This is a genomic window from Brevibacillus jepli (assembly GCF_047229145.1).
Lineage (GTDB): Bacteria > Bacillota > Bacilli > Brevibacillales > Brevibacillaceae > Brevibacillus.
In genome coordinates this window covers 1-56,363 of the sequence record NZ_JBFEFW010000028.1, presented here as the reverse complement: position 1 = coordinate 56,363, position 56,363 = coordinate 1, and the positions used below count along the sequence as shown (strand labels likewise).

The 56,363-nt window shown below is 47.4% G+C and carries 58 protein-coding genes, 1 pseudogene, 2 riboswitches and 1 other annotated feature (1 of these 62 running past the window's edge); of the genes and pseudogenes, 40 read left to right on the top strand and 19 right to left on the bottom strand.

The window, feature by feature from the left end:
- On the bottom strand, nt 1-46 hold the start of the coding sequence (locus AB1L17_RS24575; RefSeq protein ID WP_412847745.1) for a GNAT family N-acetyltransferase. Its footprint begins 509 nt before the window's first position; only the first 46 of its 555 coding nucleotides appear in the window; its start codon is at nt 44-46; its stop codon lies beyond the left edge, outside the window.
- A gap of 194 nt (nt 47-240) precedes the next feature.
- Nucleotides 241-324: riboswitch (cyclic di-GMP riboswitch) on the bottom strand.
- A 191-nt stretch (nt 325-515) separates the two neighbouring features.
- Between AB1L17_RS24575 and AB1L17_RS24570 the strand changes: the two genes are divergently transcribed.
- From AB1L17_RS24570 to AB1L17_RS24550, 5 genes are all read left to right on the top strand, one after another.
- Nucleotides 516-698: a hypothetical protein gene (locus AB1L17_RS24570; RefSeq protein ID WP_412847744.1), complete on the top strand. Its 183-nt coding sequence runs from the start codon at nt 516-518 to the stop codon at nt 696-698.
- 123 nt (nt 699-821) lie between these two features.
- On the top strand, nt 822-1,529 hold the full coding sequence (locus AB1L17_RS24565) for a DNA alkylation repair protein (protein WP_412847743.1): 708 nt from the start codon (nt 822-824) through the stop codon (nt 1,527-1,529).
- A 159-nt stretch (nt 1,530-1,688) separates the two neighbouring features.
- Nucleotides 1,689-2,465 (top strand): amino acid ABC transporter substrate-binding protein, encoded by a 777-nt coding sequence (locus AB1L17_RS24560; protein ID WP_412847742.1) that lies wholly within the window; start codon nt 1,689-1,691, stop codon nt 2,463-2,465.
- Nucleotides 2,466-2,537: 72 nt separating this feature from the next.
- A complete protein-coding gene (locus tag AB1L17_RS24555; protein ID WP_412847741.1) occupies nt 2,538-3,197 on the top strand; it encodes an amino acid ABC transporter permease in 660 nt (219 codons plus the stop codon).
- Between the two features lie 14 nt (nt 3,198-3,211).
- On the top strand, nt 3,212-3,958 hold the full coding sequence (locus AB1L17_RS24550; RefSeq protein WP_412847740.1) for an amino acid ABC transporter ATP-binding protein: 747 nt from the start codon (nt 3,212-3,214) through the stop codon (nt 3,956-3,958).
- 63 nt (nt 3,959-4,021) lie between these two features.
- On the opposite strand, the gene AB1L17_RS24545 is transcribed toward AB1L17_RS24550, so the two are convergent.
- Nucleotides 4,022-4,285 (bottom strand): KTSC domain-containing protein, encoded by a 264-nt coding sequence (locus tag AB1L17_RS24545; RefSeq protein ID WP_412847739.1) that lies wholly within the window; start codon nt 4,283-4,285, stop codon nt 4,022-4,024.
- 470 nt (nt 4,286-4,755) lie between these two features.
- Here AB1L17_RS24545 and AB1L17_RS24540 point away from each other — a divergent pair, with 470 nt between their 5' ends.
- The 3 genes from AB1L17_RS24540 (at nt 4,756) to AB1L17_RS24530 (ending at nt 8,219) form a co-directional block, all read left to right on the top strand.
- Complete coding sequence (locus AB1L17_RS24540; RefSeq protein WP_412847738.1) at nt 4,756-5,082, top strand: PadR family transcriptional regulator; 327 nt, start codon at nt 4,756-4,758, stop codon at nt 5,080-5,082.
- Nucleotides 5,075-5,842 carry a VanZ family protein gene (locus tag AB1L17_RS24535; protein WP_412847737.1) on the top strand — a complete coding sequence of 256 codons (768 nt, stop codon included), beginning with the start codon at nt 5,075-5,077 and terminating at the stop codon, nt 5,840-5,842. Before AB1L17_RS24540 ends, AB1L17_RS24535 begins: the two co-directional genes overlap by 8 nt.
- A gap of 82 nt (nt 5,843-5,924) precedes the next feature.
- Nucleotides 5,925-8,219 (top strand): glycoside hydrolase, encoded by a 2,295-nt coding sequence (locus tag AB1L17_RS24530; protein WP_412847736.1) that lies wholly within the window; start codon nt 5,925-5,927, stop codon nt 8,217-8,219.
- A 70-nt stretch (nt 8,220-8,289) separates the two neighbouring features.
- On the opposite strand, the gene AB1L17_RS24525 is transcribed toward AB1L17_RS24530, so the two are convergent.
- Nucleotides 8,290-9,201, bottom strand: a complete 912-nt coding sequence (locus AB1L17_RS24525) for a LysR family transcriptional regulator (protein WP_412847735.1) — start codon at nt 9,199-9,201, stop codon at nt 8,290-8,292.
- A 143-nt stretch (nt 9,202-9,344) separates the two neighbouring features.
- Between AB1L17_RS24525 and AB1L17_RS24520 the strand changes: the two genes are divergently transcribed.
- The 6 genes and pseudogenes from AB1L17_RS24520 (at nt 9,345) to AB1L17_RS24495 (ending at nt 16,013) form a co-directional block, all read left to right on the top strand.
- Entirely contained in the window at nt 9,345-10,100 is a 756-nt protein-coding gene (locus AB1L17_RS24520) for an SDR family NAD(P)-dependent oxidoreductase (RefSeq protein WP_412847734.1), read from the top strand.
- A gap of 41 nt (nt 10,101-10,141) precedes the next feature.
- Nucleotides 10,142-10,885, top strand: coding sequence for an SDR family NAD(P)-dependent oxidoreductase (locus AB1L17_RS24515; RefSeq protein ID WP_412847733.1), 744 nt, complete (start codon nt 10,142-10,144; stop codon nt 10,883-10,885).
- 163 nt (nt 10,886-11,048) lie between these two features.
- On the top strand, nt 11,049-11,318 hold the full coding sequence (locus AB1L17_RS24510; RefSeq protein WP_412847732.1) for a spore germination protein: 270 nt from the start codon (nt 11,049-11,051) through the stop codon (nt 11,316-11,318).
- Nucleotides 11,319-11,440: 122 nt separating this feature from the next.
- Nucleotides 11,441-12,586, top strand: a complete 1,146-nt coding sequence (locus AB1L17_RS24505; protein ID WP_412847731.1) for an alpha-hydroxy-acid oxidizing protein — start codon at nt 11,441-11,443, stop codon at nt 12,584-12,586.
- 280 nt (nt 12,587-12,866) lie between these two features.
- Nucleotides 12,867-14,993 (top strand): annotated as a pseudogene (locus AB1L17_RS24500) (putative bifunctional diguanylate cyclase/phosphodiesterase).
- A 111-nt stretch (nt 14,994-15,104) separates the two neighbouring features.
- Nucleotides 15,105-16,013: a DMT family transporter gene (locus AB1L17_RS24495; protein ID WP_412847730.1), complete on the top strand. Its 909-nt coding sequence runs from the start codon at nt 15,105-15,107 to the stop codon at nt 16,011-16,013.
- Nucleotides 16,014-16,066: 53 nt separating this feature from the next.
- Here AB1L17_RS24495 and nadD read toward each other — a convergent pair whose 3' ends face one another.
- The 4 genes from nadD to AB1L17_RS24475 form a co-directional block, all read right to left on the bottom strand.
- On the bottom strand, nt 16,067-16,705 hold the full coding sequence (nadD, locus tag AB1L17_RS24490) for a nicotinate-nucleotide adenylyltransferase (protein ID WP_412847729.1): 639 nt from the start codon (nt 16,703-16,705) through the stop codon (nt 16,067-16,069).
- 30 nt (nt 16,706-16,735) lie between these two features.
- Nucleotides 16,736-17,281, bottom strand: coding sequence for a cysteine hydrolase family protein (locus AB1L17_RS24485; RefSeq protein WP_412847728.1), 546 nt, complete (start codon nt 17,279-17,281; stop codon nt 16,736-16,738).
- A gap of 217 nt (nt 17,282-17,498) precedes the next feature.
- Nucleotides 17,499-18,287, bottom strand: coding sequence for an NUDIX hydrolase (locus AB1L17_RS24480; RefSeq protein ID WP_412847727.1), 789 nt, complete (start codon nt 18,285-18,287; stop codon nt 17,499-17,501).
- Between the two features lie 155 nt (nt 18,288-18,442).
- The gene (locus AB1L17_RS24475; RefSeq protein ID WP_412847726.1) at nt 18,443-19,129 is read right to left on the bottom strand and encodes a YceI family protein; all 687 of its coding nucleotides are present in this window, start codon (nt 19,127-19,129) and stop codon (nt 18,443-18,445) included.
- 281 nt (nt 19,130-19,410) lie between these two features.
- Here AB1L17_RS24475 and AB1L17_RS24470 point away from each other — a divergent pair, with 281 nt between their 5' ends.
- The 5 genes from AB1L17_RS24470 (at nt 19,411) to AB1L17_RS24450 (ending at nt 25,027) form a co-directional block, all read left to right on the top strand.
- The gene (locus AB1L17_RS24470; protein ID WP_412847725.1) at nt 19,411-20,094 is read left to right on the top strand and encodes a response regulator transcription factor; all 684 of its coding nucleotides are present in this window, start codon (nt 19,411-19,413) and stop codon (nt 20,092-20,094) included.
- The gene (locus AB1L17_RS24465) at nt 20,091-21,557 is read left to right on the top strand and encodes a sensor histidine kinase (RefSeq protein ID WP_412847724.1); all 1,467 of its coding nucleotides are present in this window, start codon (nt 20,091-20,093) and stop codon (nt 21,555-21,557) included. The genes AB1L17_RS24470 and AB1L17_RS24465 overlap by 4 nt, the downstream gene beginning before the upstream one ends.
- Nucleotides 21,558-21,635: 78 nt before the next feature.
- Nucleotides 21,636-21,877, top strand: a binding site (T-box leader).
- A gap of 218 nt (nt 21,878-22,095) precedes the next feature.
- Nucleotides 22,096-22,596 (top strand): Lrp/AsnC family transcriptional regulator, encoded by a 501-nt coding sequence (locus AB1L17_RS24460; RefSeq protein WP_412847723.1) that lies wholly within the window; start codon nt 22,096-22,098, stop codon nt 22,594-22,596.
- Nucleotides 22,593-23,771 carry an aminotransferase gene (locus AB1L17_RS24455; RefSeq protein WP_412847722.1) on the top strand — a complete coding sequence of 393 codons (1,179 nt, stop codon included), beginning with the start codon at nt 22,593-22,595 and terminating at the stop codon, nt 23,769-23,771. The genes AB1L17_RS24460 and AB1L17_RS24455 overlap by 4 nt, the downstream gene beginning before the upstream one ends.
- Before the next feature lie 344 nt (nt 23,772-24,115).
- Nucleotides 24,116-25,027, top strand: a complete 912-nt coding sequence (locus AB1L17_RS24450) for an aminoglycoside phosphotransferase family protein (protein WP_412847721.1) — start codon at nt 24,116-24,118, stop codon at nt 25,025-25,027.
- Nucleotides 25,028-25,106: 79 nt separating this feature from the next.
- On the opposite strand, the gene AB1L17_RS24445 is transcribed toward AB1L17_RS24450, so the two are convergent.
- From AB1L17_RS24445 to AB1L17_RS24430, 4 genes are all read right to left on the bottom strand, one after another.
- On the bottom strand, nt 25,107-26,162 hold the full coding sequence (locus AB1L17_RS24445; RefSeq protein ID WP_412847720.1) for a TolC family protein: 1,056 nt from the start codon (nt 26,160-26,162) through the stop codon (nt 25,107-25,109).
- Nucleotides 26,163-26,352: 190 nt separating this feature from the next.
- Nucleotides 26,353-27,204, bottom strand: a complete 852-nt coding sequence (locus tag AB1L17_RS24440; RefSeq protein WP_412847719.1) for a hypothetical protein — start codon at nt 27,202-27,204, stop codon at nt 26,353-26,355.
- 235 nt (nt 27,205-27,439) lie between these two features.
- Nucleotides 27,440-28,888 carry an amino acid permease gene (locus AB1L17_RS24435; protein ID WP_412847718.1) on the bottom strand — a complete coding sequence of 483 codons (1,449 nt, stop codon included), beginning with the start codon at nt 28,886-28,888 and terminating at the stop codon, nt 27,440-27,442.
- 113 nt (nt 28,889-29,001) lie between these two features.
- Nucleotides 29,002-29,187: riboswitch (Lysine riboswitch) on the bottom strand.
- Nucleotides 29,188-29,271: 84 nt separating this feature from the next.
- Nucleotides 29,272-29,766, bottom strand: coding sequence for a DinB family protein (locus AB1L17_RS24430; protein ID WP_412847717.1), 495 nt, complete (start codon nt 29,764-29,766; stop codon nt 29,272-29,274).
- A gap of 168 nt (nt 29,767-29,934) precedes the next feature.
- Here AB1L17_RS24430 and AB1L17_RS24425 point away from each other — a divergent pair, with 168 nt between their 5' ends.
- Entirely contained in the window at nt 29,935-30,492 is a 558-nt protein-coding gene (locus tag AB1L17_RS24425; RefSeq protein ID WP_412847716.1) for a CGNR zinc finger domain-containing protein, read from the top strand.
- Between the two features lie 105 nt (nt 30,493-30,597).
- Nucleotides 30,598-31,350, top strand: a complete 753-nt coding sequence (locus AB1L17_RS24420) for an alpha/beta fold hydrolase (protein WP_412847715.1) — start codon at nt 30,598-30,600, stop codon at nt 31,348-31,350.
- Here the strand turns inward: AB1L17_RS24420 and AB1L17_RS24415 are convergent.
- The 3 genes from AB1L17_RS24415 to AB1L17_RS24405 all read right to left on the bottom strand — a co-directional run bounded on the left by AB1L17_RS24415 (nt 31,328) and on the right by AB1L17_RS24405 (nt 32,801).
- Entirely contained in the window at nt 31,328-31,726 is a 399-nt protein-coding gene (locus AB1L17_RS24415; protein WP_412847714.1) for a hypothetical protein, read from the bottom strand. The two genes, AB1L17_RS24420 and AB1L17_RS24415, sit on opposite strands and share 23 nt — an antisense overlap.
- A gap of 30 nt (nt 31,727-31,756) precedes the next feature.
- The gene (locus tag AB1L17_RS24410) at nt 31,757-32,281 is read right to left on the bottom strand and encodes an ImmA/IrrE family metallo-endopeptidase (protein ID WP_412847713.1); all 525 of its coding nucleotides are present in this window, start codon (nt 32,279-32,281) and stop codon (nt 31,757-31,759) included.
- Between the two features lie 73 nt (nt 32,282-32,354).
- Entirely contained in the window at nt 32,355-32,801 is a 447-nt protein-coding gene (locus tag AB1L17_RS24405; protein WP_412847712.1) for a helix-turn-helix domain-containing protein, read from the bottom strand.
- 179 nt (nt 32,802-32,980) lie between these two features.
- Between AB1L17_RS24405 and AB1L17_RS24400 the strand changes: the two genes are divergently transcribed.
- From AB1L17_RS24400 to AB1L17_RS24355, 10 genes are all read left to right on the top strand, one after another.
- Nucleotides 32,981-33,175, top strand: coding sequence for a BhlA/UviB family holin-like peptide (locus AB1L17_RS24400; protein WP_412847711.1), 195 nt, complete (start codon nt 32,981-32,983; stop codon nt 33,173-33,175).
- 241 nt (nt 33,176-33,416) lie between these two features.
- Nucleotides 33,417-34,301 (top strand): phosphotransferase, encoded by an 885-nt coding sequence (locus AB1L17_RS24395; protein WP_412847710.1) that lies wholly within the window; start codon nt 33,417-33,419, stop codon nt 34,299-34,301.
- A gap of 100 nt (nt 34,302-34,401) precedes the next feature.
- The gene (locus tag AB1L17_RS24390) at nt 34,402-34,872 is read left to right on the top strand and encodes a GNAT family N-acetyltransferase (RefSeq protein ID WP_412847709.1); all 471 of its coding nucleotides are present in this window, start codon (nt 34,402-34,404) and stop codon (nt 34,870-34,872) included.
- 126 nt (nt 34,873-34,998) lie between these two features.
- Nucleotides 34,999-35,817, top strand: coding sequence for a TrmB family transcriptional regulator (locus AB1L17_RS24385; RefSeq protein ID WP_412847708.1), 819 nt, complete (start codon nt 34,999-35,001; stop codon nt 35,815-35,817).
- Nucleotides 35,818-35,835: 18 nt separating this feature from the next.
- Nucleotides 35,836-36,771 (top strand): pyridoxal-phosphate dependent enzyme, encoded by a 936-nt coding sequence (locus AB1L17_RS24380; RefSeq protein ID WP_412847707.1) that lies wholly within the window; start codon nt 35,836-35,838, stop codon nt 36,769-36,771.
- Nucleotides 36,768-37,148: a Rid family detoxifying hydrolase gene (locus tag AB1L17_RS24375; RefSeq protein ID WP_412847706.1), complete on the top strand. Its 381-nt coding sequence runs from the start codon at nt 36,768-36,770 to the stop codon at nt 37,146-37,148. Before AB1L17_RS24380 ends, AB1L17_RS24375 begins: the two co-directional genes overlap by 4 nt.
- A 103-nt stretch (nt 37,149-37,251) precedes the next feature.
- Nucleotides 37,252-38,184 (top strand): YobF C-terminal domain-containing protein, encoded by a 933-nt coding sequence (locus tag AB1L17_RS24370; RefSeq protein WP_412847705.1) that lies wholly within the window; start codon nt 37,252-37,254, stop codon nt 38,182-38,184.
- A gap of 224 nt (nt 38,185-38,408) precedes the next feature.
- Complete coding sequence (locus AB1L17_RS24365) at nt 38,409-39,575, top strand: dicarboxylate/amino acid:cation symporter (protein WP_412847704.1); 1,167 nt, start codon at nt 38,409-38,411, stop codon at nt 39,573-39,575.
- A gap of 162 nt (nt 39,576-39,737) precedes the next feature.
- Entirely contained in the window at nt 39,738-40,118 is a 381-nt protein-coding gene (locus AB1L17_RS24360; RefSeq protein WP_412847703.1) for a hypothetical protein, read from the top strand.
- A 177-nt stretch (nt 40,119-40,295) separates the two neighbouring features.
- Nucleotides 40,296-40,757, top strand: a complete 462-nt coding sequence (locus AB1L17_RS24355) for a hypothetical protein (RefSeq protein WP_412847702.1) — start codon at nt 40,296-40,298, stop codon at nt 40,755-40,757.
- Between the two features lie 96 nt (nt 40,758-40,853).
- Here the strand turns inward: AB1L17_RS24355 and AB1L17_RS24350 are convergent, their stop codons facing one another.
- Nucleotides 40,854-41,291, bottom strand: a complete 438-nt coding sequence (locus AB1L17_RS24350) for a Dps family protein (RefSeq protein ID WP_412847701.1) — start codon at nt 41,289-41,291, stop codon at nt 40,854-40,856.
- Between the two features lie 87 nt (nt 41,292-41,378).
- On the opposite strand from AB1L17_RS24350, the gene AB1L17_RS24345 reads away from it, so the two are divergent.
- A complete protein-coding gene (locus AB1L17_RS24345; RefSeq protein ID WP_412847700.1) occupies nt 41,379-42,011 on the top strand; it encodes a molybdenum cofactor guanylyltransferase in 633 nt (210 codons plus the stop codon).
- Between the two features lie 118 nt (nt 42,012-42,129).
- Here the strand turns inward: AB1L17_RS24345 and AB1L17_RS24340 are convergent, their stop codons facing one another.
- Nucleotides 42,130-42,558 carry a hypothetical protein gene (locus AB1L17_RS24340; RefSeq protein WP_412847699.1) on the bottom strand — a complete coding sequence of 143 codons (429 nt, stop codon included), beginning with the start codon at nt 42,556-42,558 and terminating at the stop codon, nt 42,130-42,132.
- Nucleotides 42,559-42,708: 150 nt separating this feature from the next.
- Complete coding sequence (fdhD, locus tag AB1L17_RS24335; protein WP_412847698.1) at nt 42,709-43,506, bottom strand: formate dehydrogenase accessory sulfurtransferase FdhD; 798 nt, start codon at nt 43,504-43,506, stop codon at nt 42,709-42,711.
- A gap of 449 nt (nt 43,507-43,955) precedes the next feature.
- Here fdhD and AB1L17_RS24330 point away from each other — a divergent pair, with 449 nt between their 5' ends.
- The 5 genes from AB1L17_RS24330 (at nt 43,956) to mobB (ending at nt 50,003) form a co-directional block, all read left to right on the top strand.
- Entirely contained in the window at nt 43,956-45,230 is a 1,275-nt protein-coding gene (locus tag AB1L17_RS24330) for an L-lactate MFS transporter (protein WP_412847697.1), read from the top strand.
- Between the two features lie 53 nt (nt 45,231-45,283).
- A complete protein-coding gene (locus AB1L17_RS24325; protein ID WP_007722503.1) occupies nt 45,284-45,649 on the top strand; it encodes a Na-translocating system protein MpsC family protein in 366 nt (121 codons plus the stop codon).
- Between the two features lie 193 nt (nt 45,650-45,842).
- Nucleotides 45,843-48,191, top strand: a complete 2,349-nt coding sequence (locus tag AB1L17_RS24320) for an FdhF/YdeP family oxidoreductase (protein WP_412847696.1) — start codon at nt 45,843-45,845, stop codon at nt 48,189-48,191.
- A gap of 42 nt (nt 48,192-48,233) precedes the next feature.
- Nucleotides 48,234-49,493, top strand: coding sequence for a molybdopterin molybdotransferase MoeA (locus tag AB1L17_RS24315; protein ID WP_412847695.1), 1,260 nt, complete (start codon nt 48,234-48,236; stop codon nt 49,491-49,493).
- Between the two features lie 3 nt (nt 49,494-49,496).
- Entirely contained in the window at nt 49,497-50,003 is a 507-nt protein-coding gene (mobB, locus tag AB1L17_RS24310) for a molybdopterin-guanine dinucleotide biosynthesis protein B (RefSeq protein ID WP_412847694.1), read from the top strand.
- Between the two features lie 46 nt (nt 50,004-50,049).
- On the opposite strand, the gene AB1L17_RS24305 is transcribed toward mobB, so the two are convergent.
- Nucleotides 50,050-50,922, bottom strand: a complete 873-nt coding sequence (locus AB1L17_RS24305; protein ID WP_412847693.1) for an alpha/beta hydrolase — start codon at nt 50,920-50,922, stop codon at nt 50,050-50,052.
- A gap of 216 nt (nt 50,923-51,138) precedes the next feature.
- Here AB1L17_RS24305 and hmpA point away from each other — a divergent pair, with 216 nt between their 5' ends.
- Nucleotides 51,139-52,356 carry an NO-inducible flavohemoprotein gene (hmpA, locus tag AB1L17_RS24300; protein WP_412847692.1) on the top strand — a complete coding sequence of 406 codons (1,218 nt, stop codon included), beginning with the start codon at nt 51,139-51,141 and terminating at the stop codon, nt 52,354-52,356.
- 17 nt (nt 52,357-52,373) lie between these two features.
- Here hmpA and AB1L17_RS24295 read toward each other — a convergent pair whose 3' ends face one another.
- The gene (locus AB1L17_RS24295) at nt 52,374-52,883 is read right to left on the bottom strand and encodes a Crp/Fnr family transcriptional regulator (RefSeq protein ID WP_412847691.1); all 510 of its coding nucleotides are present in this window, start codon (nt 52,881-52,883) and stop codon (nt 52,374-52,376) included.
- A gap of 164 nt (nt 52,884-53,047) precedes the next feature.
- On the opposite strand from AB1L17_RS24295, the gene AB1L17_RS24290 reads away from it, so the two are divergent.
- Nucleotides 53,048-53,986: an MBL fold metallo-hydrolase gene (locus tag AB1L17_RS24290; RefSeq protein ID WP_412847690.1), complete on the top strand. Its 939-nt coding sequence runs from the start codon at nt 53,048-53,050 to the stop codon at nt 53,984-53,986.
- 128 nt (nt 53,987-54,114) lie between these two features.
- On the top strand, nt 54,115-55,905 hold the full coding sequence (locus AB1L17_RS24285; protein ID WP_412847689.1) for a M3 family oligoendopeptidase: 1,791 nt from the start codon (nt 54,115-54,117) through the stop codon (nt 55,903-55,905).
- Nucleotides 55,906-56,363: the final 458 nt, after the last annotated feature.

Genomic DNA, 56,363 nt, shown 5'->3' with positions numbered 1-56,363 from the left:
CATGAAACTTTGCTAAATCTTGTACGGTTTCTACTTGTTTGTACATAACTTCTCCACTCCATCATTTTCTCTGATTGAACCATGTTGTGTATGTTTGACGTCTCAAAAGTTATGTTTTACTATCCGTTATGAAAATGAAAATGCTTTCATCCTCCTTTCAAAAAAGTAAACACAAAAAAAGGCCGTTCCATACGTAATGGAACAACCGAAGCTACCAACATCGAAAAAATGGTCTCATGATGTGGCAACCCGGCTATCATGGTCAAAGACTGTAGACCCGTGGTTTTGCGTCGCCACCTTTCGATGACTTTGCCTTTTGCAATAGTTAGCAAAATTTGTAAATTGATGTCGAATTTTGCTATATATAATTATGCAAAATATAAGCCAAAAGAAATATCCTTGTCAAGTTTTGGTAGGAAAAAGTAACCAATTGTTCATAATGTATTTTCATGCAAATCACCCGTAACAAAAATTTTCCAACTGTCCGATAACTAGAAGGAATAGGAGGGGATTTCATGAAGGAAGTAAAAACGATTCAATTTTTCTTTTCCGGTGGCGAAACGATAAGCATCGAAACGACAGAACCGGAAGAAATTATTCAAATGGTCGCCAATCAGAACGACGGATGGCTTCAATATGATGATGTTGTCATCAACGTCAGAAATGTTTCGTATATCAAAGTGCGCAGCGCCGCGTAAGGATAGGAATTGCGCGTCAAGCTCTTCAGGAAAAAGCTCTCCCGATGTGTGGAGGGTTTTTTCGTGTTGGTAGTAGCGACCGCTGGTTATCCTATTAAATAGAAGAAAAAGGAGGGTGGCAAGATGACGTTGGAAGAAGTTATGCAGAAGCTCGAAGCAATGGGGACAGAGCAGACGAAAAAAACGTACTTGCGGCATGGGGCTAAAGAGCCTTTGTTTGGCGTTCGAGTCGGTGATATGAAAAAGCTGGTCAAAGAGGTAAAGCGTGATCAGCAGCTTGTCCAGGCGCTATATGATACAGGAAACTACGATGCCATGTATTTGGCCGGATTGACGGTTGACCCGAAGAGCATGACAAAAGAGCGGCTGCAGGCTTGGGTCAAGGCAGCCTCTTGGTACGCGCCCGCCGAATACACGGTTGCGAGTGTAGCTGCTGAGAGTCATTATGCGATGGAGCTGGCACGGGAATGGATAGATTCAAAAGATGAGATCATAGCTACAGGTGGGTGGAATACGTATTCGAACTACCTGTCAATTACCCCAGATGAACAGCTAGACAAAGAAGAAATCAAGCGGCTGCTCATGAAAGTGAAGGAGATGATTCACGAGGAACGTAATCGCGTACGGTACACCATGAATCAATTCGTTATTTCGGTAGGCGCGTATGTACCGGACCTTCATCAGGAAGCGCTAGAGGTGGCCGCAGCGATCGGCAAAGTGCATGTGGACGTTGGACAGACAGCGTGCAAGGTTCCTTTGGCTACGGAATATATCAAAAAGATAGAGGAACGAGGGAGTGTCGGAAAAAAGAAAAAGACGTGCATCTGTTAACCCGCATTTTTGTTGTTCAACTGGAGCATATTTCTAGGGTGCTTTTGTTTACTAAAGTATCGACTATTCCTTGCTAATGTGCTATCATGATACCTTGTTAACGTATTACCACTTTATCAGAGTAAAATATAGAGTAGTATGAACGAGGGGGAAATCACGATGAAAAAGATAGCATGGATGTCATTGTTGTTGAGCGCGATGGTTTCATTGGTAGTTGGCTGTTCCAGTGCAAATACTGGCGCAGACGCTAACAAACTGATCATTGGCATTGATGATAAGTTCGCACCAATGGGCTTCCGCGATGAGAAGAATGAGATAGTCGGCTTTGATATTGACTATGCACGTGCGGCTGGCGAAAAAATGGGGAAACAAGTGGAGTTCCAACCAATTGACTGGAGTTCGAAAGAGTCTGAACTAAACAGTGGACGTATTGACCTGATCTGGAATGGATATACGATTACGGATGAAAGAAAAGGGAAGGTTCTCTTTACCAAGCCGTATCTGAAAAACGCGCAGGTAGTCGTCACTATGGCAAATAGCAACATAGCAAAGCTGTCAGACTTGGCTGGCAAAACGGTTGGATTACAAAAGCTGTCATCCGCAGCAGATGCCGTAAATGCGAATGATATGAAAAATCAGGTCAAATCGATTACAGAGTATCCTGATAATGTACTGGCATTGAGCGATATGAAGATTGGACGCGTGGAAGCAGTCGTCATCGACCAGATTGTAGCCGATTATTACATGGCAAAAGAACCAGGAACCTTTAAGCTTCTGGAAGAATCGCTTGCACCTGAGGAATATGGAGTGGGCGTCAAAAAAGGTAACGAGGCGTTATTGAACGAACTGCAAAAAGCGCTGGATGCAATGAATCAGGATGGAACAGCAGCGAAAATATCGGAAAAATGGTTTGGCGAAAATCGCGTGTTGAAATAAACAATAGAAACGATGGCTTCGCCGAATGATTGGCGAAGCCACGCTTTATTATAAGGATTAGGAGCATACCGTATGAGCTTAGACTATATTATCTCCATTACCTTGCCGATGCTAGAAGGGGCGCAGATGACAGTGCTGCTGTTCTTCATTGCGATTCTGGCATCTATACCATTGGGATTTCTTATTACGTTAATGGCGAATAGCAGCAATAAAGGGCTGTCTTGGTTCGCGCACACCTATGTGTATGTCATGCGTGGAACGCCTCTGTTATTACAGCTATTGTTTTTTGTCTTTGGTCTCCCCCTCTTGCCAGTGGTGGGAGAATACTTGGTTATGGATCGCTTCGTGGCCGCATGCCTCGGCTTTGTGCTGAACTACGCAGCGTATTTCGCGGAGATTTTCCGTGGGGGATTGCTGTCGATTGACAAAGGACAGTACGAGGCAGCGCAGGTCCTCGGCTTTAGCAAATGGCAGACAACCAACAAGATTATTTTGCCGCAAATGTTTCGCGTGGCTTTGCCTGCGGTCGCAAATGAATCGATTACGCTCGTGAAGGACACAGCATTGCTCTATGCAGTTGCTGTCCCTGAATTACTTCACTTTGCACAAACAGCCGTGAATCGCGATTTTACAATCGTTCCGTTTTTTATTGCCGGAATCATTTATTTGTTGATGACGCTATTATTGACGTTGTTTTTTAAGTGGCTGGAGAAAAGGTTCAAATTCGAATAAAGGGCTGGCGCTATATGGACATTATTCAAGTATCCAATCTTAAGAAATCGTTTGGTAATCAAGAAGTATTGCGAAATGTCTCGTTTTCGGTGAGGAAGAACGAAGTCGTGGCAGTAATCGGGCCATCTGGCTCCGGTAAAAGCACGATGCTGCGGAGCTTGGTCAATCTTGAGCAGGTGAATGGTGGCAGCATCCGTGTGCAGGATGATTATTTGGTGAAGGACGGTGTTTATGCCAGCAGCCAGGACATCAAGCAGATCACGTCGAGAATGGGAATGGTCTTTCAGCATTTCAATCTGTTCCCTCATCTGACGGTGAAGGAGAATCTGGAGATCGCACCTAGAGTGGTCAAAGGCGAGGCGACAGAGGACATCCATCGCAAGAGTGCAGAGCTCTTGGAAAAGGTCGGCCTGTCTGATAAGGCAGACGCATATCCGGCCAAGCTCTCAGGCGGACAGAAGCAGCGTGTGGCGATTGCCAGAGCACTGATGATGAATCCGCAAATCTTGTTGTTTGATGAGCCTACGTCTGCGCTCGATCCCGAACTGACTGGTGAGGTCCTGCAAGTGATCAAGCAGCTTGCCCAGGAGCATATGACGATGATGGTTGTAACGCATGAGATGGGCTTCGCGCGAGAGGTGGCGAACCAAATCATGTTTATGGACAACGGGGAATTCGTAGAGTCTGGTACACCCGAGCAATTGTTTACAAACGCCCAATTTGAGCGGACAAAGTCGTTTTTGCATCGTGCATTAAAATAGATACGGAAAAATTGCAAATGCCCTCAGTGTCGAGCCGATCTGAGGGCATTTCGTTTATCCAGGCTACATTACCTGATAGCTCAAGTACCGTTTGCTAATGAACGAATGAAAATGATCGCTGAACGAGTCAGCATTCAAAAACGCATTGTAAGCGTAAGGAGTGACCCGACAGTAAACGACCTCTCGTCCATCGTGAAAACGGATGTAGAGGTGGCTTGCGGACAGATCGTAGCGAGTAGCTTTGATCAATTTCGATTCCAGTTCCTTGTATGTAATCTCTTGGGGGTCATTCTGACGGGGCAGAAATTGGCGGAAAAAAGATCTCAATTTACGTGCAAACTCCTTTATCAAAAAATCGGTTATCTATTTCTACGAGTCTTCATTTTACGCAAAAATTTGTATTCGGAATACAAAAATAGCACACCGATTGCAAAATAGGCTAAGAGAACCGTATTCAGAACGATCGTTGGAAAGTCGGCAAGCATGTAAGTTCCTCCTGTTAGAGAGAATGAAGTCACAAATAGGTTGTAACCTGCTCCAAAAAAGTGAAAATCTTCTTTTCGATTCGTTCTATGGGCCTATAATCTGGTTGTGTTTAGAAAAGAATGATCATCCGAAAGTATGTCGACTCATGAAAAAACTTGTCGAACATAGTCTATATTACCTATTTTATGGTTGTCAATAAATACATAGAATCAAAAACTATTACGATTCATTAATTTCCTTCGTTACATACCTTGTATCACGAGGTATTATGTGATACTCTCTAGGCATGTCTTGTGAAGGGAGCTGCTTTTGTGAATAAGGAGTTATTGAAAGGAAGCATCGATCTCCTGCTTCTCTCGCTGATCGCACAGAAAGATCAGTACGGCTATGAGTTAGCCAAAAAGATTCGTGATAAAAGCGATGAACTGTACGAGATCGGTGAAGGCACGCTATATCCTGCACTAAAGCGATTGGAGACGCAAAAGGCAGTGGAATCTTACTGGGGGGAAGCCAACGAAGGCGGACGCCGTAAATATTACCGGATCACCAAGACAGGCCAGGGCCTTCTTCAGGACAAGATGAAGGATTGGCAGAGCTTAAGCAGACTCATTATGCTTTGCAATGAGGGAAGTGAGTAAACGAATGAAGCTGGAAGAGTACGCAGAGCAGCTTGTCAGTCGCTTGCCTTGTTCCAAATGGGAAAAGCAGGATGTCAAAGATGAGCTGATGGATCATCTGAACAGCACGAAGAGTGAGCTGGTGGAGGAGGGCTATGAAGAACAGGAAGCCGTTTCTCTGACCATTCAACGATTCGGGCCGACGGGTGCAATTAGCCGGCAGCTGTCTGAATCGATGCCGCTTATCGATAAATACATCCGTAAATGCCTCATGGTCTTATTCTGGATGTATGTATCCGTCCTCAGCTATTACTTGCTGCTGTCGCTTGATCGATGGGAAAGCAGAGCTCGTATGCTTGAATGGAAGGAAAGGATGCTTGCTTATGGCGTCCCGCAGTATAGTGAGCCTTTTCTCAATACGAAACTATTTCAGACGTTGGTGGATTACGTATACCATTATGACAGATACAATGTCGATATATTGGTGTTCAATTTGGCAGGAAATGTCATCTTGTTCGTGCCGCTTGGGCTGCTGGTGCCGCTAGTGTTCTTCAGGTTCCAAAACATTCATCGTGTGTTTTTTCTCACGCTTGCAGTCAGTCTGCTCATTGAAATATTGCAGCTAATGCTTTCGTTAGGTAGCTTTGATGTCGATGATCTGCTGCTTAATGTAGTTGGGGGCCTGATTGGCTATGGGATGTTTCGCGTAGGGGCGGCCGTAATCTATAGGCGACGGAAAAGCAGCAAATTTGATGACGATTTGTCCGCCACATCGCCGTAGCAGGACCGAGCTCGCACCCATTTTTTTTTACATATGTACATCGTAATGCGATATACATAGTTATTCGATTTAGGAGGATTTCATGAAACGAACAGTGATTTTACTCATCGTTTTTGCGCTCATGCTTCAAGTAGTCGTTGGTTGTGAGAGCAATGCTGCTACCGGGCAGGTGCAGACGAAGCAGCACGCAGATTTTACTTTTGATGTGAAGCCAGAGACTTTTGAAGTATTCATCGAGAGAGACGGAGTGAAGGAAAGTGCTTCTGAGCCGATGCCTGCGCGTAAAGTAACGAATGTACAAAAAGGGGAGCAGGAGATCGCCTGGAGCTACCCAGACGATAAGCTGGATGTCTTGATCAGGAAGAATGACGATCACTTGCAGATCACTTTGACCTCGACAGGAGCAGAGAGCTTTTCCTGGCCGACGGTGAAAGGATCAAGCTATACTCTGCCTTTGGGAGAGGGGAAATGGATTCCTGCTGATGACAGCAAGTGGCAGTCATTTTTAAAGGAAGAGAGTCTTAGCTTTGCCGAGTCTTTCTCCATGCGCTTTTTCGCTGTGAATAAGAGCAAGTACGCGCTGATGTATGTCGTAGACAACTTGTTTAACAACACGGTTGATTTTGCTGTTGATCCGACGATTCGCTTTACGTTCTCGCATGAGTTCCCCACAATCAATCCGGACAAGACCTACGGGTTTCGCTTGTATGTGACAGACAATGATCCGGTCAGCATAGCGGGCGTGTACAAAGCTTATATCAAGGAACAAGGAGAGCTGCTAACCCTGGCTGAAAAAGCCAAAGCGAATCCGAATGTCGAAAAGCTGTACGGTGCTCCCCATTTTTACTTGTGGAACAAGAGCTTTCTATCTGTTCATGATGTGAAATGGAATGCGTTGAAGACGAAGCTGAATGAGAGCTTCATCGGGTGGCTGGAGCAGATCCTGGCTGGCAACGGAGAGGATGGAAAAGAAAGCATCCAGCAATTCCGGGAGATTCACAAGCAGGATTACGTCGCGGATTATCAAAAGAAAGCCATCATCAACGGACTCAATTATGTTTTGCGTTCGCGAGAGTTTTACAACCCGAAGCTCTTTACGAACGTCGATGGGAAGGCAAAAGAACTGATCGGAAAAGGGATTGACTCGTTGACTGAATCACAGCTGTACGACTTGAACAAAAGGCTGCTGAAAAGTGTGCTTAAGGATGTCGTTCCCCCGGTAGAAGAGTGGGGAAATGCCGACTCTACTGAGTTGCTAAAAGAAATGAAAGCAGCAGGAATCGACCAGGCATGGATCGGTCTGCCGGATTGGACTGCGGCCTACATGAAGCCGGAATTTATTCAACAGGCGAACGATACAGGCTATTTGATCGCCAGCTACGATTCCTACCATTCCATTCACAAGGAAGAAAATCCAGAATGGAACACGGCGATTTTCAAGGATAAAAGCTTGTATGAGAATGCGACGATTACGAAGAAAAATGGAGAAAAGAAGGCAGGGTTCCTACAACAAGGAAGATTGCTCAATCCGACCTTGTCGCTGCCTAGCGTGAAGCAGCGTATGGATGAAATCATGAGCAACGATGTGGCATTCAACTCGTGGTTTATCGACGTGGATGCAGCAGGAGATTTTAACGATGACTACACGCCGGAGCACACAACGACAGAAGCACAGGATATGCAGGCGAAGCTTAAGAGAATGGACTACATTCGCGATGAAAAAAATCTGGTCATTGGCTCTGAGACGGGCAACGACTTCGCCAGCCAAAGTATCGCTTTTGCCCACGGGATTGAGACGCCTGTTATCAAATGGGCAGATCCTGATATGCGTAAAAACAAGCAAAGCCCGTATTACGTAGGAGGCTACTGGTCCCCGGCGGGTGAGATTCCAGAGCGCTACACCAAGCAGGTTCCGCTCAAGGAAGAGTATCGCCATGTCTACATTGATCCGGCGTACTCTTTGCCACTGTACAAGCTGGTTTACAATAACTCCGTGATTACGAGCCATCACTGGGAGTGGGGCAGTCTGAAGATCAAGGGAGAAGTCGGAACCCGCATGCTGAAGGAGCTGCTTTACAATGTTCCACCGCTGTATCATTTGGATAAAAAGATGTGGGATGCAAAGCAAGCGTTGATCACGAACTATTTGAAGGTGTGGTCTCCCTTCCACAAAAAAGCGGTGCAGCAAGAGATGACCGATTATCGAGTATTATCCGAAGACAGGCTCGTGCAGAAGTCGGTTTACGGGGATGATCTGCAAGTGATCGCCAATTTCTCTGAGAAAGATTTCACGTACGAGGATCAAGTGGTGAAGGCCAGATCAGCTCTGATCATCGATGGTAACGATAGAAAGGCATTCCTTGCACCAGCTCAGTAAGGGTCATATGAAAAAAGCTGTCCGCGAATCGTGCGGCAGCTTTTTTCATATTCCACTTTAGAAAGAGCGGTTACTTCTTGGTTTTTAAATCATGTTGAAGGCGATTGATAAAGCTCATCGAGATGCGGGAAAAATGACGTTCCGCTGAGCGGACCCAGCCGAGATAGACTGGCTGTTGATAGGGAATGTCCAAATCAAGGGTGATCAATTCGGCATCGCGCAGAGGATGCTCGTGCATAAAGGAGTAGTCCAGCCCGATGGTGACAGCAAGGTTTTGCCTGATTGCACTCAGAATGGCATCTGTATTATTGGAAGTAAACAAGATCTCGACAGGACCATAGTTTTCGGCAAAATCATCCACGAACGACCTTACGTATGCGTCATTGTACAGGACAAAGGAATAATGACGAAGTTCATCTGGTGTGATGGAGGTTTGATAGGCAAGAGCCGAATTTTTCCCTACGCCCACGACCATTTTCCCTTCTACCAACGGTTCGAACACAAGGCCAAGACCCTCGCTTTTTTTTAGTAAGTGCTTATGAATGATAATCAGGCCAATATCAAGCTTGTCCTGAAGAATATCCTCCAATATTTCCTGGGTGCCTTTTTCTGCGAGCTCGGTACGAATGAGAGGGTAATCTTTTTTGAAGCTTGATACGGCATTTACCAACAAGCTTAATGGACCGGGAATGGTCGCCAGCCTAAGATCTCCGCTCAGCGTGTTTGTATAGTTTTGGGCTTCCTCCCAGATCTCCTGAATCTTGCCTAAGGCTTCAAATGCTTTTTTGATGATGATGCGCCCTTCTGGGGTCGGTACGGCTCCGATGCGGGAACGTGTAAACAAGGTAACGCCTAATTCAGATTCCAAGCTGGAAAGCGACTGACTGATGGCGGAAAGAGTGACATGCTTGTTTTGCGCTGCTTTGGTCAGTGACCCTGCTTTCGCGATCTCGACAATATATTCGAGCTGTTCAAAATGCATAACGTTTAACACATCCTTTAACCGTACTTAAGGAACGGTAAGTATGTTTGAATATAATTAAATATAGTTGAGGTCTATAATGAAAGCAAGGCAAGGGATCAGGTGCAGTGTCACATACGAAATAAAAATGGAGGCGTTTCCAAATGGCAAGATTAGCAGAAAAAGTAGCGATCATTACCGGTGGCGGAACTGGAATCGGGAAAACAACGGCGATTCGTTTTGCAAAAGAAGGTGCGAAAGTAATCGTTACCGACATTAATCTGGACAGTGCCTCTCAGACGGTAGCGGAAATCAAGGAAGCGGGTGGAGAAGCCATCGCGATTGCGCATGATGTAAGTCGTGAAGAGCAATGGCAGCAAGTGGTGGAAGCTACGATTCAACAATACGGAAAAGTAGACATCCTGTTTAATAATGCAGGAATTTATATGATTAAACCGCTCGCAGAAATTACGCTGGAGGAATGGAATCGTCTGATGGCGATTAACGTGACAGGCGTATTTTTGGGAATGAAGCACACGATGCCTGTCATGGCAAAACAACAAGGTGGTTCTGTCATCAATGCTTCATCCATCGCTGGACTGTTCGGTGCGCCAGGTCACGTATTGTATGGAGCGAGCAAAGGGGCTGTCCGCATCATGAGCAAGGATGCAGCCATGGAGTATGCGGCTCACGGCGTGCGTGTGAACTCGATTCACCCTGGCTATATCGATACGGGGATGGTGTCGTACGCTTCGGAGACTACGAAGCACTCCAAGGCAGAACTGGCACAGGCTACTCCGACTGGCCGACTCGGTACGGTAGATGATGTATCCAATATGGTACTGTTCCTCGCTTCTGATGAGTCTTCCCATGTCACAGGGGCAGAATTCGTCATCGATGGCGGCGCAACAGCAAGATAAAACGGTAAACACGCCATTTTATAAAGTAGGAGGAGTTATACATGAGACTGGAAAATAAAGTAGCGATTGTTACAGGGGGAGCAAGTGGAATCGGGGAGACTACCGTCCGTCTTTTCGCAAAAGAAGGAGCAAAAGTAGTAATTGCTGACTTCTCCACACGAGGAATGGAATTGGCAGAAGAGCTCAATCAGGCAGGCTTTGATGCTTTGTTCGTGAAAACGGACGTGACAAAGGAAGACGAAGTGAAAAATATGGTGAGCGTCACTGTGGAGAAGTACGGGAAGGTAGACGTGTTATTTGCCAATGCAGGCATCGCCAAGGACGCACCTGGACATCTGTTGAGCATGGATGACTGGCAAAGAACGATTGATATCAATCTTACCGGAGTGTTCTTGTGTGATAAATACGTCATCGAGCAAATGCTGGCGCAAGGAACTGGCGGAGCGATTGTCAACTGCGGCTCTATTCATAGCCATGCCGGAAAAGCGGGTGTGACTGCATACTCTTCCGCCAAAGGTGGCGTGAAGCTTTTGACCCAGACACTGGGAATTACGTATGCGAAACAAGGGATTCGCGTGAACGCTGTCTGCCCTGGTTACATTGACACGCCACTGATCGCTGGTCGCGATGAAGCTATAACCGAGCATCTGATTGGGCTGCATCCAATGGGACGCTTGGGTAAACCGGAAGAAGTCGCCAAGGCTGTTCTGTTCCTTGCCAGCGATGATGCTTCATTCGTCACTGGGACAAGCCTGTTGGTGGACGGCGGATACACTGCACAATAGTTGGACCTTCTCCTCGCGTAGATTTGTCTATTCGGGGAGAATTTTTTTTGTGATAAACCCATCCTGCAAGTGCCCTCAACCATCGTCCAAGCGGGCACAAATCCCCTCTCATATGATAGGAGTAAGCTTTTTACAGCCATTAGCAGACGGGGAGGGAGCAGTATTGCCAACTTTTGTGGGTACGGTGACCATTACGAATAATGTTGGGAATATTAACTTTGGCGATACGGCAAACAACTCTCCGAAAAGCGTGACCAAAGCGTTTTCCGGTTCGGGTGGAAACAACAGCGGCAACATGGTAAAAGTGATCAATGAAAATAGCCAGACGAATACATGGGTGGGGTCAGGAGCAGCTGCAATGAAGACAATGAAGACAATGAAGACAAAGAAGCAGGTCCGTCGCGCAGCCCGAAAAGGCAAAAAGAAAAGGTAGCCCTGAGCAAGGCGCGTGAGAGAGTGGACAAGCTTCCCAATAGAAAAGAGATTAAGACTATTGCGAATTCGGGTGAATTGAGATACAAAAGATGGAGAAGATGCAGAAAGGAAGCAAACCAGATGACGAAAACAAATGAAGAATCACTCTTATTTACCCGGGTGAACAAGGACACACAAGCGTTGCCGATTTCCATTGAGGACTGGGAGAAAAAGGCGCGAGAGGTATTGCCGGATGGGCCATTTGATTACGTTGCAGGGGGATCAGGGGCAGAAGAAACCTTGGTAGAAAACCGGACAGCCTTCTCACGCTGGGCGGTCATTCCACGGATGATGCGCGATGTAACGAATCGCACTCTTGGTATTTCCATATACAATCAACCATTGCGTACGCCGATTTTTTTGGCCCCAGTCGGCATGCAGACGATTTCGCATCCGGATGGTGAGCTGGCGTCTGCAAGGGCGGCCGCAGCAGCAGGCGTACCGTTTGTAGCCAGCACCGTCTCTGCCCATTCACTCGAACAAATAGCGGATGTCATGGGAGATGCCTATCGCTGGTTCCAGCTCTATTGGTCCAACGATCGAGAGGTTTCTGCCAGTATGGTTAGACGAGCAGAAATGTCTGGCTATTCTGCCATTGTCCTCACGGTAGATACAGTGATGCTAGGGTGGAAGCGCCGAGATTTTCGTAACGGGTATTCACCGCTGCGCGAAGGAAAAGGGTTGGCGAACTACATAACAGACCCTGTTTTTTGCTCCCGACTCCAGGAGGTAACACCGGAGAATGCGGTAGAAGAGGTATTGAAAAACATATATCATCCAGCGCTGAATTGGAACGATATCTCCTTTTTGCGGGAGCATACGCGTCTGCCGATTTTGGTAAAAGGAATCCTGCATCCAGATGATGCGAGGCTTGCCTTAGAACACGGCGTGGATGGAATTATCGTCTCCAATCATGGTGGGCGGCAGATGGATGGCGCTATTTCTACGCTGGATGCACTGCCTGCAATTGCCGAGGTGGTAGCAGGCAAGATACCTGTCTTGCTCGATAGTGGCGTACGTACAGGAGCAGATGTCGTCAAAGCGATAGCATTAGGAGCGAACGCCATCCTGATTGGTCGCCCATTCTTGTACGGACTGGCTGTAGCAGGAGAGCAGGGCGTGGCGAGTGTTCTGGATACGCTCATCCATGAGTTTGATGTCGCAATGGCTCTGTCCGGCAGCAATTCTGTCGCAGATCTTAACCGCAGCATTCTCGCCCGCTTGTAATGGAGAGATAGTATGCTATAACCATGTTTGAGAAAAAGTGAGCCGGACTCCTTGTTCTGGCTCACTTTTCCTTATGAACACCTCAAGAAGTTTGCAAAAATGTTGTTTCTACCGCAGGCGTTCTCGTTGATCTTTCGGAAATACATGGTAAAATGGAGCGGACTTCTTTTCAGAACGTTATGATCCTTCTGTAAGGATCATTTTTTTTGACTGTTTCAGAAAGCAGGTTTTCTTAACGGCAATCACGACAAGAGCCGTACTCCATAAACAGGTGATCGAGATGAAAAACCAATTAATAGCTTCAATGACACCCCAAAATTGGGTAGGGCTACTACTCGAAAAAGATGGTGAGCTAAATATGGTTGTAAACGAGCTGGCAGATGTGAAATACGCTTTGGATCAGTCAACGATCCTGGCTATTACGGATCACAAGGGGATTATTTTGCGCGCAAATGAATAGTTTTGCCGCATATCCAAATACGAACGTAGCGAATTGGTCGGGAAGGATCATCGACTGCTTAATTCCGGCCATCATCCGAAAAGCTTTTTCAAAGAAATGTGGTCGTGCATCCGCTCCGGTGAAGTATGGCGGGGGGAAATTCGCAATCGAGCAAAGGATGGCAGCTTTTACTGGGTAGATACGACGATCGTGCCCTTTAAGAATCAGCAGGGTGAGATCTACCAGTACCTTTCCATCCGCAGTGACATCACAGCTCGTAAGCAGATGGAAGAGGAACTCAAGCGGAGTGAAGAAAAGTATCGCATCATCGCTGAAAATACGTCAGATATCATCAGCATCATTAATCTGGATGGGGAATTTCTTTACTTGTCTCCGTCGCATATTCGTCTATGGGAGCATGAAGTGCCTGATCATGAAATCCACAATCTGTTCGAGTGGATCGTGGAGGAAGACAGGGATATTTTCGCCTACGCGATTCAGCATGCGTTCTCTACGCGAAAAGAGTACATGGTAGAATGTCGGATCAACACGCAAAGACAAGATGTCATCTGGACAGAGAGCAAGATCAATCCGATTACGGATCAGGAAGGGAATGTGACCAAGCTGCTCCTTGTGACCCGTGACGTCACTGACCGGAAGCGCTCTGAAGAGACGATACACCACTTGGCTTATCATGATGCGTTGACAGACCTTCCGAATCGACGTATGTATGTCCAACAGCTCAGCAAGGAAATGATGCAGGCCAAGCGTTTTCAATCCACGCTGGCTGTCCTGTTTTTAGATATGGACCGTTTCAAGGACGTGAATGACTCGTTCGGTCACGATGTAGGGGATTTGCTGCTAGTAGAGGCAGCAAAACGTCTGCAGGGATGCCTGAAGCCAGGAGATGTCGTCGCCAGACTGGGTGGAGATGAATTTACGGTGATGCAGACACAGCTTCAGGATCGCAGTGAAGCGGCAGCCTTGGCGGAGCAGATCATGAATCAGCTGCAGAGGCCGTTTGAATTGGATGGTCATGTGTTCAACGTGTCTTGCAGCATCGGCATTGCCTTGTACCCGCAGGATGGGGACAACCCTGAAGATCTGTTGAAACGGGCGGATACGGCTTTGTATACAGTGAAATCACGCGGGAAGAATGGCTATGACTTTTTCGATCCGACGATGGAGGCGAAGTCGCTGGAGCGCATCTTGATGGAAAATGAGATGCGAAAAGCGATTGAACAAGAGCAGTTCCAAATCTACTACCAGCCGAAAATTGATATCGCGACAGGAGGAATGACAGGCATGGAGGCGCTCGTCAGATGGGTGCATCCTGAGCTTGGCATCATCCCGCCGAATCGCTTTATTCCCATTGCGGAGGAGACAGGGATGATCCTGGCGCTTGGGGAATGGATTTTGAAGCAGGCGTGCAGACAAAACAAGCTATGGCATGATCAAGGATATACGTTGAAGGTGTCTGTGAATTTGTCAGCGAGACAAATCTATCAAAAAGATCTGGTCGAGATGATCAAGGATATTTTACGGGAAACCAATCTGTCTCCTGATTGGCTGGAGCTGGAGATTACGGAGAGCATTTTTGTGAAAATGGAAGAGGCGACGGCAGTCCTGCAACAGATTCGGGATATCGGCATCGAAATTTCGATTGATGATTTTGGGACAGGCTACAGCTCGTTTAGTTATATTAAAAGCTTGCCAGTCGATACAATCAAAATTGACGCCTCCTTTATACGCGACATTCATCACAACCAAGAGAGTCAAGCGATTGTAAAAGCGATTGTCACAATCGCGCAAAGTCTCAATATGAATGTAATTGCAGAGGGAATTGAACTGGATGATCAGGTAGCGGCTTTGAAGGAAAACGGCTGCGACCACGGTCAAGGCTATTTGTTCAGCAAGCCGCTTACGACTGATGATTTCGACCAATTCCTGCGTCAGGAGCAGCAATAATATGGCAGCAAGCAAAGCCGGGTGAGTACATCCGGCTTTTTGGCATCTGTGGTACTATAGGAGGCGGACAAAAACATAAAGCAAGAGTACAGCTAGAAAGGGAGGCCCCTCGTGGGAAAGTTTTCGTATAAAACCGCAGTCGCTATTGCAAGTCTGGTGTTGATGTGGGGATTAAGCTGGTCGATCTACAAAATGTCGCTCGCTTATACGCCACCTATTTTATTCGCAGGAATGCGCTCGTTGATTGGCGGACTTCTGCTTGCGTTGTTTATTTTGCCAAAATGGAAAAAAATCAACTGGCGTGAAAATTGGTCAGGCTATTGTATATCTGCTTTCCTGAATACATTATGTTTTTACGGCATTCAGACGGTTGGACTCGTGTATTTACCAGGTGGATTATTCTCCGTATTGGTTTACTTCCAGCCAATCTTGATTGGGCTCTTTGCCTGGTTGTGGCTCGGAGAAAGCATGACGGTGGTCAAGGTGATGGGGCTGATTATGGGATTCCTCGGAATACTTGCGGTCAGTGCAGACGGGCTTACTGGACAGGTATCCATTGTAGGTGTCATCTTGGGATTGCTGACAGCTGTATCTTGGGCGTTGGGAGTGATCTATGTCAAAAAAGTCAGTACCAAGGTAGATTCACTCTGGATGGTTGCCATGCAATGCATCATCGGTGGAGCGGCATTAACCATGTTGGGGACAGGCGTAGAAAGCTGGTCCGACATCGTCTGGAATGTGCCTTATTTGATCGGTCTTAGCTATGGTGCTACGTTTGGCGTGCCGATTGCAATCGTCATTTACTTTGGGCTTGTGAATGCGGGTGAAGCGAGCAAGGTGGCGGCTTTTACATTTCTGGTGCCGCTCATCGCAGTCGTTACGGGCACCATTTTCATGGACGAGCCGGTTACGTATTCGCTCATCGCTGGCCTGGTTTTGATCGTGTGCAGTATTTATTTGGTGAACTATCAGAAGAAAATACAAAAGCCTGCGATTGCCAATACTCTCAATCGTGGATAGGGAAGAAAACAAAACAGCCGACACCTCAGGTTCGGCTGTTTGTCTTTTTGAGATTATACGTAGGGCTCTTTATAGATTCCCTTATCATAAATGTACTGAAGGCAATCATCCGGCAATAAGAAGCTTGGGTCGCCGCCTTTGCGGATTTCGTCACGGATGTAAGTAGAGCTGATCCCCATGTTGATGCCCTTGCTCATGATGAGAAAATGCTCGTCGTGATTTCGCAGCAGCGCATCCTCCGCGATCAAGTCAGCGGTCGGATAGCCTTCGCGTGACATCACGATAAAGTGGAAGCCGGCGATCAGCTTTTCGGCGTTCCCCCAGTTCGACATTCCGTCCAAGAGGTCCGAACCCATGATGAAAAACAGCTCGTCATTCGGGTACTTCTTTTTCATATGCATCATCGTGTCATACGTATACGTCTCACCAGGCAGGGCATCCATCTCGACTGTAGAAATTTCGAAAAGAGGCTCACCGTATTGGTTTGTTTTGTGCGTACTGCTCGCCAACGCCAATTTGAGCATGTGCAGGCGATGGACATCCTCTGTCTGTAATTTTTTATCATGACGCTTCGAGGAGCATGGGACGAAAATGACTTTGTCCAGCCGTCTCCGATGAGCGACGGTCGCAGCCGTGAACAAATGGCTGTACGTTATGGGATCAAAGCTGCTGCCATAAATACCGATACGCATAGTAACTGCCTCCTATTCGTCATGAGCCTGCTATTTTTTCCGTACAGTCATGCCAAGCTGGTTCTGAAAATGACCGAGAGCCCATTGGTGGCCTTCTGGAAGAAAGCTCGCCACTGCATCCTCATGGATGACAACGGAAAAGCCGTGATAAAATCCCTCAATCGCTGTATGCAATACGCAAATATCTGTGCAAACTCCTACCAGATGAATTTCCGTGATACCTCTTGTGCGTAGTAATAGCGCAAGGTCCGTTCCTTGAAAAGCACTGTAGCGCGTCTTATCCATCCAGTGAATCGTCTCATCGAATTCCTCGTAAATGTCCTGAATACTGCCGTACAAATTCCGGCCAGTAGTACCGATAATGTTATGCGGAGGATACAGTCCTGTCTCAGGATGGTACGGGTCCTGTTCTCGATGAGCGTCGACTGCCATGACAACGAAGTCGCCTTCTGCGAGGAAGTCGCGGATCAGTTCGCCAATGCGTCCTTCTATGGCCTGGCCCGGCTCCCCACAAGTCAATGCACCGTCAGTCGCAACAAAATCATTCGTGTAGTCGATCACAATCAAAGCTTTCATGGCAAAAACCTCCTGAATGTGGATGTTCAAAAAGCCGTCTTTTCAGCACCGAGAAAGTGGCGAGAACCTGAAAAAGGAGGAGCGGAGTGTAGGGGAACCTACATGAGCACCGGACTTTGAAGGTGAACGCCTCTTTCGATGTCGAATTTGCCCTCAGGACCGCTTCGTGATCAAAAGACGATTTTTGAACTATCTCCTGAATGTGAATGTGGACTTTCTAATAAATCATGGCAGTCGGCGTAAAGCCGGTAAAGCGATAGAGCTTCGCTGGCGAATTCGAGAACTCAGTAGAGTATACAGGCAGTCCGTCACCAGATAGAACAGGTTCGAGAAGTCCTTGTCGTCTGGTAGTCGCAAGCAGGCGCCGCTCAAAATTGCCGCGATCTTTTGCTGAAAAGGAAGGGACGACCGTCTCAATCACTTGCAGCAGTTCACTCAAGGTAAACTCATCTGGCAAAAACGCTTTGGCAATCGTCGTTTGCAGCATCTGCTCACGAACCCGCTGTAAGGCGTCCGTCAAAATTTCACGATGATCAAAAGCAAGGTTGCGTGCAAAAGCTTCCTCAATCGGAAACAGCTGCGCGTCTGATGCGTCGTCGTTCGCCTGTGCGTGCTTCAATAAATCTTCATGAACGAGAGAGACATAGGCGACACTCGGAATCCAGCCACGAGGGTCTCGACCCGGCTTGTAGTATGTCTTGAGCTGCTCAATGTGAACATCGCGGTCGATATTCGTCTCTTCTTTTAGTTCACGGTAGGCGCATTCATCCAGCGTCTCCGATTCATGGGAAAACCCGCCGGGCAAGGCCCATTGCTCACCAAAGGTATCACTTTTGCGCTTGATCAGAAGAACCGCTAATTGCTTGTGTGGCAGCGATTTGGTTTTCGTTTGGCGCGGGGTGGAAAGGATTGTAAAGAGGCAAATATCTGTTGGAAGCCCATCCGGTGAGCGATACTTTTTGGTCCGAAAATGGATGCGTTTGGCTCGTAGGGGGGACGTACTCACAAGATCATCCTTTCCATTTGCTCGAATCTGTTATCATGCTTTTATATTATAAGATCGTTTTAACAATGTCAATTATACAATGTAAAGATATGTGAAAAAAGACGCCTGTGAATGTCAGACGTCTCTTTGAAGTAGTTCCTGCGAAAAGCGATTGATTAAACAGCATCAAGCGCCAGTCTCAAGGTAATGTTAATATTTTCTTCCGTTTGGGCTACGATCGTATGTGGGCTAGTCAATCCGAAGTCACCAAACGTTACCACTGATGTTCCTTCCAGCTGCAGCTTGCCTTGGGAATATATCGCATCAGCATCAATTTTCACGTCTTTGGCAATCCCTTTGAGGGTCAAGACACCATTGATGGTAAACGAAGCCTTTTGTCCTTCTGTCCACGTAGTTGGCCAGTTCTCAAATGATTTTGCTTCAAAGGTAGCGGCCGGGTGCAAGGCTGTATCGAAGTAATCAGGAGATTTGATATGCGTGTCGCGCTTTTCATTGCCGGAGTTCAGTTGATTCAAGTCAGCAGAAGCCGTTGCTTTCATTTGATCTGGTGCAGAGAGGTTCACATCCCAGCTGCCGGTAATCCCGTTCATTTCAAAGTTGACCGTTTCTTTTGAGGTAGTAACGGAGAAATATACTTTAGACTGGTCGTTGATCGTCCATTTTTTATTCAGTTGATCTGCTGTCAATGCCGTGGATGAACTGGTAGATGAGGCTGTGCTTACTGCAGCTGCAGGCTGGATTTCCACATGGTTTCCCACGAAGTAGTCATAGAGCATGTAGCCTCCGATACCGACCACGAGGGTGGCAACTGAGGCAGTAAGGATGACGGAATTCTTTTTCATTATTGGATAACCTCCATATTTTTGAAGTGCTCAGATTTGAGTGGTATGTAATTGACTTCGCAGTGATCATTATGAAAGAGGAAGCTGAGAGGGGCTTGAAAGCAGGCTGAAAGTTTGTTGAAAGTGCAGTGGTACGAGAATTATCAACTTCTTTTTTAGCGCGAGTGCCATTCGGTGGTTTCTTTTTCTGTACAAAGGTTTCAGCTAGTACTCAGGACATATTCAGCAAACTTTCAGCTACTCTTTGCCTGATCAGGTAAAATGGAGGTGAGGTGAAGGAAATGAGCCTAAATAAAGGCATTAAAATATTGCTTGTCGATGATGAGCCGACCATCCTGCAGTTTCTGGAGATGGGTCTCGAGAATGAAGGCTTCCAGGTGTTGACGGCACAAGACGGAATGACCGCCGTGACCATGGTGAAGGAGCATCAGCCGCATGTGGTCATCCTCGATGTGATGATGCCGGGCATGGATGGCTTCGAGGTATGCCGGATGCTGAAAAAAATACAAAATGTAGCGACGATCATGCTGACTGCGAGAGAAGACGTGGAGGATCGAGTAAAAGGACTGACGCTCGGCGCGGATGATTATATGATCAAGCCGTTTAGCTTTGAGGAGCTGCTTGCCCGCATCCATGCTCGCATTCGCAATCATTATCCGCACTTGCTCTCCAAAGTAAATCTAGGTCCATTCCAGATCGATGACAGACGGAAGGAAATTAGCTACGAGGACACACTCTTGGAGCTATCGCCAACGGAATACTCCTTGCTGAAATATTTGGTGACGAATCACGGCTTGGTGCTGAGCAAACCGATGATTCTGGATAATGTGTGGGGGTATGATTTCGGTGGGGAGGAGAACATTGTCGAGGTGTACATCCGCTCCCTGCGTGACAAACTGAACGATCGTCAGCATCGGATCATTCGCACATTGCGGGGTGCGGGTTATCGGGTAGATTTTGTATGACAAAGAATCGAAACAAACAGTGGGCCCCCTTCCTAGAACCGAACTCTTTGCGCTATCAGCTGCTATCTCGTTCGTTATTTATCTTATCCGGGCTGCTGCTCCTGATTGGTGTGATTCAGTATTTTTTAATGGAGCAGTTCTTGTATCGCAGTAAAGCGGAAAGCCTGTTGAATCTAGCGGTCACCGTTCCCTATCAAGTCCTGGAGGAGACGGAAACGCTCCCGAAAAACGATAAGTATGTAAGTGCGTTGCTATCCTTGCGCACACCGGATATCAAGTATGCCTTTATTGACAATGACGCAAATGTGACGGAGTTGTTTGCGAATCCGAGTGAAGGATATTCCCCGCGCTTTCCTGACAACCTGTACCGCGAGATACTGGCAAGCGGAGTATGCACGTTTAAATACAAAATACTGGAAGGAAGCGGTGGGAAAGATTATCTGGCAGTACTGGCTCCTATCAAATCTCCTGACCAAGTCCAAGGAATCATGCAGCTCAGTACTCCTGTCGGATCGATGAGGGAGGTACTATTTCCGCAGCTCATCATTTTCTTTTCAGCGTCTGCACTTGCTCTCATTATTGGCATACTAACCTTTGTGCCTGTGCTTCGGCGAACACTGAATCCACTCACCTGTATCGAAGGCACTGTTGAGCGGATCAACGCTGGTAATTTAGATGAGCGATTGCCAGTCAATCAAGGGCAGATGGAGATCGATCAATTATCGGCGGTCTTTAACGGAATGCTGGAGCGGTTGGAAACCTCCTTTAAAATCGAGCAAGAAGTCGGGGAGCGGATGCGGCGCTTTGTGGCAGACGCTTCGCACGAATTGCGAACGCCACTGACATCGATCCATGGATTTCTGGAGGTGCTGATGCGAGGTGCAGCGGCAAATCCCGAACATTTGCAAAAGGCATTGAAAAGCATGCACGGAGAGACAGAGCGCCTTAACAAGCTGGTCAACGATTTATTGTATCTTGCCCGCATGGATCGGGAGCCCGCATTATTTTTGCAAGAAGCCGATTTGGAGGAGATTGTTCACTGTATGGAATCGCAGCTCCTTGTTCTGGCAGGGCACCGTAAAGTTCACTTCCGTGTTGAACCGAACGTGACAGCTACTTTTGACTGTGACGGAATGAAACAAGTCATTCTCAACCTGTTTCAAAATGCGGTACAGCACACGGACCCTGTGGACGGTGAGATTGAGGTAACGCTGAGCAGCCTCGCAAGTGGAATTGAGCTGACGATTCGAGATAATGGGGCAGGGATTGCACCGGAGCATGTCCCACATGTATTCGACCGTTTCTACCGGATTGAATCGTCGCGCACACGCAAAATGGGAGGTGCTGGCTTGGGACTGTCGATTACCCAATCCATCGTGGAAAATCATGGAGGAAAAATTGACGTCCAAAGCAGCGTGGGAACAGGTACCGTGTTTCGTGTCTGGATTCCTAAGGGTTCGTAAGTGGATACGAAGACAGAAGTTGTTGGTTGACAATGTGGGAAAACCTTTTTATAATCTGAGACATTCAATAAAACAATCAACACAGCCGTGAAAAGGAAAGTAAAAAAGGGATTTTGACGTCCAGAGAGTTGCCTGATAGCTGAGAGGGCAGCCGCGAACTCTTTTTGAAAGCCACCTTGGAGCTCTGCTTTTGAAAATGCCAAGTAGAAAGCAGCGGATGGCCCACGTTATGGGGCGCATGTCTTTATAGACTGCACAAGTTTGCCTTTTGTGAGAGAGGCAAAAAAGCTGAGTGGTACCGCGATACCTTCGCCTCAGCAATCGGATTCATGGATATCATGAGTCTGGTTGCTGAGGCTTTTTGCTTTTTGAGGTTGTTCAAAAAGTCGTCTTTTGATCACGAAGTAGTGCTCATGTAGATTGCCTACATTCCGCTCCTCCTTCGTTCGGTTCTCGCCATCTTCTCGGTGCTGAAAAGCCGACTTTTTGAACACGTATTTTATGTACAAAAATAAAGAGAAAACTGGAGTGGTGGGGCATGGATCGCTTGAAGCAAAGAGAGCTGTTGCACCTGTTGGAAGAAGACAGTCGCATGAGCGCTGAGCAAATCGGAAAAATGCTCGGGGAACCAACTGAGGTCATTGAACAGACGATCGCAGCATTGGAAGCCGAGAAGGTCATTGTAAAATATCCAGCGTTGGTGAACTGGGAGCGGGTGGACGATCATCCGTATGTGAACGCGATGATCGATGTAAAAGTGACGCCGAAGCGGGACGTCGGCTTTGATGAAGTGGCAGAGCGAATCTGCCGTTTCCCAGAAGTAAAGGCTGTTTACTTGATGTCTGGTGCAAGCTATGATTTGTCGATTATTTTGGAAGGCAAAACGATGAAAGAGGTAGCGACTTTTGTCTCGCAAAAGCTGTCTACACTCGATTCGGTTGTCTCAACAGCTACACACTTTATTTTGAAACGTTACAAGCACGATGGCATTGAGCTGGAAGATCGTGACGAAGATCACAGGATGGTGGTTACGCCGTGAGTACACAAGTCAAAGTCAAAAACCGTTTATCCAGTACAGTTGCATCGTTGAAGCCATCGGGCATTCGCCGCTTTTTCGACTTGGCGGCATCGATGGAGGGAGTCATTTCCTTAGGTGTCGGGGAGCCGGATTTCGTCACTCCTTGGCGCATGAGAGAAGCTTCGATTTCTTCCCTGGAGCGTGGACATACAGCTTATACCTCCAATGCGGGTATGCTGCCATTGCGCGTGGAGATTCAGAAATACTTGGAAGAACGTTTTTCTGTCAGCTATCATCCAGAGACAGAAATTCTCGTGACCGTCGGTGCCAGCGAAGCGATTGATATCGCGTTGCGTGCGATTCTCGACCCAGGTGATGAAGTGCTGGTCGTGGAGCCATGCTACGTTTCCTATGAGCCAGTTATTCGTTTGGCTGGTGGGGTGCCAGTTTTCCTGAAAACGACGATGGAAAACCAGTTCAAGCTGACAACGCAGGAGCTGGAGACGCACATCACCGCTCGTACCAAAGCGATCATTTTCTGTTATCCGAATAACCCGACCGGGGGCACGATGACCGCAGAAGAATGGAAAACGCTTTTGCCGATCATTGAAAAGCACGACCTCATGGTGATTTCCGATGAGATTTATGCGGAGCTTACCTACGGACGGATGCACGATAGTATCGCGGCCCTTCCAGGGATGAAAGATCGGACGATCCTGATCTCCGGTTTCTCCAAAGCATTCGCGATGACCGGCTGGCGTCTGGGATATGTCTGCGCGTCACCTGATTTGCTCGCAGGCATGCTGAAGATTCATCAGTACACGATGCTGTGTGCACCGACAATGGCTCAGATGGCTGCGTTGGAGGCCCTGCGTCATGGACGTTCAGATATGGAACGAATGATCGAGAGCTACCGCCAGCGTCGTAACTATGTGGTAGATGGCTTCCGTCAAATCGGATTGACGTGCCACGAACCAGATGGTGCATTCTACGCCTTCCCATCTGTGGCGTCTACAGGTCTCAGCTCTTCTGAATTTGCTGAGAAGCTGTTGATGGAAGAGAAGGTAGCTGTCGTACCGGGAGACGTGTTCGGCGAGAGCGGGCAGGGTCATATCCGTTGTTCATACGCAACATCGATGGAGCAGTTGAAAAAGGCGCTGGATCGTATGGAGAGCTTGATGGGACGACTGTCGTAACATTTTCCGGGAAATAAAGGGGGTGGCTTTTAAGCTGCCCCTTTTTTACGAGTGATGCTGTGGTGGGGAAGAAGCGCATTTCCAGTCTGCACTTCGGCCTACGCCCCGCAAGGGGGGATTGACTGCCCGCTCAGGAAAAAATGGCGGGAGCGCTTCAAACGTTGCAGTTTCGATGGAGTGATTCATAAGTGAAGCTTAAATTCCCCGTCATTTTTCCAGAGCTGGGTAGGGCTCCAGAGGAGCTTGACTGGAAATGCGCTTCTTCTTCGCGGCTGTGGTAAGGGAACAGCTTGAAAGCTGGTGCATGAGGATGTCTTGAAGGTAGTTCTAGGAGGAGATCTCTAATGATTTCACTGCCAAATCATTTTATCAAAACGATTAAGGGCGTACATAAAGAAGCAGGGCGTCTCTGGCTCGATTCCTTTCATGAGCTGATTGCTGATTGCGAAGCGCGGTGGTTTTTAAAGGTGTTAGAGCCGTTCCCACTCTCTTATAACTTTGTTGCTCCTGTAGTGATGCAGGATGGGAGAAACGCAGTGTTAAAGCTCGGGGTACCTGGAGTGGAATGGCAGAGGGAGCTGGCTGCGATTCGAAATTTTGCAGGGCAGGGGATGGTACAGCTGCTCGATGCTGACGAGAAAAAAGGCGTAATGCTTTTGGAGCGCATCCAGCCAGGGGAGACACTGGACAAGCTGAGCAGCGAAGACGAACGGATTCAATGCTTGGCCGGCGTGATCAAAAGAATGCATACCCCCATTTCGAAAACAGGCATGCTTGCTTTTACGTTTCCGACGATAGCAGACTGGGCTGTGGGATTGGAGGAGGTTCGACCTCATTTCCAAGGGGGGACAGGACCGATTCCCGAGCAAATGCTGGAGCAGGCAGAACGATGGTACAAAAAGCTTCTCTCTACGCAAAAAGAACAGTGTCTGTTGCACGGAGATCTCCATCACGAAAATATTTTGCGTGCAGAAAGAGAGTCGTGGCTGGCGATTGATCCGAAGGGATCGATCGGGGAGACGGAGTACGAGGTGATTCCGTTTTTGCTGAATCATCTGCCGGAGAGTGGAGTAGAGGAAGTAATGAAGCAACGCGTCAATGGCCTGACTAAGGTACTGGATTTGCAAAAGGAGAGGGTCTTGGCGTGGGCATATTGCCACAGTGTACTCTCTGCTTGGTGGCTCATAGAGGATTTCGGTGCAGATGATGGCCGATTGGAGATGGCCAAAGTATTTGAGCAGCTGATGAATGAGTGAAGGCTTCACCTTAGGGGTGAAGCCTTTTCTACCTTTTCTATATGAAATGAATAAATGAGATCCTTCGTAATACGAAATATTAATAGCCAGTCGACTGATTCAAGGTGATAACAGCTACATTGTATTGATAAATAGATTCGATTGCTTTTGTTTCGGAATCAAACAGGCTTGCTTCGTGCTCCATTATATCTTTCAACGATGCTTTTCCTAGTCTATATTGATCGATTGTAGCCTGATAGCGCTCCAATGCGTTTTCTTTCTTTGATGTGCTTTCATCCAAAGCCTTTTTCGCTGCGAGAACCTTCCCATAGTTGTCGCTTACTTCTTGTCCAATTTTCTTTTGCGCTTTTTGTTTTTGCAGTTCAGCTTTTTTATGTTCATTTTTGGCGATCGTGCCTTTATATGTGCTGAGTGCGGCATACTCTGCCGTGTAATCGATTTTTACTTGAGCAAAGTCTATTTCCGCTTGAGCCTTCATCATTTCCGGGCGTTTTTCAAAAGCTTTTGCCTGCAATTGTTCCAGAGTGGGTATCGTATAATGGGTCAGATCAGCTGCTTCCACTTTCCACGTTTTGTCCGCTTTTTCATTCAATAATTCGTTGAGCTTGGCCAATGCTTGTTTGTAGCTGGTTTCAAGCGCAGCAAGATTTTTGTGAGCTTCTGTTTCTTGGGAGTCCGCCCAATATTGCCGTTGCATGCTTTTCTTTTGGGCTTTGATCTTGGCATCGAGAGATTGGACTTCGAAGAAAGCTTTTTGTACTTGCAATTGTATCGTGTTTTTTTGTGTATTCATGGCTGCTTCATCGACGACGACTTCTTTGATGGCTTTGGCAGCCTCTTCGAATTTCTTTTTTGCGTCAGCTAGGGTCATGATGCTGGATTTTTTGATTTCGGCTTTCTCTCTCAGTGTGATGGATGTTTCGTATTCCGTAATATCTAAGTCAAGCCGAAGCAGCTCCAGATCTACGCTGTTTTTTAGTGCCTGTTCTACTGCAAAATCGAGCGACAAGGGGGAAACGTCCGTCTGCTCGGCGGCGATCGCGAGTGGAGCAGCCATAGCCACATGGGCGCCACCCGTGAGGAGAGAAGTGACTAATGTTGTGCTGTAAATGTGTTTGAATAGCCTGGATTTCATGGGGCAACCTCCTGTAACATAATTATGATAACGATTATCATTATCAAATTCATGAAAAGTATATATTTCCAACAGAAATTCGTCAATAAAAAATATTTGTCTCAAATTGGTAGGCTGGTAATAGGAAGGGGGGCTGAACAATTGAAAGGAAACAGCCTCAGTCCGATGGGAAATCAGACCAAGGCTGCTTTTATTTTGATAGGATTTGCATAAAAGAGGCTATATTCGTTGTAAGCAATTGTGTGTGGGTAGGGAAGCGATCACTTTGAATTAGCTCATTGATTTGGCGAACGAATTCACCTGCGTCCGTTGTATTTACGTTTGCAAAGCGGTTATCGATTTTTGTATTTTTTAAATGGGATACAAGTGTATCTTGTTCTTTTCGATATTCTGAGATCCAGTCTTGACGATGACGTAGCTTTTTGACGAATTGAATCAGCATGCTGACTTTCTCTGTTTGATTGGTTGTGGTCGCTTGCATTTTCTTATAAGCTTCTGGGTCGTACCGCTCCATTAACTTGGTCGGATTAACATAGTCGTGGGGTGCGCCATGAGGCTTTTGTGGCAGCTCTATGTAGCTGACACTTCCAGTTGCAGGGTCAACCTTTCTTGTTTTGGCAACAGCAGCGAGTAGATGGAGGGTATTCAAAAATTCAGCAGCTTCCTCATCTTTCATGAAATTGTCCGCTAAAAATTTTCCTTGGGTTAAGCCTACTTCAACGAAAGCAGCTCTTTCTTCATCGGTGTAAGTGGAACTCGAGTTGAAAAAATTATGTTCAAGTATGTGATTAAATGCCTTACGAGCTTCGGGGGGTTTGTCTGCAAAAAATTTATCCAGGCTCTCATTTACTTCTGAGTTAAAGAAAAATTGGACACTATGATGTTCGATGACACCAGCAGGTAGCTCGCGTGCCTTGTGAGAACGAAGGTCAACCGTATCGCGCTCCGGCGACCCTAATCGAGTTCCTGTCACCATTTTGGGTGCATCTGGGGTAGAGGTAAGCTGGGGTGTTACGTAGCGGGTATTTGATTGAATCTGCATGTTCTTCTCTCCTCACTTGGATTCATGTTCAGTCATGATGGCAGGAGATCATGGTTACCTTTTATCAGATGACTGGTATGACTTGTGAGAAGCAAAAGGAAACTGATCTCGAATCGTTTCTTGTTTATACTATCGGCTCTTTTCTGGGAGTTTTTTATTATGTAGCACTTTCATATGCTGGCAAGCATGAAAAAGGACTCCCGCACAGTTAACGGGAGCCCAACATTTCCTTCTATTATCTTGTCTGCTCATCCATGCTGAAGTCAACTTGCTCAAGAGGGACGAGCTTGGTCTTTTGCGTGATTTTATATGCGAGCCAAATGATCAAGAAGAGTGGCAGGCCAATGTAAGAAACCAGGACGCCATACCAGTCGATCGTTCCACCCATGAATGCGGAATAGTTTTGCCCCAAAATAACGATACAGCAAATGATGAAGGCAAAAATCGGTCCGAACGGGAACAGCTTTGCCCGATAAGGTAGCTCGCTTAAGTCACGGCCCTGAGCGATAAACGCTTTGCGGAAACGGTAGTGACTAATGGCGATCCCCAGCCAAGCGATGAAGCCTGACATACCGGACGCATTCAAAAGCCATACGTACACTTCGCCTTCCCCAAACAGGGAGGACAGGAAAGCAAGGGCGCCGATGAGCGCGGTCAAGATCAAGGCATTGATCGGAACGCCGTTACGTGTAATTTTTGCGAACCATTTCGGTGCTTTTCCTTCTTTCGCCAAATTCCACAGCATGCGAGTAGAAGCGTACATTCCTGAGTTACCAGCAGATAAAACGGACGTGAGAATAACCGCGTTCATGACGGATGCTGCAAAAGCAAATCCGGCATTTTCAAAAACGATCGTAAAAGGACTAATCGCAATATCAGTAAGGTCGCCGCTAATCAGATTTGGATTGTCGTACGGAACCAACAATCCGATGATCAAAATAGCGAGGATGTAGAAGAGCAGGATGCGCCAGAAAATTTGGCGAATCGCCTTCGGAATATTACGAGCAGGGTCTTCACTTTCCCCAGCCGCGACACCGACCAGCTCTGTCCCTTGGAAAGAGAATCCGGCAATCATGAAGACGCCGAGCATAGCCATGAATCCGCCGCTGAACGGTGCATCTCCTTTGGTGAAGTTCTGGAAGCCGACTGCTTGACCACCCATAATCCCAAAAATCATCAATACACCAACAATAATAAAGATGATGACCGTTACTACTTTAATCAAGGCAAACCAATATTCGGATTCTCCAAAGGCTTTAACCGACAGAAGATTCAAGGCAAACAGCAATCCGAGGAACAAGGCGCTCCATATAATCGCTGGAGTATCCGGGAACCAGTATTTCATAATAAGTGCGGAAGCTGACAGTTCTACAGCAATGGTAATCGCCCAGTTGTACCAATAGTTCCAGCCGAGGGCAAAGCCGAGAGATGGATCGACGAATCGTGTAGCGTACGTTGAGAACGAACCGGATACAGGCATGAAGGCTGCCATTTCCCCCAGGCTCGTCATCAAAAAGTAAACCATAATACTAATGGCGAGATAGGCGACTAATGCTCCACCAGGCCCGGCGGAATGGATCGAGCCTCCGCTCGCGAGAAACAATCCCGTCCCGATCGAACCACCGATAGCGATCATCGTCAGGTGTCGGGCTTTTAAACCACGTTGCAATTGATTCTGTGACATAAGCTGCTTGCACGACCTTTCAAGATTTTTGAGAAGGAAGGTCGGAAACGAAAAAACCGCCATAGCCAAAAAAATGGCATAGGGCGGTATCATCCAATCCCCACCAAGCCTTCACTGAAGATAGCTCACCACGCTTGCTTGGCTAGCAAACGTGACAGTTCTGCCCCTTTCGAGTACAGCCCCAACCCAATCGCCCAGAGATGCGATATGAGCTTCGGCGGATTTTCCTTACCTGGAGTCATTGATTTCTTCTGAATCTCGTACAGGATGATATAAAAGCCGCGACCTCTATCCTCACCGTGAAAGATGAGGATAACATGTATGAAATTATGTGATTCATCAACTATAAAGGATTGTTTGTGAATAATCAATGTGAAATTTTGTTATTCAAATGAGCGTCTGGCAGGCCAAGAGCCTTGCAGCTTACGTATTTGGACGATTTGTCCCGTGTGAAACGCATCGTGCAGGACGAGACTCATCACGGCTTGGTAAATGGGCGTATAGGTAGCTGTCTGGTCTAACTCCTCATCTGTGAGCGAGGAAAGCTTTTCATGAATGTGGCGATGGACGCTTTCCATTCGCAAAAGGGTAGCCTGCCAGGCGTTTTCGTCATCTGGACCGCCGGACGGGGTGAATGTATCATCGTTCGTCTCAGCTGAGCCGGGGAATTCGGTGCCAAGCAGACGATGCAGCAAGCGTTCTTTGTAATACAGAAGGTGACTGACGTTTTCCCAAATCGTGTTGGCTGCTTCACCTTCTGGGCGCCAGCTCGCCTCGGCTGCCGATACTCCGGCAAGTGCATCTTTTAAGGGTGGATACCAGTCTTCCTTGTCATACGTACATTCCCAACCGTGCAAAAGCAAATCCTTCCGATTCATACGCGTCCTCCTCGTCTGTGAAACAGATTGATGAAACGCTATAATAGCAGTAAGCAACGAAAATGTAACCAGTTAATTCTAAAACGATAGTTACATATAAAGATTACCATATCCTGTATGTTCATACAAGAGAGAAATAATGAAGGGGTAGTCAGGAGAGATGATGACATGGACTGGCTTTGTATCGACTTTTTAAATAGTGATTGGCGGGATTGGCGTGGCTCTGGTCGTTGGGAAAATCGATTAGAGAACCAGGAATGGCTGGCATCCTTTTTGCAAACTTACAATCTAACCGCTCCGCTGCCGATGAATGAGGAGTGTGCCGCGTCTCTTTTGCAGCTGCGCAAACGGTTGAGACGGATGCTGGAAGCCGTTGTCCGTGGAGACCGATTCCTAGAGGAGGACCTTGCGGAATTGAACCGAGCTCTGGCTCTTGCGCCTTTTCATGTGCAGGTGCTGTACGTTGAAGAGGAGGGGAGCTACAAGCAGCAGCAATACAGTTTTGCAGAGGGATGGACCCTCATCATGGCACAAATCGCGGCTTCTTTCGCGGAGTTGCTCGCACCGCAGCATCTTGAGCGAATCAAAATATGTGACAACGAGGATTGCCGCTGGGTGTTTTATGATGAAAGCCGCAACCGGGTACGCCGTTGGTGTGATGATAAAATGTGCGGAAACCTGATGAAGGTGCGCCGGTTTCGTGAAAGGCAGAAGGAAAAAGGCTAATGCAGCCATTACCAATGACCGTCGGGAATTTGTCTCTGACGGTTTTTTCTATATTTGAGACATAATAAGTAGCAGCATACATGGGAACGGAAACGAGGTGGTAGGATGAGTCAAGCACGTAAAAAGTGGTTGCAGGCACTCGTATTGGTGATACTCGGTGCTCTATGCACGGTTATCTGGTATTTGCAGCCGTATCAGCCTGATCAGGCAGCGAAGACCGCCATGCAAGGCGGAGAAGGAATTACGGTCATGGATACGAATGACTGGATTGTTTTCCAAGGTGGGGAGTCACGCGAACCAGGACTCATCCTATATCCGGGAGCACTGATCAAACCAGAGAGCTATGCGCCAATCGCCCGTGCACTTGCAGGCTACGGATACCAGGTCTTTATCGCGCGCATGCCGCTGAACCTAGCTGTCAGTGATATGCAGCGAGCCACGCAAGTATTGAAGGCGTATCCGAATCAAACCTTTGTCATAGGAGGACATTCACTCGGTGGTGCTATGGCAGCTCAATACGCAGCAAACCATCCGCAGCGAATCAGTGGTGTGTTTTTGCTGGGAGCGTATCCAAACAGACAAGGAAATTTGAAAAAGGTGAATTTGCCTGTGCTATCCTTGCTCGGATCTCGCGATGGTGTGATCGATCTGCAAAAGTTCGAGGAGGGCAAGCAATATTTGCCAGAGCGTACCGTGTACATGTCCATAGAAGGAGGGAACCATTCCCAGTTCGGAAGCTATGGATCGCAGGAGGGAGATCAGCCTGCTGCCATTACCCCGCAGGAGCAGTGGCAGCAAACAGTGGCAGCTATCAAGGATTGGCTCCTCACTGAGGTTACGATGATGAACGTGGAATAATACCCGATACTACACCTGTAATGCGAATATTTTCCGAGGGCAGCAGCAGTGGTTCGTCCTGCTCGCGTGTGGTCGTAAACAGACATTCCAGTGGATTGACGTCTGCTGCAATGCGAACGAGGAATTGCCCTTCCTGTCTGATCAAAACAGGTCGGTCTCTTACAGGCTCCATCGAAAAGTCTGAGATCAAGAGGGCATCACCGGGAAAAATACCAAGACCGCTAAGACCCTCGTCTCGCATGATAAGAGCAAAGCGAGCCACATGATAGCTGGCTACCTCCAGGGAGGGTAACAACGATAGCTCCTCGTCTTGATCCAGGGCTAGATCAAAAAAATGAGACGTATATGCATCACCGGCAATGAAGACTCGTTTCATTCGGCATCGCCTCCTACATAATTGAGTCGGTTACCCATATACGGGAAAGCCTTTGGCATACAGACGGCTCAATATGCGATCAAATCGGGCCCGAGCCAGAGACATGGGTACCTGAAAGCGCTGAGCCAAAATAGCCGGAGCGTTGTATCGCGAGCAATCGGCAAGCAGAGGGCTCATCATGTAAAAGGGGAGCAGCAAATGCTCGGCAAAATGGTTTGCTTGCGATTCTTGCCAGTCAATCATCCATTCGCTGCTCTGTGGCTGAATGCCTTCATGGAGGAGCAAATGTCCGAGCTCATGTGCGATTTTTACCCGCTGCGAAGCCAGATCGAGCCGTTCATCCACCGCAATGACATATCGCCCCGGCAAATACGGATGCGCGTGCGCACGACTCCGGCCACAAATAGGATGGATCTCGATACCGTACGTCTCGCAGAGCAGATGCAGATCGATTTGTTCGGGCGAATCGATGCCGTGATGCTGAAGTAACAAGTATACGCGACTCTCCAGCCATGTTTGCGGCTCGCTGATTTCTTGCAAAAGGGAGTGGAGCATGTAAGACCTCCTTAAATCATTCGTCAGGAACGTACGTTCTTGTTTGTGCTGAAAAGAAAACCCCGCATTGGGGTTATTTTTTTTTCATATCTTCCGTGATGTCAAACAAAGAAGGAGGTCTTACCTCGCGCACTTGACGTACTTTCCATTGCTTCTTCAAGTCGTACCAATAGCGGCGAATTTCTTTTTTCTCCTCTTCTGAAGCGTCCAGATACCCGTCCAGGAAATAATAGTCATCTGGGTCATCGATCTTTTCCTGCAAGAGCTCGTCCAACGAACGTTGACTTGCCTGTTCTGTTGCTGGGAGCGCATAAGCCGTGACTTCATCCGTGCGGCCCAACAACCAGTCGGTTGTGACGTTCAAAACGTCCGCCAATTGCCGCAGCATATCATTCGGTGGTGTGCTGTGGTTGTTCTCGTAGTTGCTGATCGTCCCCTTGGTCGTGCAGACATGCTCTGCCAACTCTTCCTGGGTCAGACCTTTTGTCTTACGAGCTGTACGTAAGCGCTGAGATAGCATGAGCGTGCCAGTCCTTCCTGTGAGGATGTACAAATATATTGTACTAAATGAGAAAGGAAAAGGAAAGTGCGTACAGTTATTTTGTTTGAGATGAATTATGTACAAGCCTTTTGTACAAAATACGGTTAAGAACGATGCGAGAACGCTCGTTCGGTATAGGGCAAAAGGGGAGATCATGCATGGAAGATCAAGTAACAACCGTGTTGCTTCAGCAAGGGCCATTTGCAGCTTTGTTTGTCTGGTTGCTGTTTTATATTATGAAAGAAAATCGCGAACGCGAGGGTCGATTACAAGATTTATTGGACAAATACAGCAGCAAATACGACCTGATCCTCGAGGAGCTGCGCGAGATCAAGGGAAAAGTGAAGAAATAACGAATAACAGTTTTTGTCCATACAGATATAGACTATCCATCACCTGTTGTGCTCATTCAAAAAAACTTCGCAACATACACTACGATTTTGAAGAGGAGCTCTCTATGCATACAACCAACACCAGACCTTGATCGGCCCAAAGCCCTTCAAGGTCTTTCTTTTCCAGCTGTGTCCTTTTCACGATTTCCACGTCTATTTCTAATAACTTACCAAACCTTAGCAAAAAAGGAGCATCATGACTATGCATTTACCCGTAGTCTACTCAACCATCTGCGAAAAAGCATTGCTGCATGTACTTCAAGAAGCATATCCAGCCGAACAAATACAATCGGTTCAATACATGCTTCGAGGCATGAACGATACGTACCTCGTCGAGACAGTCGATCAAAAGCGAGTTTTCAGGCTGTATCGCAGCGATTGGCGGACAGAGGAAGCAGCAGTCGCTTTCGAGATGGAGCTATTGCTACATTTGAACAAAGAAGGGGTATCTGTCTCAGTCCCAATTGCAGACGCATCGGGAAAACACGTCTTGAGCCTGCAAGCAGCAGAAGGGAATCGCTTCGGGGCGCTTTTCACCTACGCCGAGGGCAGGGAGCAAGAGATGGATAACGAGGAGCTGAGTGCACGATTTGGCAGAGCCGTTGCCTGGCTGCACGTCAAAGCGGAAGGCTTTTCAACCCGACAAGCTAGAGACGTGTGGGACGCAAAGACGCTGATTCATCGCCCGTTGGCCATCATCGAGGCACGTTTGCAGCATCGGCAGGAAGATTTGCAATTTCTCCAGAAGCTGGCGGCAGACATGGAAGCCAAGCTGAACGAACATATTCGCATCGGACTCGAGTGGGGCATTTGTCACGGTGACCTGCAAGGCAATTTTAATACGAACTTCGGCGAGGATAACTCCTATACCCACTTTGATTTCGACCTGTGCGGATATGGCTGGCGAGCGTATGATCTGGCTGCGTTCAAGCTGAGCAGAATATTGATCGAGGAAGAGGACGAATTGGTAGAATCACTGTGGAAAGCGTTTCTAAAAGGATACACCGAGGTTCGTCCCTTAGCCGAAAGCAGTATCGCTCATGACAGGCATTCGCCAATTGTGGCTAATGGGGCTGTGCATGCATGATCCTCATATCATGGGTAGCATCGAGTCGGATGACGGTTTCGTGAGTGAAAAGATGGAATTTTTCAAGAAATATTACGGATAAGAGAGGGTTTGACAGGACATGCGTATTGAACAGTTAGAAGCAGATAGCCGTTATCTGAAAGAGATTGTTGTTTTCTGGAACCAAAACGCGATCGAAACAGCAGATTGTGAGCTATCCGATGAAGAAATGGCAGGGATCGAACAGCAGATCATCCAATATTGCCAGTCCGCGTACGGAGTTGTACATATCGCTCTCGACGATAACGATAATCTTATTGGCTTTGGACTTGCTGCCATGCAAAAAGATTTGGTGTTTGACACATACTCGGGTCATGTGGTGGAGCTGTACGTTGCCCCTCTGTACCGCAAGCAAAAAGCGGGACAAGCAATTGTTCACAGTCTGAAAAGCTGGCTTCTCGCGCAAAATGTTTCGTATATTCACGTGTTTGTGGACGTAGAAAATGAGTCAGCACAAGCATTTTGGGAGAAAACCGGGTTCGAGAAGGAATTTTTTGTCATGTCGGAAGTAGATGAAGATGAAGATGAGTAGAGGGAAGCTCATGGATCACGATCGTTGATTATCAATAACCACTAACCCCAGTCGAGTAAGGTGTAGCTCGCTTGGGGTTCTTTTGTTATAGTAGTAAGGTGTATAACTACTAAGGAGATCTTGCAAATGGATCAACTCATTGATGACTTGATGAAAATCGGATTTTCGCAAAATGAAAGCAAAGCGTACTTGTCACTACTGAGGCAGTCACCTGTCACGGGCTATGAATTAAGCAAGCAAAGTGGGGTGCCGCGCTCGATGATTTATCAGACAATCAATAAGCTCATCGCGCATGGTGCTATTCATGAAGTTCGCTCTGAGCCCGTGACCTATACGCCGATTCCTCCAAAGGAGTTTATCGGGCGTTTGCGAGAGGCGAAGAATCAAGTGTTTGACAGCCTGGAAGACAACCTGGAGTCCCTTCAACAACCTCCCGAAGTCAATGTCATCCGGCACATTCGGGAGAGGGAACAAGTGTTGCAGCAAATGATCACGTTACTATCAAAATCTCGTCATGAAGTATGGCTATCCATCTGGGATTCTGAGATCGAGGCGATTGCACCTTATTCGAGAAAGGCTCTGGATTCAGGGGTGCGACTTTACTCGCTGTTATTTCATTGTGAGCAGACCAGTGATTTTGGAAAGACGTTTTACCATAACCCTTCTACTGCTGTTATTGAGGAACAGCGCATGAAGCAGAGGCTGACAATTGTGGTGTCTGATGATGAAGAGGTAATCATTGCCGGCTTTTCCAAGGAGGTTGTTCCATTTGCGCTACATACCCAAGACCCGATGCTGATTCTGTTAGCGAAGGAATACATTCGCCACGACATGATGATGAAGGTTTTGACTGAAAAAATGGGCGTCGAAACACTAAAAGGAATGTACGAAAAGGAACCGGATCTTTTCTACATCATTACCAACAAGCTGTTAGAAAGCCAATAACGGGGAGAGTGAGACAGGATGGAGCTCTATATCAAAACACCTCTTATCGAAATGGTAACGCGATCGACTGAAAAGCAGTCCATTCAACTGAAGATGGAAGCACATCAACCATCTGGCTCGTTCAAGCTTAGAGGGATTGGAAATATGTGCAGAAGGGCAGCGGCAGAAGGAGCAACTCATTTGGTGTCTTCTTCCGGTGGAAACGCAGGATTGTCGGCTGCTTATGCAGGAAGAAAATTAGGCATCCCGGTAACCGTAGTGGTACCTAAATCGACCAAGCCATTTATGATTAATAAACTCGAAAAACAAAAAGCTACCGTAATTGTCCACGGGGAGGCATGGGATGAAGCGCATTTGTTTGCCCTCTCCTTGTGTGAAGAAGCGCACACAGCGTACATCCCTCCATTTGATCATCCGTTGATTTGGGAAGGACACGCTACATTAGTCGATGAACTAAAAGAAGAATGCAGCGAGCAACCAGATTTGATTATTTTATCTGTCGGTGGCGGCGGCTTGCTGAATGGAGTAGTCGAAGGACTGATCAAGAATGAGTGGACGGATACACATATTTTAGCGGTAGAAACAGAGGGAGCGGCTTCGTTCTACCAGTCCTATCAAGCCAAAAAACTCGTACATTTAGACAGTATCCATACAATAGCAACAAGCTTGGGGGCGAAGTGCATATCGAGCCAAACGCTGGAATATTCCAATGACTACTCGATTAAACCTCACTTGGTAACCGACGAAGCTGCTACCCATGCTTGCGTGAGATTTGCTGATGAGTATAGAACGATTGTCGAACCGGCATGTGGGGCTTCCTTATCCGTAGTCTATGATGCTCCTGCATTCCTGCAAGGCTATAGAAACATTGTCGTCATTGTTTGTGGCGGATCAGCAGTTACCATTGATCAACTATTCCATTGGAACCATACCGTTATGGAGGCAAAAGGATGAGAAAAGAAGTGCTCTATACAGATAAAGCTCCAAAAGCAGTTGGCCCGTACTCGCAAGCGGTCAAAATCGATAACATGATCTATCTTTCGGGACAAATCGCGTTTATACCGGAAACAGGTGAACTGATCAAAGATCACATCAAAGCTGCAACAAGACAAACCTTGGAAAATGTGAAAGCCATATTGCAGGCACATGGTTTGGGGCTTGAAAATGTGGTGAAAAGCACGGTGCTCTTGCAAAATATCGAGGATTACCAGGAAATGAACGAAGTGTACGCGGAGTATTTCTCAGAAAATCCCCCAGCTCGTACGGCTTATGCAGCGGGCAATTTGCCTTTGGGGGCGTTGGTCGAAATCGAAGTGATCGCTCATCTGTAAGGAATACCCTAAATAGTTTTTCGAGTGTTGTCAGAAAAACATGCGACCCGAAGTCAATGATAGGTAAGCCATCCTATACTTGATGAGAAAGAGGGAGAAAAGCATGCTATCGTATATTGGAAGTGGACACTACTGCTACGCAAATTCATCATCAATGCTTTTGGAGACGATTGGGGAGAAGGTATCACCTGCCGTTCTCGAGGTACTTTCAGGTGTAGGAGTCGGGGCCATCTGGTATGAGGAGCAGACTGTCATTTATTTCGGACAAGTGATTCCTGACCGTGGTGTCAGTCATGCGCTAGAACTGCTTGGGTTTCGTTGGACGGAAAGATCAGGAGATGCGGAGGGCGAGCCACCGTTGGCGGAATTGCGGCGTGATTTGGAACAGGGGCCCGTTTTGCTCGGACCGCTCGATATGGGTTATCTGACATATAACCCAAATGCGCAGTACTTGGGTGGCGCTGATCATTTTGTCCTTGCGTACGAGATGGATGATCAAGCGATCTACGTGCATGATCCCGCAGGTTTTCCTTTTGTCAGCCTTCCGTTGTCCCAGTTTGTCTTGGCGTGGAAGGCTGAGAAAATATTTGATGGCCTCTTTTCCTATCATTATTGGACAGCACCAAAACGGGTGGGCAGTCCGACAGAGGAGGAGCTCTTTGCAAATGCGCTTCGTTTATACCAAGGGATCTATCAGGAAAGCGCAGCGGCTGAACCAAACCCTTCGATCCTATACGGAAAGGAAGCGATCTTGCGTGTAGTGAAGCGGATTGATGAGGAAGGTGGACTTTCGCCAGCGGAGATTGGCCACTTATCCTATTTTGCTTTCCAGCTAGGGGCGAGGCGAGCTCTTGATTTCGCTGCATTTTTCTCGAAGTATGCACCAGAGCTGGCGGCGATCAAAGAGAAGCAGGCGAAGCAATTCGGTCGTTGTCACACATTGATCGTGGAAAAGAAGGAGCAAGAGTTAGCGAATGCCATGCGCGTGCTGGCAGATATCGAAGAAGAATTTCGCCAAGTGGTTTGTGGAAAATGATTCCGTGCCCCAAGTGAGGAAGTAACGCTCATTTGGGGTTTTTCTTTTGGATGGAAGATTTATGAATTTTAATTAAGGTAAATAAATTAAATATTTTTACTTTTTTATGATCCATGACAACCTCATCCCGAATGTGTTACCTTGTTATTCATCAGTCCATGTATAGAAGACATAGTCCATTCCACGTGGACATCATTTATCAACACATAACGGGGGTTCAAGTCATGAAACAGCTAGGTTTACTACCCAAAATCCTGATTGCCATTGTCCTTGGTATCGGGATCGGCTCGATTGCGCCGGATTGGGTTGTGAAAGGATTGGCTACATTTAGCGGCCTATTTGGAAATTTCCTCGGATTTGCGATTCCGTTGATTATAATTGGATTCATCGCACCAGGTATAGGTGAGCTGGGCAAAGGAGCGGGGCGTTTGCTTGGGGTAACCACAGGGGTTGCTTACCTGTCCACGATCATTGCAGGAGCGCTTGCTTACTTCGTCAGTACGAGTATTTTTCCTCATATTCTCGAGGTAGGTGGACTGGTAAATCAGTATGCCAATCCGGAAGAAGCATTGGTGAAACCATTCTTTACCGTGGACATGCCGCCGGTAGTAGGTGTGATGACAGCATTATTGCTCGCCTTCACCCTTGGTCTTGGAGCGACTGTCATCAAAGGGAACGCATTGCAAAATGTGATGGTAGACCTGAGAGATATCGTTGAGAAGCTCATTGCTGCTGTCATTATTCCGTTGCTTCCGTTGCATATCCTGTCCGTGTTTTCCAATTTGACCTATGGTGGACAAGTCACCATGATTTTGTCCGTGTTTGTGAAAGTGTTTGTCATGATCATTGCCTTGCATATTTTCTATCTGTTCCTGCAGTACTTGGTAGCGGGCCAGATGGGACGCAAAAACCCATTCACGCTGATGAAAAATATGCTTCCTGCTTACTTCACCGCAATTGGAACACAATCATCTGCGGCTACTATTCCTGTCACATTAAATCAGACCAAGAAAAACGGTGTGAGCGAAAAGATCGCTGATTTCGTCGTTCCGCTGTGTGCGACGATCCATCTGTCAGGGAGTACGATTACGCTCGTCAGCTGTTCGATGGCAGTTATGATGCTGAATGGCATGACGACATCATTTGGCGTGATGTTCCCATTCATTTTGATGCTGGGCGTAACGATGATCGCCGCACCAGGTGTGCCGGGCGGAGCAGTCATGGCGGCACTCGGATTGATGGAGTCGATGCTCGGATTTAATACTACGTTGACTTCGTTGATGATCGCTCTTTACATTGCGCAGGATAGCTTCGGAACTGCTTGTAACGTAACGGGTGATGGTGCGATTGCGGTGATTACGGATCGCTTGAGTGATGAGAAGGCAGCTTGATCATGTAATAGAAAGAGGTAAAAGACCTGTCCATTATTGGATGGGTCTTTTTAGTGGGATTCTGACGCGAAATAACAAATATATTCAAAAAACATTATATTTTGACATAATTTGCAGATAATAGTATATTCCAATTATTCCACATTATAGGAGGCAATCATTGTGAAAAAAATCCTACTCGCATTGACACTAGTATTTGCTGTATCCTCATCCGCTTTTGCTGCAAGCACAGAAACAGAACCTAACAATACCGCTGCAACAGCTAATGTTTTGGAGATTAACTCATCTATCTCAGGGCAAGCGGATAATAGTGATGTAGATATGTTTGTGTTTGTAGCAAACCAAACCGGAAAAATGAGTACCAAAGTTACAAAAAAGAACCAATCGCTAGTTGTTTATGCAGTATTTGCATCTGACAAAACTACCCTTATTGCAGAGAGCCCTGGTACAGCAGAATTCGATGTTGTTGCTGGTGAAACATACTATATTAAACTACTGTCTTTTGGAAAATCTAATTACAATCTTTCCTTAAACAATCTGTAATTAGCCGTTATAAAATGCAGATAGCTTTTTACGAAAGCAGATAATGGCTTTGTAAAAAGCTATCTTTTTTGCTAGATTGAGCGCTTTATTTTCCCGTTTCCAAGTAGTGAGAATTATATTATGATTGGATATAATTCCATCATTCTACTTTTTGCGAAAAGGGGAATACATAACGCAATGTTTAACGAACGGAAAGCGTTACAAATGACATTGCAGGCCATGCTGGAACAACGTATGGCGCTGCGTCGACAGTATGTAGATCAGGACAAGCAGCTGGGGGCTGACATCAAGCAGCTTTTGAACCGGATTCGCGAGCTGGATAGCGAAGCTGGGATCAAGGATAGTGAGGGTCCAGAGGAAGTAGAGGAGACGACAGAGGAATTATCAGATGATCTGATGAAGCGTATGAAAGTCAGAAAGGCGCACATCCGTCATGATTATTTGGAAGTCGCGAAGCACATCGAAAACCTGTTACGGGAAACGATGTCTCCGATGTCGTTGGTTGATCTCTGTGAGGTGTTGAAATCACGTCACAAGGTAGAGTTTGCTAGTCCCTACATTGGTGTACAGAAGTCATTAAAGTATTTACCCCAAGTAAAAGTAGAAAAAGACGGGCGGAAACTGATCTTTTCACTCTAGGGCAAGCTGGGTGAATCAGGCGGTTTCGCGGAGAAAAGATCAAAAGGCGATGTGCTCCATGCACAATCGCCTTTTGGTGTCTATCTATTTGTTCGCTTATTGCAGGAAGGACTTGAGCATCCAGATGTGCTTCTCCAGGCCGCTGCGGATTTCCAGCAGCATATCAGCTGTCGCTTCATCGTCCGCTTGGTCAGCAGTTTCCATAGCCAGCTTCAGCTCGTCTACGAGAATCGAGAAGTCTCTCGCGATGGTTTCTACCATTTGTTCGGCTGTTTCGTTTCCTTCTGCTTCTGTGATGCTTGCTGTGTTTAGGCATGCAGCCAAAGTTGCAATGGGCTTACCGCCGATGGAGAGAACGCGTTCAGCGAGGGTATCGAGATTCGCTGCTGCTTCGTTGTACAATTCCTCGAATTTCGCGTGAAGCGTAAAGAAGTGAGGCCCTTTTACATTCCAGTGAAAATTGTGTAGTTTCGTATAGAGGACTGTCCAGTTCGCCACTTGTTTATTTAAAACGTTGTAGAGTGTGTTATTCATCGAGAATCTCTCCTTATTTAAAATAATTATCTGTTTAAATTTATTATAAACTAATAAATATTATTGTCAACGCCTAGGAGGAAATTTATGCAGCAGCTGCGTATCGGTGCGGTTATTTTAGCTGGGGGAAAAAGCAGCAGAATGGGCTTCCCAAAGCAAAATTTACCGTGGAGAGACGGAACATTTTTAACAGAGCTGGTAAAAGAAGTCGAGGCGGCAGGTCTGTCTTGTTTCATTGTAGCGAACGATTTGCAGCACACTCAAGTGACACAAAAGGAACAAAATGATGAACAACCAGTCAAGATTACACCTGATCTGGTTCCATCCTGCGGTCCTGTGAGTGGCCTGGTTACTGCCTTTCGAATCAGCTCCGAGGATGCTTTGCTGGTGCTGTCCTGTGATCTACCTTTTATGGATCGAGTCCAAATTGCCAAATTCCTCGAATATGCACAAGCGAGAAATGATTGGGACGTAATTGTCGCCCAGTCTGAAGGACGAATCCATCCGTTATGCGCTGTGTACCATCGGAGGACACAGGTCAACTGGGAGCAGGCGCTGTTGCATGGACAACGAAAACTGATGCGCACATTAGATGAGCTGCGCGTAGTGTCCTTGCCTGATGAATGGTTGGACCCGTGGGCTGTATGTAATGTCAACACGCCTGAAGAGTACGAACAGGCAAAGCTTGAAGAAAAACGCAGACAAACAGGACGCACTTGAGGTGTCCTGTTTTTGTTTATAAAAAAAGGGCTTTTCATAGAGGGCTTTCATACAAGCATTTTTCTGGACAAACCGTATGAATAATAGTGACGGCAAATGAAAGGAGGGAAGCACCTTGTCAAGAAAAAGAGAGCATAAGCACAAGGACCACCACTGTTGCTGCAAAAAGCATGACAAGTACTACGACCACCACTGCTGCAAAAAGCATGACAAGTACTACGACCACTGCTGCTGCAAAAAGCATGACAAGTACTACGACCACTGCTGCTGCAAAAAGCAAGACAAATACTACGACTACCACTGTTGCTGCAAAAAGCATGACAGGTACTACGACCACCACTGCTGCTGTAAAAAGCACGATGATTATTACGAACCATGCTGCTGCAAAAAGCAAGACAAATACTACGACCACTACTGCTGCTGCAAAAAGCATGACATTGACGACGAAGACAAAGACAAAGACGAAGATGAAGACGAGGACGATGATGACGAAGACGAAGACAAAGACAAAGACAAAGATGATAAAGACAGGGACCACTGCAGACATTATAAAAAGAAACATAAATGCTGCAAATAAAATGGCTACGATTACGATCACCAAAAGCCCGGGAGACTATCTCGGGCTTTTCGGATGAACAAATATGAATATAGAGAATAGCGGGACGGCTCTATGCTTGTCCCGCTTTTTAACCTTCGTTTATAGGAGGAGGATTCGCTGGGCTTGTGTATACACGTTCATTTTGTCGTTCCGGATAAAACCGACTGCGGTGATCTGCAGCTCCTCTGCCAATTGCAGGGCAAGGTCAGTTGGAGCCGATTTGGACAGGATGATGCCAGCGCCGATCTTGGCAGCCTTAAGCAATACCTCAGACGAGATGCGTCCACTGAATACGAGAATTTTGTCCGAGGTTGAAATATTTTCTCGCAAACATTTCCCATAAATTTTATCGAGAGCATTGTGCCGTCCAATATCTGAGAACTGAAGCAACACTTCATCTGGTGTACAGAGGGCAGCATTGTGGACGCCTCCTGTCTGGCGGTGAATCTCAGACGAGGCTTGCAATTCCTTCATCAGGCGTATGCATTGAGCAGGGGTGACAGACGTTGCGCTCTCGACTGGCTTTGCTGTGCGCGCATCGCTAAAAAAGTAGAAGGATTGTCTGCTTTTTCCGCAGCAGGAAGTGATTCTGCGTTTGGAGTAAAAGCTGGTAGACAGGATCGTCTCTTTATGCAAATCAACGTAAGCAAATCCTTGTGCTTCGTTAATCGTGAGCTGTTTGATTTCCGAATAGGTCTTGATGACACCTTCGGCTGCGAGAAAACCGATGACCATCTCCTCCAGGTCGGCCGGGGTGCATACAATCGTGGCAAATTCCTCATCATTGAGGAAAATGGTGAGGGGGTACTCAGTAACGATTTCGTCGTCTTCCCAGCCATGCTGTTCAGCCGAAATTTTCAACACAGGCATTCGGGTGGTGATGGATAGTTCGGACATATAGGCCTCCTTTTATCTGTGTAAAACGTCCCGATGAACCGGGGGAATTGTAATATTTCGTCGAAAATATGAAGTTTTTATGGCTATTTTGTGAGGAAAATATTGTCGAGCTAGCGCTTACATGGTAGTATACTATGTGAGATGAAAAGTGTCATAAAATTTTCGTCTTTCCATGTATTCATGGCGTAAGGACAGATTGACACGGAGCAGCGACCCTGCCACCGATTATTTTGTACCTTGCAGCGAATTACATAGTGAACACATATGCTTGTTGATGCTGATGTAGCGTTCCTGCTGATGATTAACTGCTGTGTTTCATCGTAGCCCTCGTTTCCACTTGTGTGGAGACCTTGGTGAGTCGGTGAAATCAGCAGTTTTTCTTTTTTTTTTCGAGAAGGCTGCTGATGGATCCACAGCATTCTTAAGACCATTTAAAGGAGATGAATTGTTTGGAACAAAAAGTGAAAAACCGCTGGCTCATCGCGTTGGCTGCGGTAGGTATCCACATCTCGATTGGGTCGGTATACGCCTGGAGTGTATTCACCAAACCAATTACAGAGCAGTTTGGCTGGGGCTTACCAGACGTTCAATTTACTTTTAGTATTGCGATCTTGTTCTTGGGGTTGTCTGCTGCCTTCCTCGGGCATTATGTAGAAAAGCACGGCCCGCGTAAAGCAGGAATTCTAGCATCTATCTTTTTCGGAGTAGGGACTGTCGGTGCCGGTTTGGCGATTCAATTGAGCAGCTTGCCTCTCTTGTACTTGTGTTATGGGGTGCTGGGTGGAATCGGTCTTGGTGTAGGCTATATTACCCCGGTATCGACACTGGTCAAATGGTTTCCGGATCGTCGAGGTCTAGCAACAGGTCTTGCGATTATGGGCTTCGGTTTCGCATCCATGATTGCCAGTCCCATTATGAATGCTTTGATTGCAAATGTAGGAATCGCGAACACCTTTTATATTTTGGGCATTATTTATTTCGTTGTGATGCTGGCTTCTGCTCAATATTTGGCTCCGCCCCCAAAAGGCTGGGTACCGGCAGGATTTTCCGATACAGGAACAGCAGGCAGCAAGCAAATTAAAAAAGATTTGTGCCAATTGACTGCCAATGAAGCGATCAAGACACGTCGTTTTTACTGGCTGTGGCTGATGCTGTTTATCAACGTAACATGTGGAATCGCGGTTATTTCTGTGGCATCACCAATGGCGCAAGAAATGGTGGGAATGTCCGTAGGAACAGCAGCCCTCATGGTCGGTTTGAATGGTTTGTTCAACGGTGGTGGGCGAATCGGTTGGGCGTCCTTGTCTGATTATATTGGACGACCGAATACGTACACAGCTTTCTTCGCCATCCAGATGGTATTGTTCTTCCTGTTACCGAATCTGTCGAATCCGATTATGTTCATGGTAGCGATGTTCATCATTATGACCTGCTACGGCGGTGGCTTCGCATCCATTCCGGCGTACATCGGAGACTTGTTTGGAACGAAGCAGCTGGGCGCGATTCACGGCTATATCCTGACGGCATGGGCTGCTGCAGGCTTGGCAGGACCGATCTTTGCTGCATGGGTTCGCAAGACGACAGACAGCTATACTGGTACGATGAGTGTTTTCGCAGCGATGTTCGTTGTCGCTCTCGTGATCTCACTATTAGTCCGCCTGGATATCAAAAAACTGAAGGAAGAAGCCAAACAAAGAGAAAAGTCTGTTGAATTGGCTAGTTAATCAATGGTAAAGTCTTAAGTAGAGAATGAATGATGTAAAGGTGAGTTTCCTCGATGAATAAGTTCGAAGCAGAATTCAGTAATTTGGTCAGGGCTTTCCGGAAGCGCCATATGGGGAAGGGACCTAGCAAGATCAGCACCACGTTCTGCAAGAACTGGGCGATTTGCGAAATGGAAGGTAACCTATCTCCGGTGGAAAAGTTCATCGCCACTTCGGAAGACGGAAAGCAGACATTACGAGCTGCCCGAACCGAAATGGTCAAAGAGATCTATCGGAAACACCAGCCAGTTGACATGGAAGCGTTTCTCGGAGCAAAACTCGTTGATCTATTCGTCGATATTGACATTGAACGGGATTTTGGAATGTCGATCTTTGTTTTTGATCAAGACATCGAGAAAAGAATGAAAAACGAACCGTAAGTCTAAACGAAGCAGCGTTCCTGTTCACCGGCTTAGACGTAACGGAATTCGCGAAAGCAAACACGAAGTTGAGACTAGGTAGCGAACCTGCCGTAGACAACCACCGTGAACACGCTCTTTTCCTTAGGATGAGGGACGGTTTCATGGTGGTTTTTTCGTCTTAATGGAGTTTATTAGAGGGGAGACTAAAGAAATGGGCAAGACCAAGCATGGTGGACCGATTAAGCTGGATACTTCATGGAAGCCTTCGTTGTGGGCTTCACTGATGCCGATGGGACTCGGAAAAATTAAACCGCATCACATTCGCGATACGATGAAGGTAGCATATGACAATCGCGATAATTTGGGTTACGCCTATCGAATTTTAACGCAAGGGGTATGCGATGGCTGCGCTCTCGGCGTATCTGGTCTCTACGATCAGACATTGACTGGCCCGCATTTGTGTACCACGCGCTTGAACGTGCTGCGTCTCAATACGATGTCTGCGATGGATCCAAAATGGTTTGAAGATGTACGGGCGCTACAAAAGCTGTCCAGCGAAGAATTGCGCAAGCTGGGAAGAATCCCGTATCCTCTGTCCAGAAAGCCAGGGGAAAACAAGTTCACTCGCATTAGCTGGGATGAAGCGCTGAACCGCATCGCGAGAAAAATCCAAAACATCAACCCGAAACAGCTGGCGTTTTTCTTGACTGCTCGTGGTATTACGAACGAGGTATACTACACAGCAGCAAAAATGGCGCGTTTCCTCGGTACCAACAACATCGACAACGCATCCCGTATTTGTCACTCGCCGAGTAAGACAGCATTGAAGCGTTCTGTTGGTATTGGTGCTTCGAGCTGTAACTATCAGGATTGGATCGGTACCGACGTGCTCGTATTCTGGGGCTCTGTACCGGGGAACAACCAGCCTGTATCGACGAAGTACATGTATGCTGCGAAAAAAGCAGGGACGAAAATCATCCTGATCAACCCGTACAGAGAGCCAGCTATGGAAAAATACTGGATTCCGTCTGTACCGGATAGTGCTTTGTTCGGAACGAAGATCGCGGACGATTACTACCAAGTGAACATTGGTGGCGACATTGCCTTCATGAATGGCGTAATGAAGGTTTGGTTCGAGATGGAGGAAGCGAAGCCTGGTTCTGCGATCAACCATGAATTCGTCAAGGAGCATGCGAACGGAATCGAAGAGCTGCGCAAGCATGTGATGAATGAATCGTGGGAGAAAATCGTGGAATCCTCCGGTCTCAGCCGCGAGCGTATTAAAGAATTCGCTGCGCTGCTCGCAAACTCCAAAAGTGGTGTATTCGTATGGAGTATGGGACTGACTCAACACAAATTCGGTACAGACAATATTTCTCAGGTAGCCAATCTGGCCATCCTGCGCGGATTCTTTGGTCGCAAGCACACGGGTCTCATGCCAATTCGCGGTCACTCCGGCGTACAAGGCTCTGGTGAAATGGGTGCCGATCCGTTCAGCTTGCCAGGTGGAGATTTTGAAGAAAAGTCGTGGAACCGCATTGAAAAGATCTGGAACTTCCCGATCCCGAAATGGCAAGGAGATATCGTCGGTATTTCACTAGAAAACGCAGTATTGCCAGATGGACACGAGCGCAAGACCAGATTGTTCTACACGAGTGGCGGTAACTTCCTGGAGACGATGCCAGATCCGGACTTCATGCAAAAATGCTTGGAGAGTGTAGAGGTGCGTGTACACCAGGACATCATCTTCAATACATCAACACTGGTTGACGCGAAGGAAGAGGTTATCGTTCTGCCCGCAATGACTCGTTACGAGCAGCCGGGTGGCGGTACTTCGACGAGTACAGAGCGAATGGTTTACTTCAGTGCGGAGGTCGAAGGGCCGCGCATTGAAGAGGCGCGTTCGGAATGGGAGATTTATGTAGACCTGGCGGCACGGGTAAATCCAGAGAAAAAGCATCTGATGCACTTCTCGAGCGCAGCAGAAATTCGCGCAGAGATTGCTCTGGCGAATCCGAACTACGACGGTATCCAGCATCTGAAAAACCGCGGAGATGTCTTCCAATGGGGAGGCGCATGGTTGTGTGAGGACGGCGTATGCCCGACACCGGATGGCCGAGCGAATCTGATTCCAATCGAGATTCCGGATTTGAACAAGCCAGAGGGACACTTCTATGTAACGACTCGTCGTGGCAAGCAGTTCAACTCGATGATTTACAGCAAGAAAGACCCGTTCAACAATGCGGATCGTTATGATATCCTGATCAATGCAGAGGATGCAAAAGAACTGCGCATTGCAGAAGGCGAAAACATCGTCGTTTACAATAAATATGGAACGTTCCAAGGACGGGCCAAGTTCGAGGAAACCAGACGCGGTAACATTCAAGTACACTGGCCGGAAGGAAACGTATTGATTCCGAAAGGTGTATATGAGACGTACGCAGGTATTCCCGAATACAATACAGCCGTGAAGGTTGAAAAAGCGGACACTTTCCACGCCAACAAAGACTTGAAATACGTGGAGAGACAAGTAGAAGATCTGGAAGTAAACGTCGGCTGACGAGCTGCAGCAATGGGTGGTCAAGATTAGGAGGAACAAGCCATGCGTTTTTCGCGACAAACACTCTCGGTTGAAGAAGCGATGAGCAAACTGTTGGCAAAATTGCTTACAGGGAGAACGGAACAAGTGCAGATCGGGGAGGCATACGGGCGGGTATTAGCCTCTGACTTACAGGCAACATACGATCTGCCGCACTTTGACCGCTCACCGCTGGATGGATTTGCCGTGAGAGCTGCGGATACGGTTGGAGCTTCTGTTGACCACCCGATTTCATTGCAGGTGCTAGAGACGGTTGCAGCAGGGCACGTACCAACTAAGGAACTGAAAATGGGATACGCCACGCGGATCATGACTGGTGCGATGATGCCAGAAGGTGCAGATGCGGTCATCATGTTTGAGCAAACGCACAATCCAGCGGAAGAGGCGGATACGGTACGGATCAAGAAAGAGATGAAGTCAGGCGAAAACGTATCGCGTCGCGGTGAAGAAATGGCCAAAGGAACGGTAATCGCAAAGGCGGGTGAGAGGATCAATGCCGGTACTCTCGCCAGCTTGGCTACGTTTGGCTTTACGCAGGTCGAGGTGTTCTGCAAGCCGCGTGTCGGTCTGATTTCAACTGGAAGCGAGCTGTTGGAGATTGATCAACCGCTTGCTCCAGGCAAAATTCGAAACAGTAATACGGTGATGCTAATTGCCTTGATTGCCGAGGCAGGGGGCATCCCTGTTTCGTTTTCAAGACTGCCGGATGATCTGGCGGTCGCGAAGACGACAATCAGTGAATGCTTGCAGGACGTGGACCTGCTCATCTCAAGCGGCGGTGTGTCCGTCGGAGATTTTGATGTAATCGCGGCACTTGTGGATGAGCCAGAGGTGGAGCTTTTGTTCAACCGGATTGCGATACGTCCGGGAAGTCCGACGACTGGCATGATCATGGAAGGCAAGCCTTTCATTGCCTTATCAGGTAATCCGGGTGCTTGTTTTCTCGGGTTTGAGTTATTTGGTCGAGCAGCCATTCGTCGCATCTCGGGAGAAGCCCATGTAGCGCATCAGGTGATTAAGGCGAGACTTGGTGTCGATTATGCGAAGCCTTGTCCATACCCGCGCTACTTACGAGGTAAGCTCCTCGAAAAAGACGGGGTCTTGCAAGCGATCCCTGATTTCAATGAAAAGGCAGGGAATCTCGGGACGTTGAAGGACAGCGAATGCTTTATGATCATACCAGCTGGGGGAAGCGGGCAAAGAGCAGGAGAGCTGGTTGATGTTTTCACTCATGCCGCCCCAACCTGGAGGAGAGAGGGATAGTAAATGGTCAAGCCACCTTGTGTTTTGCAGATCGTCGGTTATTCGAACAGTGGTAAGACAACGTTACTCACCAAGCTCATTCCGATCCTCGAACAAGCAGGGATAAGAGTTGGGGTGATCAAGCATGACGGCGGACACGATTTCGAATGGGATCAGCCAGGGAAGGACACCTGGCGTTATCGTGAAGCCGGAGCTTCGCTTGTCGCCATCACTTCGAAAACGAAGACAGCGATCGTGGAGCAAAAGCCGCAGGAGCTGTCCGTCCTCATCCAGCGCTTGGCAGATGCCGGGGCCCAGCTTATTTTGGTAGAAGGCTTCAAGCGAGAAGGCTATCCGAAGCTGGTATTGCTTCGCAGGCCAGAGGATGAGGAGCTCATGTCTATCGTTTCACATTTGGTAGGGATCGTTAGCTGGACAGATTGTCGTCAGCCCGAGCTGCCTTTCTTTGATATTAATGATGTAGAAAATATAGCCAGGTTTGTGATGGAACGGACAAAGCTAGGCATGTGAGACAACGGCAGCCATGGACGAGAAATAGTCCGAGGCTGCCGTATTTTTATTGAGTGCTAGAACCAGTTCGTGTAATGGCCAGCTCCCGATGAATCCATTGCGTTCGATCCTGATAGGCGGTATCGCAATTCGTAAAAAGATGGTCAGTTTCGTACCAAGCCACTTCCTTTGGTGAGCTTGCAGCATCATAGTACCTTTCCGCTTGTTGTTTCGATACAAATTCATCATTTTGTACAAATTGGAAAAATAAAGATGCGTAAGAAGCATTTTTGATAGAATGAACAGCATCCAGAGATTCTAATTTTGATAAAAATGTATCAAATCGTTCACGAGGTAACTGATGACGTATGAAGGCTGCAAATGGGTGCTCACTCGTTTTATGCCATTCAGACACGCGAGAGAAGCCTGCCATGAGTACATATGCCTTGATACGTTTTTCCACCCCGGATAGTACGCCACCCCAAGTAGCTCCCAAGCTATGTCCAACATACAAAAGCCGATTCATATCAACATTTTCCAAAGTGGAAAGCAGGTCAATTCCTCTACGAAGATCTACTACTATTTGAATGTAGTTCTGTACATCAACGATCCCCTCTACTAAAAGTGCTACTTTCTGTTCTTCAGATAAATCTTCCGGGAGGGGATTTCTATTAGCAGGTGCATCAATTAATAGAGATAGTACACCTTGCGAAGCGAGAGCCTCCGCTTCTGGTAAAAATGTCGCCCTATTCCCTTGACCAGGGTGCATAAAAATAACCGCTGGGAATGGTTGAGCTTCTACATTTGGAACAACCAGGTAAGCAGGTACACTCCCGCCAAGCGGGCTAACATAAAGCACATCTTTAATCGTATAACCATCCTTCTTAATCGATGAGGACTCCTCAAAACCTAAGGGTAGTGAACGGTCATATTCAAACATTAGTCAACACTCCTTTGAAAATGTTTTTAAGATATTGCAGCAGGTGATGCCGGAAATATAGCCCATATTATGATTTCTTATCAATTGCTACGTTTGCGCCCAATAAGTTGTCACAAATCGTTGCTATTTCCTGTGACCAGAATCACATGTGAAATTATGAACCTCCCGTACACTTGAAATATAGAAAGTACGAAGCACTTCAAGGAGGTTACTACGATGTTAAACCCAAAAACCATTGAAATCATAAAATCAACTGTTCCTGTGCTAGAGGTGCACGGAACTGCCATTACAAAACGTTTTTATCAAATGATGTTTGCCAAGCACCCTGAGCTTCTCAATATTTTCAACCACGCCAATCAAAAGCAGGGAAGACAACAAACGGCTCTGGCAAATGCGGTATATGCTGCGGCTTTGTATATCGATAAGCTGGAAACGATCTTGCCTGTTGTGAAGCAGATTGGACATAAGCACCGCAGCTTGGGAGTAAAGGCCGAACATTACCCAATCGTCGGGGAAAACCTGCTTGCTGCAATCAAAGACGTACTTGGCGATGCTGCTACGGATGAGATTATCCAGGCGTGGGCGGAAGCGTATGGCGTCATTGCGGATGCTTTTATCGGTGTGGAGCACGAAATGTATGAGCAGGCCAGTGGAGAACCGGGTGGCTGGGCTGATTTCAGAGAATTTATCGTTCAGAAAAAGGTACGGGAAAGTGATGTCATTACTTCTTATTACCTCGTTCCAGCAGATGGCGGGGCAATCTCTGCCTATGAACCGGGGCAATATGTAAGCGTCAAGGTGGAGATACCCGGAGAGGAGTACACGCATATTCGCCAATACAGTCTCTCTGATGCTCCGGGCAATCCGTACTATCGCATTTCTGTCAAAAGGGAGGATGCGACTCAGGATAAGCCAGCAGGGAAAGTGTCTGTCTACTTGGCCGAAGAAGTAAGGGAAGGAGATACCCTGCTCCTGTCTGCTCCCGCTGGAGATTTTACATTGAATCAAGAAGACAGCCGTCCAGTTGTGCTGCTTAGTGGAGGGGTAGGACTGACCCCGATGATCAGCATGCTAAACACCCTGCTCAAATCGGGATCAGATCGTCCGATCACCTTCATTCACGCAGCACAAAACGGAAATGTGCACGCTATGAAGCAGGCTGTAGAGGAGCTAGCAGCTACTCATTCGCAGCTCTCTGTTCACTGGTGCTATGAAAAGCCGACTGAGCAAGATCGCATGAATGGTGCTTTTCACAAAGAAGGGTATATCGACTTGCCTTGGCTGCAAAGCATTGTGGAGACGAAGGGCGCGAGCTACTATTTCTGTGGGCCGATCCCTTTCATGAAGGCAATCAACAAAGCGCTGTTGGAATGGGGAGTGCCGGCAGACGATATTCACTATGAGTTCTTTGGCCCAGCAGCGACCTTGGCCTAAATAGAGAGAGCCTAAGCTTACTCGCGATTCCCAGTCTGAGCGCGCAGCAGCCGATTTACCGTCTCGCGGCGAAGCCCGATGAGCTGACCGATTTCATCCTGTGTCAGCAGCTCCGAAAGCGAGGCGACAGGGATGAATGTCTGAAACCAATGCTGTAGCTTGCGAAGCTTTTCAGCAGGAGAGACTTCGGTCAGTTGGTCGATACGCTGCTGCATCATTCGCAGCTTTCCTTGCAGCTGTAGCGCGATATCGCGACATTTTTCAGGATTATCATCCAGATGACGATACCAATCCGGGGCAGACAGCACTTCGACCTCACAGGTTACGAGAGCGATCGCAGTCCCGTAATACGGATTCGGGCTCATCAAAGAGTGATGCGGAATGATCTCATCGGGAACGATGATGTTGACCAGTGTCAATGCTCCGTCTGCATGTACCCGAACGATTTTTAACAGACCGCTCTTCAGATGATAGAGCGGTCCAGATTCTCCTTGTCGAAACAGGACTTCTCCCTTGTGCAGGATCATGGGTCTCTCCTCGATTCTCTAAGTCTTTCTCTAGCAATTATAGCAGCCCGGCATGAAGAAGTAAGCAAGCGCCAAATGCAGTTTGGCGCTTTTTTAGGCTTGCTACACCAATGATGCCTTTTGCTATAATGGGGAAATCACAGATGAATAAAGGGAGTTGTCTGATGCTCAACTTTTTTATATGGGTAGGCTCTATAGTGGGGGTACTCCTTCTCGGATTGATTGGCTATGTGGCTTACCGCTATTGGTACCACATGGGGCAGCTGCCGAAGCCGGAGTTTCGTCATCTGGACACGACAAAGCCAGTGCCTACCGACTGGAGTCATGATGAGGTTACATTTACATGGATCGGCCACTCGACGATTCTGTTAAATATGTTTGGAACTAAGATTCTGACAGATCCAGTTTTGGGCGAGAAGCTCGGGATTAAGCTTGCAGGTGTCCATTTTGGTCCCAAACGATTTACGCCTCCTGCCCTCGATTTTGATGAAATTGGCGAGGTAGATACCATTTTATTATCGCATGCCCATCTGGATCATGTCGATCTGCCTACTTTGCAAAAAATAGCGAATCGCTCCACACATGTTATTACGGCGCATCAGACGAGCAAGCTGTTTAAGCATATGCCGTTTGGTTCATATGAGGAAATGCAGCCGGGAGAAGCTATTACAACCAAAGAAGGAGTGACGATTACAGCGATTCCTGTTCGCCATTGGGGCAACCGATTTCCATGGAATCATGAGTATGGCTACAACGGCTATATGATTGAGAAAAATGGTGTGCGCATCCTGTACCCCGGTGACACGGCCTATATTTCCATGGCGAATCTGCCAGAACAATTCGGGCCCATTGATCTGGTGTTCATGCCGATTGGTGCCTACAAGCCGGACGCTTATCAAGCTGCGCATTGTACGCCAGAACAGGCATGGCAAATGTTCAAGGAGACAGGTGCCAAGTGGTTGGTGCCCATTCATTGGAATACGTTTGTGCTCTCCCGTGAGCCAGTTGATGAGCCGTTCGAGCGTCTGTTGGCCGCAGCGGGGGATGAGCGGGACAGGATCGTTGTTGAAAAACAAGGGGAGACGTTTTCGATCCCTGTTTAATAGGCGTGACAAGTTGGCGACTGCATATATAGCAGTCGCTTTTCATTTGATATGAATAAACGGGGAAGGAATAGCTACCTTATTATAGAAATATTTTTATCGAAGGAGTTTGTTGAGGAGGGGTACATATGACAAAAGCATTGCCACAACGCTGGGATATGGATGTGATTTTTCCTGGTGGTAGTGAATCGGAGGATTTTCAGGCGTTTTTAGGGACGTTGGAAGGGGATATTGCGGTCTTAAAAACACGTTTCGAGCAATCTGGCGCTGGTTTGCATGAAAAAGCGGCTTTCAAGGAAGTCATCTCTCATGTACAAAGCATTGCAGTGCGTGTAAGACAAGCAGGTGCATTCATTTCTTGCCTGACTGCTCAAAATGTAAAGGATGAGCCAGCCAAGCTGCTGGGTGGGCGGGTAAAGAGCATCTCGGCTGCTTTTGGTGCAGTGTTGACGCGTTGGGAAGAACAGCTGCTGGCTATCGACGAGGCTGCATGGGAGAATCTGTTGGCAGACGAAGAATTGCAACCGCTTGCTTTTGTGCTGAATGAGCGCCGTCGCCGTGCGCAGGAAAAGCTGTCCCCCGAACAAGAAGTATTGGCAAACGATTTAGCCGTGGATGGGTATCACGCTTGGCAAGATTTGTACAATGTGGTCGTGGGACGTATGACCATTGAGGTTGAGGTCAATGGAGAGACGAAGCAGATGTCTGTCGGGCAAGCTTCTAACCTGATGAGCAGTCCTGATCGCGCGGTTCGTGCCCAAGTATTTGAAAAGTGGAAGGAAGCCTGGGGCAAGGAAACGGAGCTGTGCGCGCAGGCGCTGAATCATTTGGGAGGGTTCCGTCTCGCTCTGTACCGTCATCGCGGCTGGGATTCCGTCCTGCGTGAGCCGCTGGATATCGGACGGATGCAGGAAAAAACACTCGACGCGATGTGGCAGGCTATCGACAATCGCAAGGACCGTCTGGTTGCCTACCTGGAGCGCAAGGCAAAGTTGCTCGGTGTAGACAAGCTGAGCTGGTACGATGTGGGGGCACCAGTAGGTAAGGTGCACAAAGAAGTATCATACGATGAAGCGGCTGCGCTGATCGTTGAGCATTTCAACCGGTTCAATCCGAGCATGGCCGAGTTTGCGCAAAAGGCATTTGATGAGGGCTGGATTGAGGCAGAGGATCGCCCTGGCAAGCGCCCGGGCGGATTCTGCACGAGCTTCCCGGTGAGCAAGCAGTCCCGCGTGTTCATGACGTATGCAGGCAGTGCAAGCAATGTATCCACACTGGCACATGAGCTGGGTCATGCGTATCATCAGCAAGTCATGTGGGATTTGCCGGCACTGAATCAGAACTATGCGATGAACGTAGCAGAAACAGCATCGACCTTCGCGGAGATGATTCTCGCTGACGCTGCTGTGAAAAATGCAGCAAACGACGATGAGAAGCTGGTGCTCCTGGAAGATAAGCTGCAATCGATCGTTGCGTTTTTCATGAACATCCACGCTCGCTTCATCTTCGAGAAAAACTTCTACGAGAAACGCAAAAGTGGTCTGGTCAGTGCAGCTGATCTCGACCGAATCATGGAAGAGGCGCAAAAGGAAGCGTACAATGGCGCTTTGGCTGATTATGAGCCGCACTTCTGGGCATCCAAGCTGCATTTCTACATCACGTCGTATCCGTTCTACAACTTCCCGTACACATTCGGGTACTTGTTCAGCATGAGTGTCTATGCGCGTGCGCTCGAAGAAGGCGAGAGCTTCGCGCCGAAATACGATGCACTGCTCCAGGATACAGGCCGCCTGATGGTAGAAGACTTGGCGAAGAAGCACCTCGGTGAGGACATGACGACAGTCGAGTTCTGGCAAAAAGCTGTTGATTTGGCTGTGGGCGACATCGACGAGTTCCTGCGCCTGACGGAAGAAGCATAAATACACGAATAAGTATGTGAAAAGCAGTCTGTCGTCTCGGTGACAGGCTGCTTTATTAATTCTTTGGCTGTTGTGGAGAGAAGAATATTTCCAGTCTAGGCTCCGTGCTCCGTCCCACTGAGGGATTGGACTGCCCGCTCCGAAGGGCTTAGCTGGGAAACGCAAAAGTGGTAGCCGCTTCGTCGCATGGGCACGGTTGCGTTTCTATTTCCAGCTAATCCCTTCTCCGCTCGGTAGGACTCCACAAGTCGCTACGTCTGGAAATATTCTTCTCTGGCGTAACTGATTACGTTCTTCAATCTTTTAAGGCTTTGGAAATACGGTGAGGACTAAAGGCTTGTAGAGGAAACAGGAGAAATAAGCGAAGATCTTTGGGACGCCTGGTATTATCCCTTCATGGTAGACAGTAAAAAAAGAGTACATGATATCATGTACTAAACACTGTTGACCGGAGGGGT

Bases quoted from the DNA above. Each gene is read 5' to 3' on its own strand.
- nadD (WP_412847729.1), bottom strand. From the start codon at position 16,705: ATGCGTATCGGTATTTATGGCAGCAGCTTTGATCCCATAACGTACAGC.
- AB1L17_RS24525 (WP_412847735.1), bottom strand. From the start codon at position 9,201: ATGCATTTTGAACAGCTCGAATATATTGTCGAGATCGCGAAAGCAGGG.
- AB1L17_RS24425 (WP_412847716.1), top strand. From the start codon at position 29,935: ATGGACTGGCTTTGTATCGACTTTTTAAATAGTGATTGGCGGGATTGG.
- AB1L17_RS24410 (WP_412847713.1), bottom strand. From the start codon at position 32,281: ATGCTCCACTCCCTTTTGCAAGAAATCAGCGAGCCGCAAACATGGCTG.
- AB1L17_RS24315 (WP_412847695.1), top strand. From the start codon at position 48,234: ATGCGTTTTTCGCGACAAACACTCTCGGTTGAAGAAGCGATGAGCAAA.
- AB1L17_RS24375 (WP_412847706.1), top strand. From the start codon at position 36,768: ATGAGAAAAGAAGTGCTCTATACAGATAAAGCTCCAAAAGCAGTTGGC.
- fdhD (WP_412847698.1), bottom strand. From the start codon at position 43,506: ATGTCCGAACTATCCATCACCACCCGAATGCCTGTGTTGAAAATTTCG.
- AB1L17_RS24415 (WP_412847714.1), bottom strand. From the start codon at position 31,726: ATGAAACGAGTCTTCATTGCCGGTGATGCATATACGTCTCATTTTTTT.
- hmpA (WP_412847692.1), top strand. From the start codon at position 51,139: ATGTTAAACCCAAAAACCATTGAAATCATAAAATCAACTGTTCCTGTG.
- AB1L17_RS24345 (WP_412847700.1), top strand. From the start codon at position 41,379: ATGCAGCAGCTGCGTATCGGTGCGGTTATTTTAGCTGGGGGAAAAAGC.
- AB1L17_RS24325 (WP_007722503.1), top strand. From the start codon at position 45,284: ATGAATAAGTTCGAAGCAGAATTCAGTAATTTGGTCAGGGCTTTCCGG.
- AB1L17_RS24365 (WP_412847704.1), top strand. From the start codon at position 38,409: ATGAAACAGCTAGGTTTACTACCCAAAATCCTGATTGCCATTGTCCTT.
- AB1L17_RS24420 (WP_412847715.1), top strand. From the start codon at position 30,598: ATGAGTCAAGCACGTAAAAAGTGGTTGCAGGCACTCGTATTGGTGATA.
- AB1L17_RS24385 (WP_412847708.1), top strand. From the start codon at position 34,999: ATGGATCAACTCATTGATGACTTGATGAAAATCGGATTTTCGCAAAAT.
- AB1L17_RS24435 (WP_412847718.1), bottom strand. From the start codon at position 28,888: ATGTCACAGAATCAATTGCAACGTGGTTTAAAAGCCCGACACCTGACG.
- AB1L17_RS24515 (WP_412847733.1), top strand. From the start codon at position 10,142: ATGAGACTGGAAAATAAAGTAGCGATTGTTACAGGGGGAGCAAGTGGA.
- AB1L17_RS24465 (WP_412847724.1), top strand. From the start codon at position 20,091: ATGACAAAGAATCGAAACAAACAGTGGGCCCCCTTCCTAGAACCGAAC.
- AB1L17_RS24570 (WP_412847744.1), top strand. From the start codon at position 516: ATGAAGGAAGTAAAAACGATTCAATTTTTCTTTTCCGGTGGCGAAACG.
- AB1L17_RS24485 (WP_412847728.1), bottom strand. From the start codon at position 17,281: ATGAAAGCTTTGATTGTGATCGACTACACGAATGATTTTGTTGCGACT.
- AB1L17_RS24370 (WP_412847705.1), top strand. From the start codon at position 37,252: ATGCTATCGTATATTGGAAGTGGACACTACTGCTACGCAAATTCATCA.
- AB1L17_RS24355 (WP_412847702.1), top strand. From the start codon at position 40,296: ATGTTTAACGAACGGAAAGCGTTACAAATGACATTGCAGGCCATGCTG.
- AB1L17_RS24285 (WP_412847689.1), top strand. From the start codon at position 54,115: ATGACAAAAGCATTGCCACAACGCTGGGATATGGATGTGATTTTTCCT.
- AB1L17_RS24350 (WP_412847701.1), bottom strand. From the start codon at position 41,291: ATGAATAACACACTCTACAACGTTTTAAATAAACAAGTGGCGAACTGG.
- AB1L17_RS24555 (WP_412847741.1), top strand. From the start codon at position 2,538: ATGAGCTTAGACTATATTATCTCCATTACCTTGCCGATGCTAGAAGGG.
- AB1L17_RS24475 (WP_412847726.1), bottom strand. From the start codon at position 19,129: ATGAAAAAGAATTCCGTCATCCTTACTGCCTCAGTTGCCACCCTCGTG.
- AB1L17_RS24565 (WP_412847743.1), top strand. From the start codon at position 822: ATGACGTTGGAAGAAGTTATGCAGAAGCTCGAAGCAATGGGGACAGAG.
- AB1L17_RS24430 (WP_412847717.1), bottom strand. From the start codon at position 29,766: ATGAATCGGAAGGATTTGCTTTTGCACGGTTGGGAATGTACGTATGAC.
- AB1L17_RS24445 (WP_412847720.1), bottom strand. From the start codon at position 26,162: ATGAAATCCAGGCTATTCAAACACATTTACAGCACAACATTAGTCACT.
- AB1L17_RS24560 (WP_412847742.1), top strand. From the start codon at position 1,689: ATGAAAAAGATAGCATGGATGTCATTGTTGTTGAGCGCGATGGTTTCA.
- AB1L17_RS24290 (WP_412847690.1), top strand. From the start codon at position 53,048: ATGCTCAACTTTTTTATATGGGTAGGCTCTATAGTGGGGGTACTCCTT.
- AB1L17_RS24380 (WP_412847707.1), top strand. From the start codon at position 35,836: ATGGAGCTCTATATCAAAACACCTCTTATCGAAATGGTAACGCGATCG.
- AB1L17_RS24450 (WP_412847721.1), top strand. From the start codon at position 24,116: ATGATTTCACTGCCAAATCATTTTATCAAAACGATTAAGGGCGTACAT.
- AB1L17_RS24395 (WP_412847710.1), top strand. From the start codon at position 33,417: ATGCATTTACCCGTAGTCTACTCAACCATCTGCGAAAAAGCATTGCTG.
- AB1L17_RS24340 (WP_412847699.1), bottom strand. From the start codon at position 42,558: ATGTCTGCAGTGGTCCCTGTCTTTATCATCTTTGTCTTTGTCTTTGTC.
- AB1L17_RS24305 (WP_412847693.1), bottom strand. From the start codon at position 50,922: ATGTTTGAATATGACCGTTCACTACCCTTAGGTTTTGAGGAGTCCTCA.
- AB1L17_RS24440 (WP_412847719.1), bottom strand. From the start codon at position 27,204: ATGCAGATTCAATCAAATACCCGCTACGTAACACCCCAGCTTACCTCT.
- AB1L17_RS24505 (WP_412847731.1), top strand. From the start codon at position 11,441: ATGACGAAAACAAATGAAGAATCACTCTTATTTACCCGGGTGAACAAG.
- AB1L17_RS24405 (WP_412847712.1), bottom strand. From the start codon at position 32,801: ATGCTATCTCAGCGCTTACGTACAGCTCGTAAGACAAAAGGTCTGACC.
- AB1L17_RS24390 (WP_412847709.1), top strand. From the start codon at position 34,402: ATGCGTATTGAACAGTTAGAAGCAGATAGCCGTTATCTGAAAGAGATT.
- mobB (WP_412847694.1), top strand. From the start codon at position 49,497: ATGGTCAAGCCACCTTGTGTTTTGCAGATCGTCGGTTATTCGAACAGT.
- AB1L17_RS24550 (WP_412847740.1), top strand. From the start codon at position 3,212: ATGGACATTATTCAAGTATCCAATCTTAAGAAATCGTTTGGTAATCAA.
- AB1L17_RS24320 (WP_412847696.1), top strand. From the start codon at position 45,843: ATGGGCAAGACCAAGCATGGTGGACCGATTAAGCTGGATACTTCATGG.
- AB1L17_RS24530 (WP_412847736.1), top strand. From the start codon at position 5,925: ATGAAACGAACAGTGATTTTACTCATCGTTTTTGCGCTCATGCTTCAA.
- AB1L17_RS24400 (WP_412847711.1), top strand. From the start codon at position 32,981: ATGGAAGATCAAGTAACAACCGTGTTGCTTCAGCAAGGGCCATTTGCA.
- AB1L17_RS24520 (WP_412847734.1), top strand. From the start codon at position 9,345: ATGGCAAGATTAGCAGAAAAAGTAGCGATCATTACCGGTGGCGGAACT.
- AB1L17_RS24470 (WP_412847725.1), top strand. From the start codon at position 19,411: ATGAGCCTAAATAAAGGCATTAAAATATTGCTTGTCGATGATGAGCCG.
- AB1L17_RS24460 (WP_412847723.1), top strand. From the start codon at position 22,096: ATGGATCGCTTGAAGCAAAGAGAGCTGTTGCACCTGTTGGAAGAAGAC.
- AB1L17_RS24295 (WP_412847691.1), bottom strand. From the start codon at position 52,883: ATGATCCTGCACAAGGGAGAAGTCCTGTTTCGACAAGGAGAATCTGGA.